Source organism: Geodermatophilus sp. SYSU D00703 (assembly GCF_054050155.1).
In genome coordinates this window covers 1-56,599 of the sequence record NZ_JBJGYU010000026.1, presented here as the reverse complement: position 1 = coordinate 56,599, position 56,599 = coordinate 1, and the positions used below count along the sequence as shown (strand labels likewise).

The 56,599-nt window shown below is 74.6% G+C and carries 55 protein-coding genes and 2 pseudogenes (1 of these 57 cut by a window edge); 30 read left to right on the top strand and 27 right to left on the bottom strand.

Features of this window, described 5'->3' with window-relative positions; all coding sequences use genetic code 11:
• On the bottom strand, positions 1-293 hold the start of the coding sequence (locus ACI782_RS20025; RefSeq protein ID WP_456911843.1) for an MMPL family transporter. 1,909 nt of this gene lie to the left of the window's left edge; the window shows 293 of its 2,202 coding nt (coding positions 1-293); the start codon lies at positions 291-293; its stop codon lies beyond the left edge, outside the window.
• A 6-nt stretch (positions 294-299) separates the two neighbouring features.
• Positions 300-890, bottom strand: a complete 591-nt coding sequence (locus ACI782_RS20020; RefSeq protein WP_456911842.1) for a TetR/AcrR family transcriptional regulator — start codon at positions 888-890, stop codon at positions 300-302.
• 193 nt (positions 891-1,083) lie between these two features.
• Between ACI782_RS20020 and ACI782_RS20015 the strand changes: the two genes are divergently transcribed.
• The 4 genes from ACI782_RS20015 (at position 1,084) to ACI782_RS20000 (ending at position 5,396) form a co-directional block, all read left to right on the top strand.
• Positions 1,084-2,136, top strand: a complete 1,053-nt coding sequence (locus tag ACI782_RS20015) for a Gfo/Idh/MocA family protein (protein WP_456911841.1) — start codon at positions 1,084-1,086, stop codon at positions 2,134-2,136.
• Between the two features lie 340 nt (positions 2,137-2,476).
• On the top strand, positions 2,477-3,451 hold the full coding sequence (locus tag ACI782_RS20010; RefSeq protein WP_456911840.1) for a substrate-binding domain-containing protein: 975 nt from the start codon (positions 2,477-2,479) through the stop codon (positions 3,449-3,451).
• Positions 3,452-3,517: 66 nt separating this feature from the next.
• Positions 3,518-4,576: an ABC transporter permease gene (locus ACI782_RS20005; protein ID WP_456911839.1), complete on the top strand. Its 1,059-nt coding sequence runs from the start codon at positions 3,518-3,520 to the stop codon at positions 4,574-4,576.
• 4 nt (positions 4,577-4,580) lie between these two features.
• Positions 4,581-5,396, top strand: coding sequence for an ATP-binding cassette domain-containing protein (locus ACI782_RS20000; RefSeq protein ID WP_456911838.1), 816 nt, complete (start codon positions 4,581-4,583; stop codon positions 5,394-5,396).
• Positions 5,397-5,577: 181 nt separating this feature from the next.
• On the opposite strand, the gene ACI782_RS19995 is transcribed toward ACI782_RS20000, so the two are convergent.
• The 3 genes from ACI782_RS19995 to ACI782_RS19985 form a co-directional block, all read right to left on the bottom strand.
• A complete protein-coding gene (locus tag ACI782_RS19995) occupies positions 5,578-6,426 on the bottom strand; it encodes a sugar phosphate isomerase/epimerase family protein (protein ID WP_456911837.1) in 849 nt (282 codons plus the stop codon).
• Positions 6,427-6,449: 23 nt separating this feature from the next.
• The gene (locus ACI782_RS19990; RefSeq protein WP_456911836.1) at positions 6,450-7,637 is read right to left on the bottom strand and encodes a phytanoyl-CoA dioxygenase family protein; all 1,188 of its coding nucleotides are present in this window, start codon (positions 7,635-7,637) and stop codon (positions 6,450-6,452) included.
• An 88-nt stretch (positions 7,638-7,725) separates the two neighbouring features.
• Positions 7,726-8,562 (bottom strand): aldo/keto reductase, encoded by an 837-nt coding sequence (locus tag ACI782_RS19985; RefSeq protein ID WP_456911835.1) that lies wholly within the window; start codon positions 8,560-8,562, stop codon positions 7,726-7,728.
• Between the two features lie 106 nt (positions 8,563-8,668).
• Between ACI782_RS19985 and ACI782_RS19980 the strand changes: the two genes are divergently transcribed.
• From ACI782_RS19980 to ACI782_RS19970, 3 genes are all read left to right on the top strand, one after another.
• Entirely contained in the window at positions 8,669-9,712 is a 1,044-nt protein-coding gene (locus ACI782_RS19980) for a LacI family DNA-binding transcriptional regulator (RefSeq protein ID WP_456911834.1), read from the top strand.
• A 124-nt stretch (positions 9,713-9,836) separates the two neighbouring features.
• A complete protein-coding gene (locus tag ACI782_RS19975) occupies positions 9,837-10,844 on the top strand; it encodes a Gfo/Idh/MocA family oxidoreductase (RefSeq protein WP_456911833.1) in 1,008 nt (335 codons plus the stop codon).
• Positions 10,841-11,869, top strand: coding sequence for a Gfo/Idh/MocA family protein (locus ACI782_RS19970; RefSeq protein ID WP_456911832.1), 1,029 nt, complete (start codon positions 10,841-10,843; stop codon positions 11,867-11,869). The genes ACI782_RS19975 and ACI782_RS19970 overlap by 4 nt, the downstream gene beginning before the upstream one ends.
• Here the strand turns inward: ACI782_RS19970 and ACI782_RS19965 are convergent.
• Positions 11,812-12,867: a TIM barrel protein gene (locus ACI782_RS19965; RefSeq protein WP_456911831.1), complete on the bottom strand. Its 1,056-nt coding sequence runs from the start codon at positions 12,865-12,867 to the stop codon at positions 11,812-11,814. The genes ACI782_RS19970 and ACI782_RS19965 overlap by 58 nt on opposite strands.
• Positions 12,868-13,017: 150 nt before the next feature.
• On the opposite strand from ACI782_RS19965, the gene ACI782_RS19960 reads away from it, so the two are divergent.
• Complete coding sequence (locus ACI782_RS19960; protein WP_456911830.1) at positions 13,018-14,034, top strand: LacI family DNA-binding transcriptional regulator; 1,017 nt, start codon at positions 13,018-13,020, stop codon at positions 14,032-14,034.
• 119 nt (positions 14,035-14,153) lie between these two features.
• Positions 14,154-16,399: pseudogene (locus ACI782_RS19955) on the top strand (cytochrome P450).
• Positions 16,400-16,420: 21 nt separating this feature from the next.
• Here ACI782_RS19955 and ACI782_RS19950 read toward each other — a convergent pair.
• Positions 16,421-17,422 carry a LacI family DNA-binding transcriptional regulator gene (locus ACI782_RS19950; RefSeq protein ID WP_456911829.1) on the bottom strand — a complete coding sequence of 334 codons (1,002 nt, stop codon included), beginning with the start codon at positions 17,420-17,422 and terminating at the stop codon, positions 16,421-16,423.
• Positions 17,423-17,534: 112 nt separating this feature from the next.
• Between ACI782_RS19950 and ACI782_RS19945 the strand changes: the two genes are divergently transcribed.
• The 3 genes from ACI782_RS19945 to ACI782_RS19935 all read left to right on the top strand — a co-directional run bounded on the left by ACI782_RS19945 (position 17,535) and on the right by ACI782_RS19935 (position 21,003).
• Positions 17,535-18,554, top strand: a complete 1,020-nt coding sequence (locus tag ACI782_RS19945; RefSeq protein WP_456911828.1) for a Gfo/Idh/MocA family oxidoreductase — start codon at positions 17,535-17,537, stop codon at positions 18,552-18,554.
• A complete protein-coding gene (locus ACI782_RS19940) occupies positions 18,551-19,336 on the top strand; it encodes a TIM barrel protein (protein ID WP_456911827.1) in 786 nt (261 codons plus the stop codon). Before ACI782_RS19945 ends, ACI782_RS19940 begins: the two co-directional genes overlap by 4 nt.
• 191 nt (positions 19,337-19,527) lie before the next feature.
• Complete coding sequence (locus ACI782_RS19935; protein ID WP_456911826.1) at positions 19,528-21,003, top strand: sugar porter family MFS transporter; 1,476 nt, start codon at positions 19,528-19,530, stop codon at positions 21,001-21,003.
• A gap of 63 nt (positions 21,004-21,066) precedes the next feature.
• Here the strand turns inward: ACI782_RS19935 and ACI782_RS19930 are convergent, their stop codons facing one another.
• From ACI782_RS19930 to iolC, 10 genes are all read right to left on the bottom strand, one after another.
• A complete protein-coding gene (locus ACI782_RS19930) occupies positions 21,067-21,504 on the bottom strand; it encodes a hypothetical protein (protein WP_456911825.1) in 438 nt (145 codons plus the stop codon).
• Between the two features lie 342 nt (positions 21,505-21,846).
• Positions 21,847-22,908, bottom strand: a complete 1,062-nt coding sequence (locus ACI782_RS19925; protein ID WP_456911824.1) for a Gfo/Idh/MocA family protein — start codon at positions 22,906-22,908, stop codon at positions 21,847-21,849.
• 116 nt (positions 22,909-23,024) lie between these two features.
• The gene (locus ACI782_RS19920) at positions 23,025-24,518 is read right to left on the bottom strand and encodes a CoA-acylating methylmalonate-semialdehyde dehydrogenase (protein WP_456911823.1); all 1,494 of its coding nucleotides are present in this window, start codon (positions 24,516-24,518) and stop codon (positions 23,025-23,027) included.
• Positions 24,519-24,538: 20 nt separating this feature from the next.
• Entirely contained in the window at positions 24,539-25,465 is a 927-nt protein-coding gene (locus ACI782_RS19915) for a sugar phosphate isomerase/epimerase family protein (RefSeq protein WP_456911822.1), read from the bottom strand.
• A complete protein-coding gene (locus tag ACI782_RS19910) occupies positions 25,462-26,550 on the bottom strand; it encodes a Gfo/Idh/MocA family protein (protein WP_456911821.1) in 1,089 nt (362 codons plus the stop codon). The genes ACI782_RS19915 and ACI782_RS19910 overlap by 4 nt, the downstream gene beginning before the upstream one ends.
• On the bottom strand, positions 26,547-27,518 hold the full coding sequence (locus ACI782_RS19905; protein WP_456911820.1) for a sugar phosphate isomerase/epimerase family protein: 972 nt from the start codon (positions 27,516-27,518) through the stop codon (positions 26,547-26,549). Before ACI782_RS19905 ends, ACI782_RS19910 begins: the two co-directional genes overlap by 4 nt.
• A gap of 31 nt (positions 27,519-27,549) precedes the next feature.
• Positions 27,550-29,496, bottom strand: coding sequence for a 3D-(3,5/4)-trihydroxycyclohexane-1,2-dione acylhydrolase (decyclizing) (gene iolD, locus ACI782_RS19900; protein ID WP_456911819.1), 1,947 nt, complete (start codon positions 29,494-29,496; stop codon positions 27,550-27,552).
• A complete protein-coding gene (iolB, locus tag ACI782_RS19895) occupies positions 29,493-30,404 on the bottom strand; it encodes a 5-deoxy-glucuronate isomerase (protein WP_456911818.1) in 912 nt (303 codons plus the stop codon). The genes iolD and iolB overlap by 4 nt, the downstream gene beginning before the upstream one ends.
• A 98-nt stretch (positions 30,405-30,502) precedes the next feature.
• On the bottom strand, positions 30,503-31,423 hold the full coding sequence (locus tag ACI782_RS19890) for a class I fructose-bisphosphate aldolase (RefSeq protein ID WP_456911817.1): 921 nt from the start codon (positions 31,421-31,423) through the stop codon (positions 30,503-30,505).
• Complete coding sequence (iolC, locus tag ACI782_RS19885) at positions 31,416-32,387, bottom strand: 5-dehydro-2-deoxygluconokinase (RefSeq protein ID WP_456911816.1); 972 nt, start codon at positions 32,385-32,387, stop codon at positions 31,416-31,418. Before iolC ends, ACI782_RS19890 begins: the two co-directional genes overlap by 8 nt.
• 223 nt (positions 32,388-32,610) lie before the next feature.
• Here iolC and ACI782_RS19880 point away from each other — a divergent pair, with 223 nt between their 5' ends.
• The 3 genes from ACI782_RS19880 to ACI782_RS19870 all read left to right on the top strand — a co-directional run bounded on the left by ACI782_RS19880 (position 32,611) and on the right by ACI782_RS19870 (position 35,189).
• Positions 32,611-33,348 (top strand): GntR family transcriptional regulator, encoded by a 738-nt coding sequence (locus tag ACI782_RS19880; protein ID WP_456911815.1) that lies wholly within the window; start codon positions 32,611-32,613, stop codon positions 33,346-33,348.
• A gap of 120 nt (positions 33,349-33,468) precedes the next feature.
• Positions 33,469-34,821, top strand: a complete 1,353-nt coding sequence (locus ACI782_RS19875; RefSeq protein WP_456911814.1) for an NAD(P)/FAD-dependent oxidoreductase — start codon at positions 33,469-33,471, stop codon at positions 34,819-34,821.
• Positions 34,822-34,982: 161 nt separating this feature from the next.
• Positions 34,983-35,189, top strand: coding sequence for a hypothetical protein (locus tag ACI782_RS19870; protein ID WP_456911813.1), 207 nt, complete (start codon positions 34,983-34,985; stop codon positions 35,187-35,189).
• Between the two features lie 59 nt (positions 35,190-35,248).
• Here the strand turns inward: ACI782_RS19870 and ACI782_RS19865 are convergent, their stop codons facing one another.
• Positions 35,249-35,506 carry a hypothetical protein gene (locus ACI782_RS19865; RefSeq protein ID WP_456911812.1) on the bottom strand — a complete coding sequence of 86 codons (258 nt, stop codon included), beginning with the start codon at positions 35,504-35,506 and terminating at the stop codon, positions 35,249-35,251.
• A gap of 216 nt (positions 35,507-35,722) precedes the next feature.
• On the opposite strand from ACI782_RS19865, the gene ACI782_RS19860 reads away from it, so the two are divergent.
• Positions 35,723-36,580 (top strand): alpha/beta fold hydrolase, encoded by an 858-nt coding sequence (locus ACI782_RS19860; RefSeq protein WP_456911811.1) that lies wholly within the window; start codon positions 35,723-35,725, stop codon positions 36,578-36,580.
• A gap of 261 nt (positions 36,581-36,841) precedes the next feature.
• Complete coding sequence (locus tag ACI782_RS19855) at positions 36,842-37,381, top strand: DinB family protein (protein ID WP_456911810.1); 540 nt, start codon at positions 36,842-36,844, stop codon at positions 37,379-37,381.
• Between the two features lie 11 nt (positions 37,382-37,392).
• Here the strand turns inward: ACI782_RS19855 and ACI782_RS19850 are convergent, their stop codons facing one another.
• On the bottom strand, positions 37,393-37,689 hold the full coding sequence (locus ACI782_RS19850) for a hypothetical protein (protein WP_456911809.1): 297 nt from the start codon (positions 37,687-37,689) through the stop codon (positions 37,393-37,395).
• 148 nt (positions 37,690-37,837) lie between these two features.
• Between ACI782_RS19850 and ACI782_RS19845 the strand changes: the two genes are divergently transcribed.
• The 3 genes from ACI782_RS19845 (at position 37,838) to ACI782_RS19835 (ending at position 41,061) form a co-directional block, all read left to right on the top strand.
• On the top strand, positions 37,838-39,277 hold the full coding sequence (locus ACI782_RS19845) for a lipase maturation factor family protein (RefSeq protein ID WP_456911808.1): 1,440 nt from the start codon (positions 37,838-37,840) through the stop codon (positions 39,275-39,277).
• A 485-nt stretch (positions 39,278-39,762) separates the two neighbouring features.
• On the top strand, positions 39,763-40,158 hold the full coding sequence (locus ACI782_RS19840) for a hypothetical protein (RefSeq protein ID WP_456911807.1): 396 nt from the start codon (positions 39,763-39,765) through the stop codon (positions 40,156-40,158).
• A 27-nt stretch (positions 40,159-40,185) separates the two neighbouring features.
• Positions 40,186-41,061, top strand: coding sequence for an ABC transporter substrate-binding protein (locus ACI782_RS19835; protein ID WP_456911806.1), 876 nt, complete (start codon positions 40,186-40,188; stop codon positions 41,059-41,061).
• Here ACI782_RS19835 and ACI782_RS19830 read toward each other — a convergent pair.
• Together ACI782_RS19830 and ACI782_RS19825 are read right to left on the bottom strand one after the other, a co-directional pair.
• Entirely contained in the window at positions 40,944-41,312 is a 369-nt protein-coding gene (locus tag ACI782_RS19830) for a LysR substrate-binding domain-containing protein (protein WP_456911805.1), read from the bottom strand. The two genes, ACI782_RS19835 and ACI782_RS19830, sit on opposite strands and share 118 nt — an antisense overlap.
• 233 nt (positions 41,313-41,545) lie before the next feature.
• Positions 41,546-41,758, bottom strand: a pseudogene (locus tag ACI782_RS19825) (helix-turn-helix domain-containing protein); the annotation flags it as partial.
• 47 nt (positions 41,759-41,805) lie between these two features.
• Here ACI782_RS19825 and ACI782_RS19820 point away from each other — a divergent pair.
• From ACI782_RS19820 to ACI782_RS19795, 6 genes are all read left to right on the top strand, one after another.
• Complete coding sequence (locus ACI782_RS19820; RefSeq protein WP_456911804.1) at positions 41,806-42,444, top strand: GntR family transcriptional regulator; 639 nt, start codon at positions 41,806-41,808, stop codon at positions 42,442-42,444.
• Positions 42,445-42,520: 76 nt separating this feature from the next.
• On the top strand, positions 42,521-43,231 hold the full coding sequence (locus ACI782_RS19815) for a 4-carboxy-4-hydroxy-2-oxoadipate aldolase/oxaloacetate decarboxylase (protein ID WP_456911803.1): 711 nt from the start codon (positions 42,521-42,523) through the stop codon (positions 43,229-43,231).
• Complete coding sequence (locus tag ACI782_RS19810) at positions 43,224-44,336, top strand: 4-oxalomesaconate tautomerase (RefSeq protein WP_456911802.1); 1,113 nt, start codon at positions 43,224-43,226, stop codon at positions 44,334-44,336. The genes ACI782_RS19815 and ACI782_RS19810 overlap by 8 nt, the downstream gene beginning before the upstream one ends.
• Positions 44,333-45,109 (top strand): DUF1932 domain-containing protein, encoded by a 777-nt coding sequence (locus ACI782_RS19805; protein WP_456911801.1) that lies wholly within the window; start codon positions 44,333-44,335, stop codon positions 45,107-45,109. The genes ACI782_RS19810 and ACI782_RS19805 overlap by 4 nt, the downstream gene beginning before the upstream one ends.
• Positions 45,110-45,153: 44 nt before the next feature.
• The gene (locus ACI782_RS19800; RefSeq protein WP_456911800.1) at positions 45,154-46,173 is read left to right on the top strand and encodes an amidohydrolase family protein; all 1,020 of its coding nucleotides are present in this window, start codon (positions 45,154-45,156) and stop codon (positions 46,171-46,173) included.
• Positions 46,174-46,391: 218 nt separating this feature from the next.
• On the top strand, positions 46,392-47,348 hold the full coding sequence (locus tag ACI782_RS19795; RefSeq protein ID WP_456911799.1) for a VOC family protein: 957 nt from the start codon (positions 46,392-46,394) through the stop codon (positions 47,346-47,348).
• Between the two features lie 76 nt (positions 47,349-47,424).
• Here ACI782_RS19795 and ACI782_RS19790 read toward each other — a convergent pair whose 3' ends face one another.
• Positions 47,425-48,021: a PadR family transcriptional regulator gene (locus ACI782_RS19790; protein ID WP_456911798.1), complete on the bottom strand. Its 597-nt coding sequence runs from the start codon at positions 48,019-48,021 to the stop codon at positions 47,425-47,427.
• Positions 48,022-48,214: 193 nt separating this feature from the next.
• Between ACI782_RS19790 and ACI782_RS19785 the strand changes: the two genes are divergently transcribed.
• Positions 48,215-48,799, top strand: a complete 585-nt coding sequence (locus ACI782_RS19785; RefSeq protein WP_456911797.1) for an AAA family ATPase — start codon at positions 48,215-48,217, stop codon at positions 48,797-48,799.
• A gap of 9 nt (positions 48,800-48,808) precedes the next feature.
• Here ACI782_RS19785 and ACI782_RS19780 read toward each other — a convergent pair whose 3' ends face one another.
• The 5 genes from ACI782_RS19780 to ACI782_RS19760 form a co-directional block, all read right to left on the bottom strand.
• The gene (locus ACI782_RS19780; protein WP_456911796.1) at positions 48,809-49,555 is read right to left on the bottom strand and encodes an SDR family oxidoreductase; all 747 of its coding nucleotides are present in this window, start codon (positions 49,553-49,555) and stop codon (positions 48,809-48,811) included.
• A gap of 57 nt (positions 49,556-49,612) precedes the next feature.
• On the bottom strand, positions 49,613-50,122 hold the full coding sequence (locus ACI782_RS19775) for a DUF1707 SHOCT-like domain-containing protein (RefSeq protein ID WP_456911795.1): 510 nt from the start codon (positions 50,120-50,122) through the stop codon (positions 49,613-49,615).
• Positions 50,123-50,274: 152 nt separating this feature from the next.
• The gene (locus tag ACI782_RS19770) at positions 50,275-51,513 is read right to left on the bottom strand and encodes an FAD-dependent oxidoreductase (protein WP_456911794.1); all 1,239 of its coding nucleotides are present in this window, start codon (positions 51,511-51,513) and stop codon (positions 50,275-50,277) included.
• Positions 51,513-52,367, bottom strand: a complete 855-nt coding sequence (locus ACI782_RS19765; protein WP_456911793.1) for a fumarylacetoacetate hydrolase family protein — start codon at positions 52,365-52,367, stop codon at positions 51,513-51,515. The genes ACI782_RS19770 and ACI782_RS19765 overlap by 1 nt, the downstream gene beginning before the upstream one ends.
• Positions 52,364-53,509: a cupin domain-containing protein gene (locus tag ACI782_RS19760; RefSeq protein ID WP_456911792.1), complete on the bottom strand. Its 1,146-nt coding sequence runs from the start codon at positions 53,507-53,509 to the stop codon at positions 52,364-52,366. The genes ACI782_RS19765 and ACI782_RS19760 overlap by 4 nt, the downstream gene beginning before the upstream one ends.
• Before the next feature lie 112 nt (positions 53,510-53,621).
• On the opposite strand from ACI782_RS19760, the gene ACI782_RS19755 reads away from it, so the two are divergent.
• The 3 genes from ACI782_RS19755 (at position 53,622) to ACI782_RS19745 (ending at position 56,463) form a co-directional block, all read left to right on the top strand.
• The gene (locus tag ACI782_RS19755; RefSeq protein ID WP_456911791.1) at positions 53,622-54,362 is read left to right on the top strand and encodes an IclR family transcriptional regulator; all 741 of its coding nucleotides are present in this window, start codon (positions 53,622-53,624) and stop codon (positions 54,360-54,362) included.
• A gap of 384 nt (positions 54,363-54,746) precedes the next feature.
• Positions 54,747-55,454, top strand: a complete 708-nt coding sequence (locus tag ACI782_RS19750) for a class II aldolase/adducin family protein (RefSeq protein WP_456911790.1) — start codon at positions 54,747-54,749, stop codon at positions 55,452-55,454.
• Positions 55,455-55,497: 43 nt separating this feature from the next.
• The gene (locus ACI782_RS19745) at positions 55,498-56,463 is read left to right on the top strand and encodes an ABC transporter substrate-binding protein (protein WP_456911789.1); all 966 of its coding nucleotides are present in this window, start codon (positions 55,498-55,500) and stop codon (positions 56,461-56,463) included.
• Positions 56,464-56,599 lie beyond the last annotated feature (136 nt).

Genomic DNA, 56,599 nt, shown 5'->3' with positions numbered 1-56,599 from the left:
TCCTCGACCAGGCCGGCGACGGCCGCCCCGTTCTGCGGCGTGGTCAGCGTCTGGCCGTCCGGTGCCTGCAGCACCACCCGGGCGGTGGCCCCACCACCGGCGCCGAACTCCTCCCCGATGCGCTCGAGGGCGATGGTCGACTCCTGCCCGGGGATGGAGAAGCTGCTCGACGTCTCCCCGGCCAGGGTGGCCGCGCCCGCGCCGCCGCCGGCGAGGACCACCAGCCAGACGACCAGCACGGCCAGTCGGTGCCGGTGCGAGAAGGCACCGAGTCGGGACAACAACACAGCCATGCGGGATCAGGCCTCCACCTGGTCGGGGTCGGGGTGTGCAGCGCCGGGGCGGCCGTGCCCGAGCGCGTCGAAGCAGGTGGTGACGATGTGCTGCCGCCACGCGGTGGTCTGGTCGGCGGAGTGCGCCGCGAGGGTGAGGACGGCCAGCGCGCCCAACGCGCCGAGAGCCCGGACCAGCCGCGACGGCTCCGTGGTGTCCGGGTCCACGTCGAAGGCCCGCAGCACCAGCTCGGCGACGGCGTGCTCCGGCCCGGCGGTGTCGAGCTCGGTGGCCGGTGCCAGCATCAGCGCGACCAGCCCGGGGTGGGCGAGCGCGACGTCGACGAGCACCTCGACGGCACGCCGGTCGCGCCCGGCGCCCGGCGGCAGGTCGCCCACCTGGTCGAGCACGCGCCGGCCGAGGACGCCGGCCTGGGCGAGCACCGCCTCGTGCAGCGCGTCCTTGCTCGGGAAGTGGTGCAGCAGGCCGGCCTTGGACAGGCCCACGGCGTCGGCGACGTCCTGCACCGACGTCTTGGCGAACCCGCGGCGCGCGAACAGCGCGGCGGCGCGGTCGAGGATGCCCTCGTCGATCTGCTGCCGGAACGGTCGAGCCACGAGCTGAGGGTAGGCCCTCCCGACCGATTCGGTCGGCCGACCGACCAGAATGGTGGGTGGGGTGTGCCACAGCTCGCCCGTCTCGGCGAGGCCCCTTCGAGGGGCCGGCGGCGTTGACCGGCCCGGACGGCGGCCCCAGCCTGGACGCCGACCCCGCCCGCCGCGGGGCGGTCCGTGAGGAGGAGCTGCCGCGATGACCTCGTCTCCCGGAGTGCACCTGGGGCTCGTCGGCACCGGCCGGATCGGCGCCATGCACGCCCGCACCCTCGCGGCCCTGCCGGAGGTGGCGCGGCTGACGCTCACCGATGCCGACCCGGCTCCGGCGCAGCGGCTGGCCGCGGAGCTCGGCGTCGACGCCGCCCGGAGCGTGGAGGAGCTGATCGCCTATGGGGTCGACGGGCTGGTGGTGGCCGCGGCCACCCCCGCGCACCCGGCGCTGATCAGGGCGGGGGTCGACGCCGGCCTGCCCGTGCTCTGCGAGAAGCCCGTCGCGCCGGACGTCGCCGCCTCGCTCCCGGTGCTCGAGCACGTCCGGGCGGCCGGCGGCGTCGTCCAGATCGGCCACCAGCGCCGGTTCGACCCCGGCTACCTGGAGGCCCGGCGCGCGGTCCGGGCCGGCGAGCTCGGCTGGCTCCACAGCATCCGCGCGGTGACCTGCGACGCCGCGCCGCCCCCGGTGGCCTTCCTAGCCACGTCGGGCGGCCTGTTCCGGGACGTCAGCGTGCACGACTTCGACGTCCTCGCCTGGGTCACCGGCCGGCGGATCGCCGAGGTGTACGCGATGGGGAGCAACAACGGCGACCCGGCCATCGGGGAGGTCGGCGACGTCGACACCGCCCTGGCCGTGTGCACCCTCGACGACGGGACCATCGCCACCGTCACGGCGTCCCGCTACAACGGCGCCGGGCACGACGTGCGGCTGGAGGTCCAGGGGTCGCGGGCCACCCTGGTCGTGGGCCTCGACGAGCACGCCGCCCTGCGCTCGGCCGAGCCCGGCGTCGCCTTCCCCGCCGGTCGCCCGCACGCCACCTTCGCCGAGCGCTTCGCGGTGGCCTACCGGGCGGAGGCGCAGGCCTTCGTGGAGCTGGTCCGGGGGGAGCGCGACAACCCGTGCCCGCCGGAGGACGCCGTGGCCGCCTCCCGCGTCGCCGACGCCGCCCAGGAGTCCCTGCGCACCGGCCGGCCGGTGCGGGTCCCGGCAGCCGACACCCCCGCGCCCGCCGGCCCGGTGTCGGCCGGCGCGTAGACCGCGCGGGGCAGGCGCGACGACCGCCCCGGGTCCGCAGGAACCACCCCTGCCGGACCTGGGGCGGTCCGTGTCCGCGCGGCCGGTCCCCCGGGGGAGCGGCGCCCGCCCGGACGTCACGACTGTGCCTCGACGCGACGCCCCTGCTGGGCAGCCGGGCCGGCGAGGAGGACCCTTGACGCTCCTGGTGAGCCGTGTCACATTGGCCCATGTCACTATGTCCGGACATAAGGACGGCACGAGGACCCCGTGTCCCACGGCTGAGCGCTCGACCCGACGTCCCGGACCGATCAGGTCAGCGGTCACCAGCCCGGTGGCCATCCCCGACGAGGAGACACGAATGAGGACCAGCCGTAGGTCGCTGAGAGTGGCGGTGGCCGTGGCCGCCGCTGCCACGGCGCTGGCCGCCTGCAGCAGTCAGGGGGGTGCGCAGAACGAGGCGACCCCCGGCGGTGGGCAGGACTACACCATCGCGATGGTCACGCACGAGGCGCCGGGCGACACGTTCTGGGACAAGATCCGTGCCGGTGCCGAGGCGGCGGCGGCGAACCTCGGGATCACCCTGAACTACTCCAACAACCAGGACGCCGGTGAGCAGGCGACGCTCATCCAGAACGCGATCGACAGCGGTGTCGACGGCCTGGCGACCACCCTCCCGACCCCCGACGCGGTCGGGCCGAACGTGCAGAAGGCGGTCGACGCGGGGATCCCGACGGTCGCGTTCAACGCCGGCATCAACGACTACACGAACTACGGCGTGCAGATGTACTTCGGCTCGGACGAGGACCTCGCCGGGCAGACCGTGGGCACCAAGATCGCCCAGGAGAGCCCCGGCCACACGGTGTGCGTCATCCAGGAGCAGGGTCAGGTCCAGCTCGAGGCCCGCTGCGCCGGCGTGACCAAGACCCAGCCCGACACCGAGATCCTCTACGTCAACGGCCGGGACCTGCCGGCGGTGCAGCAGACGATCGGCGCCAAGCTCCAGCAGGACGCCAGCATCGCCAACGTCGTCACGCTGGGCGCCGACATCGCGCTGGCGGCCCAGCAGGCCAAGACCGACTCGGGCAGCCAGGCGAACGTCGTCACGTTCGACCTGAACGCCGACGTCGCCGAGCAGATCGAGAGCGGGGGGATCCTGTTCTCGGTCGACCAGCAGCCCTACGTGCAGGGCTACATGGCCGTGACCGCGCTGTGGCTGAACCTCACCAACGGCAACGACATCGGCGGTGGCGGCCCGGTGCTCACCGGCCCGTCGATCGTCGACTCCTCCAACATCGGCCCGATCGTCGAGTACGCGAACAACAACACCCGGTAAGCCCGCTCGGGGGAGCCGGGGTGGACCCCGGCTCCCCCGGATCCTCCCCGCCTCCCTGGAGCAACCATGAGCTCATCCGTGGCGACCAAGCCCACGGTGCCGGCGGCCCCCCCGCCGGGGCGCGCCGAACGGTCCCTGATCTCCCGTGTCCTCTCCCGGCCCGAGATCGGCGCGCTTGCCGCGGCGATCGTGATCTTCGCCTTCTTCTGGGCCGTCGCGCCGCCGTTCCGGACCCTCCCGGCGCTGGCGACGGTCCTCTACGCCTCCTCCACGATCGGCATCGTCGCCGTCGGGGTGGCGCTGCTGATGATCGGTGGCGAGTTCGACCTGTCCGCCGGCGTCACGGTGACCACGACGGCGCTCGCGTCGGCGATGATCTGCTTCCAGTTCAGCCTGAACATGTGGGTCGGCGTCGTCGTCAGCCTGCTCATCGCCCTGGCGATCGGGTTCGTCAACGGCTACCTGGTGATGAGAACGGGGATCCCGAGCTTCCTCATCACTCTCAGTACGTTCTTCATCCTCCAGGGCATCAACCTCGGCGTCACCAAGCTGGTCACCGGGACGGTCGCCACCCCGAACACCAGCGCGCTGGACGGCTTCGCCTCCGCGAAGGCGATCTTCGCCTCCGACGTCCCGCTCGGGTTCATGACCGTCAAGGTCACCGTGCTGTGGTGGCTGGTGTTCGTGGCCATCGGCACCTGGCTGCTGCTGCGCACCCGCACCGGCAACTGGATCACCGCGGTCGGCGGCAACCAGGCCAGCGCCCGCGCGGTCGGCGTGCCCGTCCGGATGACCAAGATCGGCCTGTTCATGGGCGTGTCGTTCCTGGCCTGGTTCCTGGGCATGCACCTGCTGTTCAACTTCAGCACGGTGCAGGCCGGCCTGGGCGTGGGCAACGAGTTCATCTACATCATCGCCTCGGTGGTCGGCGGCGCCCTGCTGACCGGCGGCTACGGCTCGGCGGTCGGCTCGGCGCTGGGCGCGTTCATCTTCGGGATGACCACCCAGGGCATCGTCTACGCCGGCTGGGACCCGAACTGGTTCCGCACCTTCCTCGGCGTCATGTTGCTGCTGGCGGTGCTGGTCAACCTCTACATCAAGAACTACGCCGCGCAGAGGAGATGACGACGTGACGGACACGATCGCGGAACACGCCGCGCCGGACCTGCACAAGGGCGAGCCGCTGGTGGAGATGGAGGGCGTGGGCAAGACCTACGGCGCCATCCGGGCCCTGGAGGGCATCAACCTCAAGGTCAACGCCGGCGAGGTGGCCTGCGTGCTGGGGGACAACGGCGCCGGCAAGTCCACCCTCATCAAGATCATCTCCGGGTTGCACGGGCACAGCGAGGGCACCCTCAAGGTCGACGGGCAGGAGCGGCGCTTCGGCTCGCCGCGGGAGTCCCTGGACGCCGGCATCGCCACCGTCTACCAGGACCTCGCGGTCGTCGGCCTGATGGAGGTCTGGCGGAACTTCTTCCTCGGCTCCGAGATCCGCAAGGGCAAGTACCCGATGGCCCCGCTGGACATCAAGGCCATGCGGGAGATCGCCGACGCCGAGCTGCAGAAGATGGGCATCGTCGTCAAGGACATCAACCAGCCGATCGGCACGCTCTCGGGCGGCCAGCGGCAGTGCGTCGCGATCGCCCGCGCGGTGTACTTCGGCGCCCGGGTGCTGATCCTCGACGAGCCGACCGCGGCCCTGGGCGTCAAGCAGTCCGGCGTGGTGCTCAAGTACACCGCCGCGGCCCGCGACGCCGGCCTCGGGGTCGTGTTCATCACCCACAACCCGCACCACGCCTACCTGGTCGGCGACCACTTCATCATCCTCAAGCTCGGCCGCCGGGTGCTGGACAAGAAGCGCTCGGAGGTCACGCTCGAGGAGCTCACCACCGAGATGGCCGGCGGCCAGGAACTGGCCGAGCTCTCCCACGAGCTCAAGCGCTGAGGCCCTGCAGACGACGGAGCCCGCCCTCCCGCACCAGGGAGGGCGGGCGCCGTCACGTCCGGTCCGCCTGGCTCGATTCGCGACGATCATGGGAGGCGGCCCGGCGACACGCCACGGTCGGCGCGCGTGTCACCACCGCCGCTCCATGATCGTCGTCCGCCGCCCGGCGGAACGGCCGGGGTCAGTTCGCCGCAAGCAGCCGGCGGGCGCTGGTGGCGGCGTGTGCGGCGGCGTCCCGGACGCCGAGTCGGCGGTGCTCGGTGGAGAGGATCTCGACGCCCCACGGACCGGTCCAGCCGGCGGTGCGCAGCGCGGTGATGGTGCCGGCCAGGTCGAAGGCGCCCTCGCCGCAGTAGCGGCGCCGCTCCACGGTGTCCTCGAACAGCGTGCCCACCACGTCGCCGTCGGCGTCGTCGAGCTCCACGCCGACGATCCGGTCCGGGGGGACTGCGGCGAGCTCGTCGGCCGAGGTCCCGGCGCGCTCGACGTGCCAGACGTCGACGACGATCCCGCCGGCGGGGTGGCCGGCGTCCTCGACCAGCCGCAAGGCGTCGTCAACCGTCCGGATGTTGGACCAGGGCAGGAACTCGATGCCGAGGCGTGCCCCGGCATCGGCAGCCTGCCCGGCGAGCAGGGCGAACTCGGCGGCCCAGCGTCCCGGCTCCCATGGCGCCCCGCTGGTGTCCGGGGTGACCTTGAGGTGGCGGGCGCCGAGTGCCTCGGCGGCCCTCAGCAGGAACCCGCGCAGCTCGTTCGACCCTGCCCGCTCGGGGCCGCTGCTCCACCAGTCGGGCAGTCCCTCCAGCTCCAGGTGGACGATCCCGTTGGTGGCCAGCATCGCGCGGATGCCGGGCAGGCCGTGCTCCCGTTCCGCGACGGCCAGGTCGACGGCGAGGACACCGAAGCCGGTGAACCCCGCGGCGGCCGCCGCCTCGATCCGCTCCCGCAGCGGGACCGGGCTGCGCCAGTCCTCCCGGGACGGCGCGGCGTCGCCGGCCGTCGTCCAGCACGTGGCCAGCAGCTCGTCCATCCCTGCTCCTCGGTGGTCCCTCCTCAGAGAGCGCTGGTGTGCCGCTCGGCGTGGGCGGTGAGCTCGACGTCCAGCGCCTCGGGGGACCGGTCCTCCTGCAGGGCGCGCCAGACGAGTTCGGCCTGGGTCTCGGGGGCCAGGCCGCCGATCGGCTGGTCGCGGTCGAGGTTGGTCGGGAACGCGTAGCCCTCGGCGGAGGCCGCCACCACGTTGCGCAGCGCCCGCTCGTCGGCGCCGGTGGCCTTCTGCGCGAGCAGCACCGGGTACAGCGCACGGACCATCGCCGTCCGGTCGACGGTCTCCATGGCGCGGCCGAAGGCCGAGGAGACCTGCAGCAGGTTGGCCATGCGGCGGACGTCCGCTGACCGGTTGGTGCCCGCGCCGTGGAACAGCGCCGGGTTGAAGAAGGCGGCGTCCCCCTTCTGCAGGGGGAGTTGCACGAAGTGCTCGTCGAAGTAGGCGGTGAACTCCGGCTGGTGGAAGGCGACGTAGCCGGGTGCGTACTTCTGCGAGTGCGGCAGGTACATCGTCGGGCCGGTCTCCACCGGCATGTCGCAGTGGGCGACCGCGCCCTGCAGCGTCATGACGGGGGAGAGGCGGTGCACGTGGGCCGGGTAGGCCAGCGCCTGCTCCTCGGACATGAAGCCCAGGTGGTAGTCGCGGTGGGCGACCTGCGCCGTGCCGCCGGGGTTGACCACGTTGACCTGGCTGGTGACCTGGTAGCCGCGGCCCAGCCACGCCTCGGAGACCAGGGCGAGCACGTCGTTGCCGTAGTAGGCGGCGAACGCCTCCGGGTCGCGGACGGCGAACTTGTCCAGCGCGCCCCACACGCGGTCGTTGGCGCCGGGCTTGGCGAAGTGGTCGCCGCCGACGACCCCGGCGGCCTTCTGCTCGGCGATCATCGCCTCGAAGACGGCGGTGGCCCGGTCGACGACGGCGGTGTCGGGGAAGGCCCCGGCGAAGACGACGATCCCCGGCCCGTCGGCCAGCGCGCGGGCCAGTTCGTCCTGCACTCCCCGGCGCCCCTCGGGGGTGCCGACGGCATCGCGCAGCCGCGCGCCGTAGACGAGGACGTTCTCCCGCACCTCGTCGGCGTGCGGGTGGTCGGCCAGGTCGGTGGTCGTCTCCACGATCGCGCGGAAGTCCGCCAGGCGGCAGTCCTGCGCGGTGAACCAGCCGGGGGTGCCGGCGACGGTGCTCACTGCGGTCACGGTCTCGTCCTCTCGGTCGATCGGGTGTGCCGACCAGGGTGTGCGGTGGCGACGGCCGGGTCAACGTCACGGATCCATCAGAAGTCCCTCAGAACTCCTCCCACACGTCGGGGTGCTGGTCGTTGACGCGGGTCCCGTCGGCGAGCGTGGCGATGCCCGCCATGTCCTCGTCGGTGAGCGTGAAGCCGTAGACGTCGAGGTTCTCGACCAGGCGCGCGCGGGACGATGCCTTCGGGAAGGTCACCAGCCCCTGCTGCACGTGCCAGCGCAGCACCACCTGCGCCGGCGTCCGGCCGTGTCGCGCGCCGATCTCGGCGAGCACCGGCTGCCGCAGCAGCTCGCCGCCGTTGGCCAGCGGCGACCACGACTCGGTGACGATGCCGCGCCGGGCGTCGTCGGCCCGCTGCTCGACCTGGGGCTCCCGCGGGTGGCACTCGATCTGGTTCACCGCCGGCACGGTGGAGCTCGCCTCGGCCAGCCGGTCGAGGTGCCCGGGGAGGAAGTTGGAGACGCCGATCGCCCGCGTGAGCCCGTCGGCGACCAGCTCCTCCATGGCCAGCCACGACTCGACGTAGCGGTCCAGCCGGGGGAGCGGCCAGTGGATCAGGTAGAGGTCGACGTGCTCCAGCCCGAGCCGGTCCAGGCTCGCCCGCAGTGCCTCCTTCGCCGACTCGCGCCCCTGCTCGGAGCCGCGCAGCTTGGTGGAGACGAAGACCTCGTCGCGGGGCAGGCCCGAGTCGGCGATGGCCTGGCCGACGCCGCGCTCGTTCTCGTAGCTGGCCGCGGTGTCGACGAACCGGTAGCCGACCTCGAGCGCCTCGCGGACGATCCGCCGGGTCTCCTCGTCGGGGATCCGGGCGGTCCCGAGTCCGAGCTGGGGGATCGTCACCCCGTTGTTCAGCGTCACGGTGGGGACGGCGCTCACGGCGGCTCCTCGGGTTCCGGCGGGTCCAGTTTCTGCGTCACCCTCCCGCGGTGGACAGTCGCGGTCAACGTCGCGGATCCCTCAAGAACCCGTCAGACTCAGGGATGTGCCGCACCCCTATCCCATCCGCGAGATCGCCCGGCAGGCGGGACTGTCCGAGGCGACCGTCGACCGCGTCCTCAACCGGCGTGGCGGCGTGCGGCAGAGCACGGTCGACGAGGTGCACCGGGCGATCGCCGACCTGCACCGCCAGCGCTCGCAGGTACGGCTCAGCGGGCGGACGTTCTTCCTCGACCTCGTCGTCGACGCGCCTGCCCGCTTCTCCGCAGCGGTGCGCGCGGCGCTGGAGTCGCAGTTGCCGCTGGTGCGCCCGGCGACCTTCCGGGCCCGGTTCCACCTGGCCGAGTCCCCGCCGGTCGCCGAGCTGGCCGCCACGCTCGACGGCATCGCCCGGCGCGGCTCGCAGGGCGTCGTCCTCAAGGCCCCGGACCACCCCGTGGTCGGCGCCGCGGTCGAGCGGCTGGCCGAGGCGGGGATCCCCGTCGTCACGCTCGTCACCGACCTGCCGACCAGCCGCCGCGTGGCCTACGTCGGGCTGGACAACCGGGCCGCCGGGGCCACCGCGGCCTACCTGCTCGACCAGTGGCTCGGCGACGACGGCGGCGCGGTGCTGGTCACCCGGGGCACCGGCTCCTTCCGCGGCGAGGACGACCGGGAGATGGGGTTCCGCGCGACGCTGCGGCAGCTGCGTCCCGGCCGGCGGCAGGTCGACCTGGTCGACGCGAGCGGGGACGACGCGGTGCTGCGCCGGCTGGTCCGCGACGCGCTGGCCGCCGACCCGGAGATCGCCGCCGTCTACTCGCTGTACGCCACCGGCGGCAACGCCGCGACGGTCGCCGCCTTCGGCGACGCCGGCCGGGCCTGCCGGGCCTTCGTCGCGCACGACCTGGACGCCGAGAACCTGGCGCTGCTGCAGGACGGGGGGCTGTCGGCGGTGCTGCACCACGACCTCGGCCTCGACCTGCGCCGCGCCTGCCACGTGGTCATGCAGGCGCACGGCGCGCTGCCCGGCACGCCGCGGTCCTGGCACTCCGGCGTCCAGGTCGTCACGCCGCACAACATCCCCGCCGAGGTGCTGTCGGCCCGCTGACCGCCTCGACGGCGTTGACGGCTTCTTGAGGGGTCGTCGTCGTTGACCCCGGTGTGGTCCGACGGACAGCCTTGACCCCGACGACCGGCACCAGGGGCCGGCGAGGGGAGTCGAGGAGGACGTGGTGGCGCTCGACGTCGGGGTCATCGGGGTCGGCCTGATCGGCCAGGAGCACATCCGCCGGCTCGACGGCGGCCCCGGCGGCAGCCGCGTGGTGGCCGTCGCCGACGCGGACGCCGAGCGCGCCGCCGCCGTGGCCGGTGGTCTGCCGGCCGCCAAGGCGCTGCCCACCGGTGAGGAGTTGATCGCCTCCGACGCGGTCGACGCCGTCGTCGTCACCTCCTGGGGGCCGACGCACGAGCCGTACGTGCTGGCGGCGATCGCCGCCGGCAAGCCGGTGTTCTGCGAGAAGCCCTTGACCACCACGCAGGAGGCCTGCCGGCGGATCGTGGACGCGGAGGTCGCCGCCGGCCGCCGGCTGGTCCAGGTCGGCTTCAACCGGCGCTACGACCCGGCGCACCGGGCCCTCAAGCAGGCCCTGGACGGCGGCGCCGTCGGCGCTCCGCTGCTGGTGCACTGCGCGCACCGCAACGCCTCGGTGCCCCCGCACTACACGCGGGACATGTCGATCGCCGACACCGCCGTCCACGAGATCGACGAGCTGCGCTGGCTGCTGGGCACCGAGATCGCCGCCGTGCAGGTCCTGACGCCGCGGAAGAGCAGCCGCGGCGGCGAGCTGCAGGACCCGTTGCTGGTCCTGTTCGAGATGGCCGACGGGGTGCTCGTGGACGTCGAGGTGTCGGTGAACATCCACTACGGCTACGAGATCCGCTGCGAGGTGTCGGGGGAGACGGGCACCGTCGAGCTGGCCGAGCCCGCGCCGGTCCGCGTCCGCCGGGAGGGGACCGTCGCCGGTCTCGTGCCGGCCGACTGGCGGGAGCGCTTCGCCCTCTCGTACGACGTCGAGCTGCGCGAGTGGGTCGGCGCCGTCGCCGCCTGGCGGCCGCCGCAGGGGCCCAGCGCCTGGGACGGTTTCGTGGCGCAGGTGGTCTCCGACGCGGCCCTGCAGTCGCTCCACTCCGGCGGACGCGTGGCGGTGGACCTGCCCGAGCAGCCGGCCCTGTACCGGTGACGACGGACGCGACCGGGCCCCTGCGGATCGGGGTCCTCGGGGCCGCCCGCATCGCCGAGCGTGCCATCGCCGTCCCCGCGCGGGTCACCGGCTCCCGGCTGGTCGCGGTCGCCGCCCGGGACGGCGCGCGGGCGGAGGCCTTCGCGCGGGCGCACGGCGTCGAGCGCGTGCTGGCCTCCTATGCCGACGTCCTCGCCGATCCGGAGGTGGAGGTCGTCTACAACCCGCTGCCCAACGCGCTGCACGGGCCGTGGAACCTGGCCGCGATCGCGGCCGGCAAGCACGTGCTGTCGGAGAAGCCGTTCGCCTCGGACGCCGCGGAGGCCGCGGAGGTCCGCGACGCCGCGCAGCGCGCGGGCGTGACCGTCATGGAGGGGTTCCACCACCTCTACCACCCGGTGGTGCGCCGGCTGCTGGAGCTGCTCGACACCGGCGAACTGGGCGACGTCGTCGCCGTCGAGGCGACCATCGCGATGCTCCCGCCGGACGACGGCGACCCGCGCTGGTCGTTCGAGCTCGCCGGCGGGGCGCTGATGGACCTCGGCTGCTACGGGCTGCACGCCGCCCGCAGCCTGGCGCCGTGGACCGGCGGCGAGCCCGAGCCGGTCGCCGCACGGGCCGGGGAGCGGGCCGGCGCGCCGGGCGTCGACGAGTGGCTGTCCGCCGACCTGCGCTTCCCGTCCGGCGCCACCGCCGCGGTGCGCTGCAGCATGGTGCACCCCGAGCGGGACTTCTCGCTGCGCGTCGTCGGGACCCGGGGCGAGGCGACCGCGCCGGCGTTCGTCGAGCCGAACCGGGACGACCGGGTGGTGGTGCGCACACCCGCCGGGGAGCGCACCGAGCACCTCGGCACGCGCTCGTCCTACACGTACCAGCTGGAGGCGCTCGCCGCGGCACTGCGCGGCGGGACGCCGGTCCCCACCGGCCCGGACGACGCGGTCGCGACGATGACGCTGGTCGACCGCTGCTATCGCCTCGCCGGGCTCCCGACGCGGCCGCGGGCGACGGTCGGTCCGCGCGCCTGACTACAGCTCCGCGGCCGCGGCCCGGAGGTTGTCCGCGGCGAGGGCGAGGCCCTCGAGGCGGTCGAGGGCGGCGTCCTCGTGCTCGATGTTGACCGCCATGTCCGGGTCGACCTCGGCGAGGGCGCGGAGGAACCGGTCCAGTAGGCGACGTCGTGGCCGACGCCCACGGCGACGAAGCGCCAGGCCGGGTCCTCGGGCCAGGCGTTGCACCAGTACCCGTAGCCGGTCGGCACCTTGCCGGGGGCGTCGGCCGGCACGCGGGGGAAGGAGGTGTCGAGCACGCCGCGGACGTCGACGCCCGGCGTGACCATCGCGTCCTTGGCCGCGGCGTGGAACACCAGCGGGCCGAGCCGGCGGATGCAGGCGACGACGTCCATGCCCTGCCACATCAGGTGCGAGGGGTCCATCTCGGCGCCGACGTTCGTGGCACCGGTCTGCTCCACGAGCCGCTCCAGCGTGACGGGGGAGAAGACGAGGTTGTGGGGGTGCATCTCGATGGCCACCCGGACGTCGTGGGCGCGGGCGAGTGCGTCGATCTCCCGCCAGAACTCGACGGCGACCCCCCACTGGTAGTCCAGGACGTCCAGGTACACGCCGTCCCACGGGTTGACCACCCACGACGGGTACCGGGCGCCGGGGTCGGAGCCGGGCGTGCCGGACATGGTCACCACGTTCCGGACGCCGAGCAGGCCGGCCAGCTCGATGGTGCGGCGCAGGTCGTCGGCGTGCTTGGGGCCGACCGCCGGCAGCGGGTTGAGCGGGTTGCCGTTGCAGTTGAGGCCGGTCAGCTCCATCCCGCGCGACGCGAAGACGTCGAGGTACTCCCGGCGGGCCTGCTCCGAGGAGAGCAGCAGGTCGACGTGGCAGTGCGGGGAGGGGAGAAAGCCGCCCGTGTTGACCTCGACCGAGGTCAGGCCGTTGCTCTCGAGCACGTCGAGGGCCTCGGAGAGCCCGCGGTCGTGCAGGCAGGCGGTGTAGGCGCCGAGCTTGAGGGCCACGGGTCTCGCTTCCTGGTCGGGGTCGGGCGGGGGGACGCCGGCCTGGCACGCTTCGTCGGCAGCAGGGTTGGTCGCGTGCGGTTGAAGCGCTTTAATCGGAGCGTGGATCGCACCAGCCCGTCGCCGCGGTTGTCAAGGGAGGCGGGGCGCGTGAGTGGCCAGGAGCCGGCGCGGCGTCCGCGGCTGCAGGACGTCGCCGACGAGGCGGGCGTCTCGGCGGCGACGGCGTCCCTGGTGCTGCGGGGCGCGCCCGGCCCCAGCGGCGCCACGCGCGCGCGGGTCCTCGACGCGGCGAGCCGCCTGGGGTACCGGCCCGACCGGGCCGCCAGCCTGCTGGCCCGCCGGCGCAGCCGGCTCATCGGGGTCGCGATGGACGTCCGCAGCACCTTCCACGCGCAGCTGGTCGAGGACGTCCACGAGGCCGCCGAGGAGCACGGCTACGACCTGGTCCTGAGCACGGTCACCCGGACCCGTGACGAGGGGCGGGCGGTCGACACGCTGCTCGACTCGCGGTGCGAGGCGCTGGTCCTGCTGGGGACGGAGGCGCCCGCCGCCCGGCTGAGCGCACTGGCCCGGCAGCTGCCGGTGGTCGCCGTCGGCCGCCCGGTGTCGGCCGACGGCGTGGACGTCGTCCGGGCGGCCGACGACGAGGGCGTGGCGCAGGCCGTGGCGCACCTCGCGGACCTCGGGCACCGGCGCATCGCCCACGTCGACGGCGGCCGTGGACCGATCGCCACCGCCCGGCGGCGGGGCTACGAGCGGGCGATGCGCCGCCGGCGACTGGGCGAGCACCTGCAGGTGGTGGCCGGCGACTCCGGGGAGGGGTCCGGCGCCCGCGCGGCACGCACCCTGCTCGCGTCGGGCGCCCGCCCCACGGCGGTGGTCACCTACAACGACGCCTCCGCGGTGGGCCTGCTCGACGCCCTGCTGAGAGCCGGCGTCGACGTGCCGGGGGAGGTCTCCGTCGTCGGCTACGACGACAGCCCGCTCTCCCGGCTGGCGCACATCGACCTGACCACCGTCAGCCAGGACTCCCCGCAGCTGACCCGGCTCGCGGTGGCGGCCGTGGTGGAGCGGCTCGACGGCGGCCGCACCGAGCAGCGGGAGGTCGTCGTCCCGCCGCACCTCGTCGTCCGGGGGACGACGGGCCCGCCGGCTTCGTCCTGACAACCCGTTGACAGTGACGCCGGTCACCGGCCACCCTGGGCCTTGAAGCGCTTTAAGGCGCCCGCGCGCCGGCTCACGGCGCGCCCTCCTGGCCCCCTCATGCGACCGCGGAGACCTCCATGACCACCGCTCCCCCCGCGATGGAGTACGACCCCTTCAGCCCCGAGTTCCAGGCCGACCCCTTCCCCGTGTACCGGTGGATGCAGGAGGAGGCGCCGGTCTTCCACAGCCGGAAGTGGAACTGGTGGGCGCTGTCCTGGTTCGAGGACGTGCGCGCCGCCGCGACCGACCCCGACACCTTCCTCAGCTACGAGGGCATCGACATCGACGACACCGCCAAGGACCAGAGCGGCCCGGGCTTCCTCCCCGACGTCGACAACCCGCGCCACGACCAGGTCCGCCGCGTGGTGCAGCCGCACTTCCTGCCGCGCCGCATCGCCGCCAAGGAGGACGCCATCCGCGCCGTCGTCCGCGACCTGGTCGCCGGCTGGCGCGACCGCGGGCACGTCGACCTCGCCCAGGAGCTGGCCTGGCCCATGCCCAACGAGGTCTTCTTCACCGTCCTGGGCCTGCCCAGCGCGAAGGAGGAGGGTCGCGCCCAACTGGACCGCTGGGTGCACGAGCTCAAGGACCGCCGTCCGGACGACCCCAGCCTGACCCCGGTCGCCAAGGCCGCCACCGAGGGCATCCGCGACTACTTCATCGACCTGCTCGAGGACCGCCGGCGCAACCCGCGGGAGGACGTCGTCAGCGCGCTGGTGCAGGCCGAGATCGACGGCGTGCCCTTCGCCGACGAGCACCTGACCCCGGCCTCGGAGATCCTCGGCCTGATGATGGTGCTCTTCCTCGGTGGCGTGGAGAGCACCGCGGGGCTGACCGGCTCGCTGTTCAAGCTGCTCGCCGAGAACCCCGACCAGCGCGAGCTGCTCCGGCAGGACCCCTCGCTCGTCCCCAACGCCGTCGAGGAGGCGATCCGCCACTCCAGTCCCCTGCAGCTGGCCGGCCGGACCGCCTCGCGCGAGGTCACCCTGCACGGGGTGACCATCCCCGCCGGCGGCCGGGTGGTGCTGGTCTACGGCGCGGCCAACCGCGACCCCCGCCAGTACCCCGACCCCGAGCGGTTCGACGTCACCCGCGGCAGGGTCCGGCACCTGGGCTTCGGCGAGGGTCGGCACGGCTGCCTGGGCGCGCCGCTGGCCCGGCTGGAGGCGAAGGTGGCGCTGGAGGAGGCGCTGCCGGTGCTCGGCGACTACACGCTCGCCGGGCCGCCGGTCCGCTACAAGACCACCCCGAACATGTACGTCTGGGACTCGCTGCCGCTGTCCTTCCCGGTCGCGGGCGGCGCGCGGTGAGCGGGCACGTCGAGACCGTCCAGCACCGGACGACGTCGGTGACCGTGGTCGCCAGCGAGTTCGAGGCCGACGTCCGCGTCGAGGAGAAGCGCGAGGTGGCCGAGGGGGTGGTGACGCTCGGGCTGCGCGCGGTCGGGGACAGCCCGCTGCCGCCGTGGACGCCGGGCTCGCACGCCGACCTGCTGCTGGAAGACGCCGCCCTGGCCGGCGCGCCGACCCGGCAGTACTCGCTGTGCGGCGACCCCGCCGACTCCCACCTGTGGCGGTTCGGCGTGCTCAACGAGCCGGAGAGCCGGGGCACGTCGCGGCACGTCCACGAGCGGCTCCAGGTCGGCGACGTCCTGCGGGTGCGCGGGCCCCGCAACAACTTCCCGCTCGTCGACTCGCCCCGGTACCTGTTCATCGCCGGCGGCATCGGGATCACGCCGATCCTGCCGATGATCCGGGCCGCGGAGGCCGCCGACGCCGACTGGGAGCTGGTCTACGGCGGCCGCCGGCGGGCCTCGATGGCCTTCCTCGACGAGCTGGCGCAGTACGGCGACCGGGTGTCGATCCGCCCGCAGGACGAGGTCGGGCTGCTCGACCTCGACGCGCTGCTCGGGGAGCCGCGCGCCGACACGCGGGTCTACTGCTGCGGGCCGGAGCCGTTGCTGGCGGCGGTCGGGGAGCGTTGCGCGGCCTGGCCGGCCGGGACGCTGCACGTCGAGCGGTTCGCCGCCAAGCCGCTGACCGAGCCGGTGCGGTCGGAGACCTTCGAGGTGGTCCTCGAGCAGAGCGAGCTGACGCTGCCCGTGCCGCCGGAGCGCTCGATCCTCGAGGTCGTCGAGGAGGCCGGCGTGGGGGTCCTCTCCTCGTGCGCGGAGGGCACCTGCGGCACCTGCGAGACCGGCGTCCTGGACGGCGTGCCCGATCACCGCGACTCCGTGCTGAGCGACGAGGAGCGCGCGGCGAACGACTGCATGATGATCTGCGTCTCCCGGTCGACGACGCCCCGGCTCGTGCTCGACCTCTGAGGCTGCTGCCCCGTCCCGCGCTCAGCGGGGCGGGGCGGTGGTGCTCCGGACCACCAGCCGGGGCGGGACGACGAGCTCGCGCTGCTCGACGGGGACGCCGTCCAGCCGGTCGAGGGCCCGCCGCACGGCCAGGGTGCTCAGCTGCCCGACGTCCTGGGCGACCGAGGTGAGGTCGACCGAGGAGAGCCGGGCGATCCGGCTGTCGTCGTAGCCCACGACGCTGACGTCCCCGGGCACCGTGCGCCCCGCGCGGCGGAGGACGTCGAGCAGGCCCAGCGCGCAGCGGTCGTTGAACGCGGCCACCGCGCCGGGCAGAGGGCCGGCCAGCAGCGTGCGCGCGGCGGCGGCGCCGTCCTCCTCCGTGAGCCCGCCGGGCACGACCCGCGGCTCGAGGCCGTGCCGGTGCACCGCCTCGCGGTACCCCCGGCGCCGCTCGGCGGCTCCCGGGGCCCGCCCGCCGTCGACGTGCACCACGTCGCGGTGGCCGAGCGCCACCAGGTGCTCCACGGCCAGGCGGGCGCCCTCGTCGTCGGCGGTCCGGACGACGTCGACCGCGGTGGACCGCACGGACCGGGCGACGACCACCACGGGCAGGCGGGTCGCCAGGTCGGTGAGGTGCGCGGTGGGGGACGAGGGGCCGAGCAGGACCAGGGCCTCGCAGCGGTCGCGGAGCAGGCTGTCGACGGCCCGCTGCTCGCCGCGCCCCGGTGTGACGGCGCTCAGCGCGAGCTCGTACCCGACCCGCTCGGCGGCGTCGTAGAGCCCGGTCAGCAGGTCGCCGTGGAAGGCGTGCTGCACGCCGAACACGACGCCGATCAGCCGGCTGCGGGAGCTGCGCAGCAGCCGCGCCCGGGTGTCGGGGCGGTAGCCGATCTCGTCGGCGGCGCGCCGCACCCGCTCGCGGCTCGCGGTGCTCGCCCCGGGAGCGTCGCGCATGACGATCGAGACCAGGGCCGTGGACACTCCGGCGCGGGCCGCGACGTCGGCCAGGGTCGGCCGCCGGTCGGGGCCCGTCGAGGACACGCGGCGAGCGTAGCCCGACGCCCTAGAACGTTCTAGTCCGATCCCCTTGACGAGGGAGAGTGGTGGGCGTCACGCTGACATCGACCTAGAACGTTCTAGAGAAGGAGCCGGGATGGTGAGCGACACCGTGGGCGTGGCCCTGATCGGGTCGGGGCGGATGGGCGCCTTCCACGCGCAGACGCTGGCCCTGCGGCTGCCCCGGGCGCGGCTGGCCGCCGTGGCCGACCCTGCACCGGGTGCGGCCGAGCGGCTGGCCGGGGCGCTGGGCGCGGGCCGGGCGTACACCGACGTGGCGCAGCTGTGGGACGACCCCGAGGTCGACGCGGTCGTGATCGCCGCCCCGGCCCGGTCGCACACCGACCTGGTCGTGGCCGCCGCGGCCGCCGGCAAGCACGTGTTCTGCGAGAAGCCGATGGCCGTCACGCTGCCCGACGCCGACCGCGCGATCGACGCCGCGCGCGCCGCGGGCGTCGTCCTCCAGGTCGGGTTCAACCGCCGGTTCGCCGCGGACTGGCGGGCCGCCCGCGCGCTCCTCGACGCCGGCACGCTCGGCACCCCGCGGCAGCTGCGCTCGCTGACCCGCGACCCGGGCGGCTTCGACCCGTCCCGGGTGCTGCCCGACACGATCTTCCTCGAGACGCTCATCCACGACTTCGACACCCTGCGCTTCCTCAACCCCGGAGCGGAGGCCGTCGAGGTGTACGCGACGGCCGACGCGCTGGTGGAGCCGGACTGGCGGGACCGCGGGCTGCTGGACACCGCCGTCGTCCACATCCGCTTCGACAACGGCGCCATGGCGGTCGCCGAGGCCTGCTTCGAGGCGGCCTACGGCTACGACGTCCGCGGCGAGGTGCTCGGCTCCGGCGGGATGGCCACGATGGGCGACGGGCGCCGCACCGGGATGGTCTTCTCCGGCTCCGCCGGCCGCCTGGTCGACACCGTGCGCAGCGACCAGGAGCTCTTCCCCGAGGGCTACACCGGGGAGCTGGCCGCGTTCGTCGACGCCGTCCGCACCGGGCCCCCGGCCCCGGCGACCGGCGAGGACGCCCGCGCGGCCCTGGCGATCGCCCTGGCCGCGGCCGAGTCGGTGCGCGGCGGCCGCCCGGTGCGGCTGTCGGAGGTCGAGAAGTGACCGCCCACCGGCTGGCCGCGTCGGCCGAGATGCTGTTCCTCGACCTGCCCTTCGCCGAGCGGGTGCGGCGCATCGCCGACGCCGGCTTCGAGGTCGAGATCTGGGACTGGACGGCCAAGGACGTCGACGAGCTGGTCGCCACCGGGGCGACGTTCTCCTCGATGACCGGGTACGTCACCGGCACGCTGGCCGACGAGGACGGTGCCGAGGAGTTCCTGAAGACGGCGGAGCAGTCGCTGGCGGTCGCCGAGCGGCTGGACTGCCCGCGGCTCAACGTGCACGGCACCGGGCTGGACGGCCGGGGGCTGCCGGTGGTCGCCACCGAGGTCGTGACGCCGGCGATGTGGCTGACGGCCGCGCGCACGCTGGAGCGGCTGGCCGCGCTGGGGGAGCGGGCGGGGCGGGTCTTCACGCTGGAGAACCTCAACACCGCCGTCGACCACCCGGGGACGCCGTTCGCCCGCGCCGCGGACACGATCGCGCTGGTCGAGGCGGTGGGCAGCCCGCACCTGCGGCTCAACCTGGACCTGTACCACGCGCAGATCGGCGAGGGGGACCTCGTGCAGCTGGTGGAGCGGGCGCTGCCGCTGGTGGGGGAGATCCAGGTGGCCGACGTCCCGGGCCGGTGCGAGCCGGGCACGGGGGAGATCCACCACCCGGCGATCGCCGCCGCGCTCGACCGGCTCGGCTACACCGGCGTCGTCGCCCTGGAGGGCTGGGCCTCCGGCGACCCCACCGTGGCCCTCGACCGGTTCCGGGCGGCCTTCACCCCCACCGGCTGACCTGAGCGGACCGGGCGCCCCCGGTGACCAGCCCCGCGGTCGACGACCGCGGGGCCGGTCGGCGTGCGCCGGGGACGATTTCGTCCGGAAGTCTTCCATAGGTCTTAATGTCCTGACATATTCGGTGTGAGCCACACCACGTTGCCCCGGTCTCCCAGGCCCGACCCGGCCTGGCCCAGAGAAGAGGTGCCATGTCCGCGACCCACTCCGCCCACGGTGGCCATTCCGTCGGGAGTCCACGGGGGACGAAGCGCTCGGCGGCGCACAACCGCTTCCTCGTCAAGCTCACCGTGATCTCCACGCTCGGCGGTCTGCTGTTCGGCTACGACACCGGCGTCATCTCCGGCGCACTGCTGTACATGAAGGAGGACCTGCAGCTGACCACGGTCACCGAGGCCGTCGTCGTCAGCTCCCTGCTGTTCCCCGGTGCGGCGTTCGGCGCGCTGCTGGGCGGCAAGCTGGCCGACGCGCTCGGCCGGAAGGGGAGCCTGCTCGTCTGTGCCGGCCTGTTCCTGTTCGGGGCGCTGATCTGCGCGGTCGCACCGAACGTGGCGGTCATGACGGCGGGCCGCATCCTGCTGGGCTTCGGCGTCGGGGCGGCCGCGGTGACCTGCCCCCTGTACCTCGCCGAGATGGCCCCGGCCGACCGGCGGGGCCGGATGGTCACCATCAACGAGCTGATGATCGTGACCGGGCAGTTCCTCGCCTTCGCCATGAACGCGCTGCTCGACGCCCTCATCAAGGACCCGCACGTCTGGCGGTGGATGCTCGCGGTCGCCACGGTCCCGGCGGTCGCGCTCTTCGTCGGCATGTTCGTCCTCCCGGACTCGCCCCGCTGGTACGCGGTGCGGGGGCGGCTGGAGGACACCCGGCGCGTCCTCGGGCTCAGCCGTGACCCGGCGGAGGCCGCCGAGGAGTACAACGTCATCGCCCAGCACGCCCAGCGCGACGTCTCGGAGGACAAGGGTGCGGCGCTGCGCGACCTCCGGGCCTTCCCCTGGATGCGGCGGATCCTCTGGATCGGCTGCGGGCTCGCCGCGGTGCAGCAGGCGACGGGCATCAACACCGTCAACTACTACGCGCCGACGATCCTCGAGTCGACCGGGCTGGGGGCCAGCGCGTCCCTCGTCCTGACCATCACCGTCGGTGTCGTCGCGATCATCGGGACCATCCTCGGGATCGTCCTCATCGGCCGGCACAACCGGCGGCCGCTGCTGCTCACCGGCTTCACCGGCGTCGCGGCCGGCCACGCCGTCCTGGCGCTGTCGTTCCTGCTGCCGGAGTCGGGCTTCCGGAGCTACCTCATCCTCGCCGCGATGCTGCTGGTCGTCTTCTTCGTGCAGACGTTCATCGGCACGCTGGTGTGGCTGCTGCTCTCGGAGATCTTCCCTATGACGATCCGCGGCTTCGCGATGGGCATCGCGGTCTTCGTGCTCTGGACGGTCAACGCGGCGATCTCCTTCGCCTTCCCGCCGCTGGTGGCCGCGCTGGGCGCCAGCCTGACCTTCGGGTTGTTCGCGCTGGTCAACGTCGGCTCGCTGACCTTCGTCAAGGTGTTCGCGCCGGAGACCCGGGGACGCAGCCTCGAGGAGCTCGAGGACGACTTCCGGACCCACGACGCCCACCACCTCGTCCACGAGGCCCCGGTCGGGGTCCGCGGCGGCTGAGCGGCCCGGCCCGTCCGACGCCCGCCACCCCCGTCCGGGGTGGCGGGCGTCGGGGTGTCCGGGTCAGTCCAGCCGGGGGAGCGACCGGACGACGAGCCGCTCCTCGGCGGGCCGCCCGTCCAGCACCAGCCGGGCCCGCCAGATGCCCGAGCTCTGCAACGGGGTGACCGGGTCACCCGCGACCACCCGCCGGAAGGCGTCCCGGGCCTCGTCGACCGTGGGGTAGGACTCCCACCGCGGGGTCCGCTGCAGGGGGGCGAGGCACTCGATGCGGTGGCGGTCCCGCGCGTCGTCCGGCGCGGGCGCGGCCGGGTCCTCGCGGACGACGGCGGACAGCCGTGGCCGGCCCAGGACGTACTTGCCGTTGCGCCGGACGCCCAGCCAGTCGTACCGGCCGGTGGCCAGCTTCGCCCAGAGGACCTCGGGCTTCCGGCACTGTTCGAGGACGGGGTACAGCTGCTGGCCCAGCTCGGTGTGCGCGTGCGACCGCTGCGACGACATGACCGATGGTAGGGGTGGCCCGGGACCACCGCGTCGTCCGCCCCGCTGCACCGTCCCACCGGTGAGTCGCGAGGACCCGGACGTGGCGCCGACGTGGCGCAGGGGGCGTTCCGCCACGCGGACGGCGGCACCGCGGTCGTCTTCGAGGTGGCACCCCCCGAGGTGCTCGCGTTCGCCAAGGGCCGCTTCGCGCAGACCCGGTACCGCTTCGAGAGGACGTCGGCGCCACGTGGGCCGCCGCTCCCCACGCGGCGCGACCGTCGCCTGCCGACCGCGGCACCCACGTCTCGGTGCTCTCGTGCTCGCCCACCACCGCGGGCAGAGCACGAGCGCGCCGGGGGATCACCTTCCGACGGCGCCGCGCCCGACCCGCGCCTCGACCACCTGGCCAGTGGTGGCGGACAGCCGCGCGGCGTCGAGCACCTCGAGGGCGGCCACGGCGTCCCAGGGGTCGACCGGGAGCGGGCCCTCCCCGCGGACCGCCCGGGCGAGACCGGCGTAGAAGCTGCTCCACGAGCCGGTCCGGGAGGGGACGGGCGTGGCCGTACCGCCGCGGTACACGCGCCCCCATCGGCTCTCGGGGACCGTGCCCCAGCGCTCGCCCTCCGTGGCGGGGGTGCGCCCGGAGAGGAGCCGGTCCGCCTGGCCGTCGTCGTCCTCGACGAGGCAGGCGGCGGCGGTGCCGACGACGCGGAACCGGGAGCGGGGCTCGCCCTGCAGCGTCAGGCTGCCGACCAGGTGCGAGGTGACCCCGCCGTCGTGGTGCAGCGCGAGGAAGAAGCGGTCGTCGAGGCCGCCGTCCGGCCGGTCGTGCACCTCGGCGTACACCGACCGGACCGGCCCGAAGAGCAGGAGGGCCTGGTCGACGAGGTGGCTGCCGAGGTCGCGGAGCACACCGCCGCCGGACGTCGGGACGCCGGTCTCCGGCACGAACTGCTCGATGCGGGACTCGAAGGCGAGCACCTCGCCGAGGTCCCCGGACGCCAGGACGTCCCGGACGGTCAGGAAGTCGGCGTCCCAGCGCCGGTTCTGGTAGACGCTCAGCGGGACGCCGGCCTGCTCGGCCGCGGTGACGGCGTCCCGGGCCGTCGCCGCGTCGGGCGCGAACGGCTTGTCGCAGACCACCGGCAGCCCGCGGTCGACGGCCTCGCGGACGAGGGCGACGTGGGTGTCCAGCGGGGTGGTGATCGCGACCGCGTCGACGCCCGCGCGGGCCAGGTCCGCCAGGGAGCCGTACGCGGGGACGCCGGGGGAGTCGGCGGCCAGGTCGGCACGCCGTTCCGGCGACCGGACGACGACGCCCGCGAGTTCGCAGCCCTCGGCGTGCGCGATCAGCGGCGCGTGGAAGTACCGGCCGCCCCTGCCGTAGCCGACGAGCCCGATCCGTACCGGGGGCGGGGTCATGGGGGAGTTCCCGTCGTGAGGACCTGCGAGCGGACCGGTACGAGGACCGGCGCCGGCGGAGACGTGTCTCGCCGGCGCCGGTCGGTCCGGCGGCCTCCCTGCCGGGAGGTCCTTCTTCAGGCGTTCTGCGGGAAGCCCAGGTTCAGCCCGCCGTGGCTCGGGTCGAGCCACCGGCTGGTGATGACCTTGCCGCGGGTGAAGAAGTGCACGCCCTCGGTGCCGTGCGCGTGCGAGTCGCCGAACAGGCTGCTCTTCCACCCGCCGAAGGAGTAATAGGCCATCGGCACCGGGATCGGCACGTTGATGCCGATCATCCCGACCTCCACCTCGTTCTGGAAGCGTCGGGCGGCGCCGCCGTCGTTGGTGAAGATCGCGGTGCCGTTGCCGTACTCGTTGCGGTTGATCAGCTCGACCGCGTGCTCGTAGGTGTCCACCCGCAGGACCGAGAGGACCGGCCCGAAGATCTCGTCCTTGTAGACGCTCATGTGCGGCTCGACGTGGTCGACCAGCGTCGGGCCGAGCCAGAAGCCGTCCTCGCCGCCGTCGGGCTCCACCCGCCGGCCGTCGACGACGATCTTGGCTCCCTCCTCCTCGCCCGCGTCGACGTAGGAGGCGACCCGGTCGCGGTGCCTCTTGCTGATCAGCGGCCCCATGTCGCAGCCCTTGCGGCCGTCGCCGGTGCGCAGGGTGTGGGTGCGCTCGGCAATCCGGGCGACGAGGTCGTCGCCGACGCCGCCGACGGCGAGCACCGCGCTGATCGCCATGCACCGCTCGCCGGCGGAGCCGAACCCGGCGTTCACCGCCTGGTCGGCGGCGAGGTCCAGGTCGGCGTCGGGCAGGACCACCATGTGGTTCTTCGCGCCGCCGAGCGCCTGCACCCGCTTGTCGTGGCGGGTGCCGGTCTCGTAGACGTACTTGGCGATCGCCGTGGACCCGACGAAGGACACCGACTGGATGTCCGGGTGCTCGAGCAGCCGGTCGACGGCCACCTTGTCGCCCTGCACGACGTTGAACACGCCGTCGGGCAGCCCGGCCTCCTTCCACAGCTCGGCGATCCACAGCGACGCCGACGGGTCCTGCTCGCTGGGCTTGAGGACGACGGTGTTGCCGGTGGCGATCGCGATGGGGAAGAACCACATCGGGACCATCGCCGGGAAGTTGAACGGGCTGATGATGGCCACCGGACCGAGCGGCTGGCGCACCGAGTGGACGTCGACGTTGGTCGATGCGTTCTCGGTGAAGCCGCCGCGCATCAGGTGCGGCACGCCGCAGGCGAACTCCACGACCTCCTGGCCGCGGGAGACCTCGCCGAGGGCGTCGTCGAGGACCTTGCCGTGCTCGGCGGTGATGATCGCGGCCAGTTCGGGCTTGCGGGCGTTGAGCAGCTCGCGGAAGCGGAACAGCACCGCCGTCCGCTTGGCCAGCGAGGTGTCCCGCCAGCCGGGGTAGGCGGCGGTGGCCGCGGCGACGGCCGCGTCGACCTCGCCGACGTCGGCGAGCGCGACCTCGCCGATGACCTCGCCGGTCGCCGAGTCGGTCACGTCGCCGGTGCGGCCGCTGGCGCCCTCACGGCGGGCGCCGTCGATCCAGTGCGGGATGGAGCTGGGCATGGCTGCCTCTCTCGGTCGGTTCAGGGAGCGGTGTCGTCGGGCTGCTGGGTGTCGGGGCGGGGTGCCACGGTGTCGGAGAGCGCCTCGCCGGGGAAGTGCTTGCCGACCAGTTCGCGGATCGCGGCGAGCATCCGCACGCCGGACTCGCGGGCCTGGTCGTCCCAGCCGAAGACGCAGGTGGTGAGGACGCCGTCGAAGCCGACCCCCGCCAGGGCGGCGAAGGCCGCGTCGAAGTCGACGTCCCCGCGGCCGATCTCCATGTGCTGGTGGACGCGGACGGGATTGCCCGGCGGGTTGGTGATGTAGCGCAGCCCGTCGGAGGCGGTGTGGTCCATCGAGTCGGCGACGTGCACGTGGGTGAGCTTGTCGCCGGCGGCGGCGATGATCCCGGCCGCGTCGTCGCCCTGGTGGAACGTGTGCGGCAGGCAGTACAGGAAGGAGACGTACGGGCTGTCGATGCCGCGGACCATGTCGACGGCCGGGAGGCCGAGCTCGATGAAGTCGTCCGGGTGCGGCTCGAGCGCGAGCTTGACGCCCTCCCGCTCGAAGACCGGCAGCAGCTCCTCCATCGACCGCCAGAACATCGCCTCGGCGAGCTCCGGCGCCTCGGGGCGGCCGTTGAACTCGGAGTTCATCGTGTCCACGCCGAGCTCGACGCAGATCTCGATGGCTCGCCGCCAGTAGCGGACGGCGGCCTGCCGCTCCACCTCCCCGGGGCCCGACCAGCGCATCACGGGCAGCACCGAGGTGACGCCCACGCCGGCGGAGGACAGCTTCTTCCGGAACGCGCGCACCGTCGCGAGGTCGACCCGCGGGTGCTTGAAGAACGGGACGAAGTCCTCGCGGGGGGAGAGCTCGATCCACTCGTAACCCATCTCCGCGACGACGTCGGGCAGCTCCAGCAGCGGCGTCGTCCGCAGCATCTGCGGGTCCAGGGCGATCCTCATGACCACGTGCCTCCCCGCGCCGCCAACCGGACCTCGGTGCGCTGGCCGGAGCGCAGCGCCTGGACGCCGGCGGCGCAGACCGCCGAGGCCGCGTAGCCGTCCCACACCCCGGGGCCGTCGACGGTGCCGCGACGGGCGGCGTCCACCCAGCGCTGCAGCTCGATGTCGTAGGCCCGGCCGAAGCGCTGCCGGAAGTCCGGGGCGACGGCCGTGCCGCGCGTGGCGCCGCCGGCCCCGGCCGACTGCCGGACCAGGCCGAGGTCCAGGCCGATCATCGCGCTGCCGTCCTCGCCGACCACCTCGGTGCGCACCTCGTAGCCCACGCCGGTGCTGACGAAGCACTCGACGTCGACCACCCGGCCGCTCGTGGTCTCGAACAGCACGAGCAGCGGGTCGGAGAGCCCCTCCCGTGCGTGCCGCGTCGCCCGCGGCCGGACCACGGTCACGGCGGCGATCTCCTCGTCGAGCAGGAAGCGGGTGACGTCGACCTCGTGCACGACCGAGTCGGTGACCATCATCTCGGTGGTGAACCGCGCGTGGACGCCGGCGTTGCGGTGCGCGCAGTGGACCACCAGCGGCTCGCCGATCTCGCCGGACGCGATGAGCGTGCGCAGCTGCGCGTACTCGGGGTCGAAGCGGCGCATGAAGCCGACCTGCACCAGCCGCCGGCCGGTGCGCTCCGCGTACTCGTCCTCGGCGCGGACGAGCGCCAGCGAGCTGTCGGCGTCCATGGTCAGCGGCTTCTCGCAGAGCACCGGCTTGTCGTGCGCGATGCAGGCCAGCACCTGCTCCTCGTGGAACTCGCCGGGCGTCGCGATGACGACCGCGTCCACCTCGGGGTCGGCGATCGCGGCTCGCGGGTCGGCGACCACCCGGCAGCCCGGGACGGTCGCGGCGACCTCCTCGGCCTTGTCGGCGAAGGCGTCGCTGACGACGGTCACCCGCGCGCCGGAGATCCGGCTGTGGATGCGGGCCACGTGGTCGGCGCCCATCAGGCCCACGCCGAGCACGGCCACACGGAGCTCCGCGGCGGGGACCTCCGCCATCTCCGGCAGCACGCCGGCGGCGGTCTCGGTGGTGGTCATGCCCGGGTCCCCTCGGCGGTCGGGCGGGTCTTCGGGGCGCCGATCTCCAGCGACGGGAACCCGCAGCTCGCGATGTAGCGGTGGGTGCGCTGGGCGATGGGGAAGGGCACGTCCGGCGGGCACGGGTACAGGTCGTGCTCGACGATCGCGAACACGTCGAGGCCGAGCTCCTCGATGGCCTCCAGGAGCGGCGGGTAGTCCGGCACGCCGTTCGGCGGCTCCACCATGGCGCCCATCTTCACCGCCTCGGGCCAGACGATGTCCTCGGCCAGGACGCGGTCGATGACCGCCGGGTCGACCTGCTTGAGGTGCAGGTAGCCGATCCGCTCGGGGTAGCGGCGGATCAGGTCCAGGTTGTCGCCGCGGTAGTAGCTGACGTGCCCGGTGTCCAGGCACAGCGGCACGTACTGCGGGTCGGTGTCGGCGAGGAACCGCTCGATGTCCTCCTGGTAGCCGACGTGCGTCTCGGCGTGCGGGTGGAAGGCGATCGAGAGGCCGTACTCCTCCTGCACCGCCCGGCCCAGCTGGGTGACCCCCGTCGTCTTCGCCGTCCAGGCCTCGGGCGTGAGGTGCCGGGACTCGACGTCGGCGCCGGTCTTCTGGTCGCGGAAGGTGTCGGGGATGACGACGACGTGGGTGCCGCCCATGGCCGCGGTCAGCGCCGCGACGTCCTTGACCTGGCCCCAGACCGCGTCCCAGGAGTCCGGCCGGTGCAGGTGCTCGAACACGGTGCCGGCCGACACCTTCAGGCCGCGGGACCCCAGCTCGTCGGCCAGCTGCGCGGGGTCGGTGGGCAGGTAGCCGTAGGGGCCCAGCTCGATCCACTCGTAGCCGCAGGCGCTCACCTCGTCGAGGAACCGCTGCCAGGGCACCTGCTCCGGGTCGTCCGGGAACCAGACGCCCCACGAGTCGGGGGCCGACCCCACTTGGATGCGGGCGCGGCCAGCCGCGGGGTGCTGCGCGGTCATGTGTTCTCTCCTCCGGGGACGGGCGGGTGGCTCAGGACTGGGGGGTGTTCTCGGACGGGGCGAGGTAGGCCGGCCGCTGCACGGTCTTCCACCGCTCGTAGACCGTGCGGGCGTCCTGGGTGCTCTGCAGCGTGGCGACCTCGCTGACCGGGACGTCCCACCACGACTCGCTCGACGGCGCGTCGACCAGCGGGTCGGTCTCGACGTGCACGACCGTCGTCCGGTCGCTGGCCTTGGCCTTGCGCAGCGCCGCCTCGAAGCTGGGCCCGTCCTGGGCGACCAGCACGTCGACGCCGAGGCTGGCGGCGTTGGCGGCCAGGTCGACCGGGAGCACGTCGCCGTCGAGCCGGCCGGACGCCGACCGGTAGCGGTAGCGGGTCCCGAAGCGCTGCGAGCCCAGCGACTCCGACAGCGCGCCGATCGAGGCGAAGCCGTGGTTCTGCACCAGGACGACGACGATCTTGACGCCCTCCTGGACGGCGGTGACCAGCTCGGTCGGCATCATCAGGTAGGAGCCGTCGCCGACCATCACGAACACGTCGCGGTCGGGTGCGGCCATCCGGATGCCGATGCCGCCGGGGATCTCGTAGCCCATGCAGGAGTACCCGTACTCGACGTGGTAGCCCTTGGGGTCGCGGACCCGCCACATCTTGTGCAGGTCGCCGGGCATGGACCCGGCCGCGCAGACCACCACGTCGCGGGGGGCGGAGACCTCGTTGACGATCCCGATGACCTCGTTCTGGGTCAGCCGGCCGCCCTCGCCCGCGCTCGTGGTCTCCGGGTGGTAGGCGGCCTCGACGGTCGCCTCCCACGCGGCGGCCAGCTCGGCGGTGCGCGTGCGGTACGCGTCGTCGACCGACCACCCGGCCAGCGCCTCGGCCAGCGCGGTGATCGTCTCCCGGGCGTCGGCCTGCACGGTCACGCCGGCGTGCTTGGCGGCGTCCATCGCGGCGACGTTGACGTTCACGAACCGCACGCCGGGGTCGTTGAAGGCGGTGTGCGAGGCGGTGGTGAAGTCCTGGTAGCGGGTGCCGATCCCGATCACGACGTCGGCCTCCCGCGCCAGCGCGTTGGCCGCGGTCGTCCCGGTCGAGCCGATCGCCCCGACCGACTGCGGGTGGTCGTAGGGCAGGGCGCCCTTGCCGGCCTGGGTCTGGCCGACCGGGATGCCGGTGGCCGAGGCGAACGCGTCCAGGGCCTCGGTGGCGTGCGAGTAGATGACGCCGCCGCCGGCGACGACCAGCGGCCGGCGCGCGGACCGGATCACCTCGACGGCCCGCTCGAGGGCGGCCCGCTCGGGCAGCGGCCGCCCCACGTGCCAGGTCCGCTCGGCGAACAGCTCCACCGGCCAGTCGAACGCCTCGGCCTGCACGTCCTGCGGGAAGCAGAGCGTGACCGCGCCGGTCTCGGCCGGGTCGGTGAGCACCCGCATCGCGCTCAGCAGCGCCCCGGGCAGCTGCTCGGGCCGCCAGATGCGGTCGAAGTAGCGCGACACCGGCCGGAAGGCGTCGTTGACGGTCACGTCGCCGCTGTCGGGCCGCTCGAGCTCCTGCAGCAGCGGGCCGGCCGAGCGGGTGGCGAAGGTGTCGGCCGGCAGCAGCAGCACCGGCAGCCGGTTGATCGTCGCCAGCGCGGCGCCGGTGAGCATGTTCGTCGAGCCGGGGCCGACGCTGGTGGAGACCGCCCAGGTCTGCAGCCGGTCCCGGGTCCGGGCGTAGGCGACGGCGGTGTGCACGACGGCCTGCTCGTTGCGGCCCAGGACGTAGGGCAGCGCGCCGGGCTCGTCGATCTCGGCCTGCAGCAGCGCCTGGCCCAGGCCGGCGACGTTGCCGTGCCCGAAGATGCCGAAGCAGCCGGCGAACAGCCGCTGTCGCTGGCCGTCGCGCTCGGTGTGCTGCTGCGCCAGGAACCGGACGACGGCCTGGGCGACGGTCAGGCGCACGGTCTCGGTGCGCGCCGGCGGCGGGTACTCGCTCACGGTCGGGGGGCTCCGTTCTGGTCGGTGCCGGCGGGGGAGTGCAGGGGCAGGCGCGGGTCGACCGGCTCGTCGTCCCAGGTGCCGCGGACCCAGGCGTGCGCGGGGTCGTCGACGATCCGCCAGGCCCGCTCCGGGCCGGGGCCGGCCATGACGTTGAGGTAGTAGAGGTCGTGGCCCGGCGCGGCGATCGAGGGCCCGTGCCAGCCGTGCGGGACCAGCACGACGTCCCGGTCCCGGACCTCGGCGAGGACGTCGATCGGCCGCTCGGCGGTGCCGTACACCCGGTGGTAGGCCAGGCCCGGCTGGCCCTGCGGGCCGGGGGCGACCTCGAAGTAGTAGATCTCCTCGAGCTCGGTCTCCACGTCGGAGGTCTCGTCGTGCTTGTGCGGCGGGTACGACGACCAGTTGCCGCCCGGCGTGATGACCTCGCAGGCGATGACCGCGTCGGCGTCGAAGACGTCGGCGGTGGCGAAGTTGTTCACCTGGCGGCTGCACCGGCCGGCGCCGCGCAGCTCGACCGGCACGTCGGCGGCCGGGCCGTAGCGGACCGGGAGCCGGCGGCGTGCTCTCGCGCTGCACAGCGCGAACCGCCCGCCGTCCCGGCTGGACAGGTCGGCGGTCACGCCGAGGGGGAGGTAGGCGAAGTCGGTCGGCCCGGCGAAGACCCCGCTGCGCCCGGCGAGGGAGAGCACCTCGCCGTCGCACTCGACGGTCAGCCCACCTTCCAGGGGGACGACGACGACCTCGTCGGGGCCGGTGTCGAGGGTGGAGCTGCCACCGGCGGGCAGCTCGAGCACCCGCAGGCCGGAGTGCCCCCAGCCGGCCGACTCGGGGGTCACCTCGAGGGCGTACGGACCGGCGGCGGCGGTGCCGGCCGGCAGGTGCAGCGACGCGGTGGTCGCGGTCATGAGCTCCTCCTCGACGGTGGGGGGAACGGTGGCCCTCCGTTGACCCCGTCCCGGGCCCCGCCCCGAGCGTGCGAGGGGTGGGGAGGACGGGTCCTTCTTCAGTGGACGAGGGCGACGGCGGTGTCGACGGCGGCGGCCACGTCGTCGTCCGGCGGGTAGAGCAGGGTCCGGCCGACGACGAGGCCGCGCACGGCCGGGAGGGCGAGGGCCTCGCGCCAGCTGGCGTAGGTCTCCTCCGGCTTGCGGGAGGGGTCACCGCCCAGCAGCAGGGTCGGCAACGTCGTGGCGTCCATGACCCGCGCCATGTCCGACACCACCGGCAGCTTCAGCCAGGTGTAGGCCGAGGTGGCGCCCAGCCCCTGGGCGATGTGCACGGAGCGGATGACCGCGTCGGGGCTGAGGTCGTTGGTGACCCGGCCCTCCACCCGGCGGGAGAGGAACGGCTCGAGCATCGCCACCACCCCGGCCCGGGCCAGCTCGGTGACCGCCCGGCCCGCGGTCTCGAGCATGGCCACGGTGCCCGGGTCGTCGAGGTCGATGCGGTTGAGCATCTTCGCCGCGTCGAAGCGGGCCTCGACGACGCCGGCGACGTCGTAGCCGGTCATCCGGTCGTCCAGCTCGAAGGTGGAGCCGGCCAGCCCGCCGCGGTTCATCGAGGCGACGACGACCTTGTCCTCCAGCGCCCCCATCAGCAGCAGGTCCTCGGCGACGTCGGCCGTGGCGAGCAACCCGTCCACACCGGGGCGGTCCAGCGCGGCCCGCAGCCGGTCGAGCATCTCGGTGCGGCTGTACATCGCCGTCGGCCGGCCCTGCGCGGAGAACGCGCCGCGCGCGGGGTGGTCGGCGGCCAGCAGCATCAGCCGGCCGTCCTCCGGGAGGAACGCCGGCCGTCGGCGTCGGGCGGCCAGCGCCCGGCGGATGGCCTCCGGGTCGCGGCTGCGCAGCTCGGTGACCTCGGCGTAGGTCCGGCACACCGGCGGGGCGAACACCTCGTCGGGGGAGAGGGCGGTGTCAGACACGGGAGTCCTCCAGGGCGGCGGCGGCCGCGGCGACGTGCGCCTCGACCTCGGCGGCGGTCGGCATGGCGGTCGAGCACTCCAGCCGGGAGGCGACGATCGCGCCGGCGGCGTTGGCGTTGCGCAGCAGCTGCTCCAGCGGCAGGCCGGTGAGCAGCCCGTGGGCGAGGGAGCCGCCGAACGCGTCACCGGCGCCGAGGCCGTTGACGACGTCCACCGGCGTGGGCGGGACGACGACCCGCTCGGACCGCGTCTTGCCGAGGACGCCCCGCGGGCCCTGCTTGACGATCGCCAGCTCCACGCCGGCGTCCAGCAGCGCGTCGGCGGCCCGGTCGGGGTCGGTCTCCCCGACGGCGACCTCGCACTCCTCGCGGTTGCCGACGGCGACCGTGACGTGGGGGAGGGCGGCGCGGACCTGCTCGGTCGCCTCCTCGCGGGACGCCCAGAACACCGGCCGGTAGTCCAGGTCGAGCACGGTGTGCCGGCGGTGCCCGCGCGCCTCCCAGGCCGCGAAGTGGGCCGAGCGGCTCGGCTCCTCGGACAGCCCGGTCACCGTGGCCCAGAACAGGTCGGCGTCCCGGATGGCGTCCCGGTCGAGGTCCTCGGGGCGGATCTGCAGGTCGGGGGCCTTCGGCTGGCGGTAGAAGTACAGCGGGAAGTCGTCGGGCGGGAAGATCTCGCAGAAGGTGACCGGGGTCGGGTGCTCCGGGTCGACGACGACGAACCGGTCGTCCACCCCGAGGTCGCGCAGCGCGCGCCGCACGAACCGGCCGAAGGGGTCGTCGCCCACCCCGGTGACCAGCGCCGCGGAGTGGCCGAGGCGGGCGGCCGCGACGGCGACGTTGGCCGCGCTGCCGCCGAGGAACTTGCCGAAGGTCTCGACGTCCTCGAGCCCGACGCCGACCTGCAGGGGGTAGACGTCCACCCCGCTGCGACCCATCACCACCATCTCGAGGGCGTGTCCCACAGCTCTCCGTCCCCCTGCGTCGTCCGTCGGTGTCCTCCGGAACTGTGCTCCGCGACACACCGCGGTGTCAAGACTTTGTAAAGACATACGCGCAATAAGACGTGGAGATGTCGGGCTGCCCCGATGAGGTGAGGACAGGACGGGGGGTCGAGGTGGGATCATGGCTCCGCGGGGCGCCCCAGGGGTCGGTCGAACCCGCGGCGCCCGCTCCGAGGAGGGACCGGTGGCACCTGTGCTCACGTTCGACATCGACCGCTCCAGTCCGACGCCGCTGTACTTCCAGCTCGCGCAGGCGATCGAGGGCGCGATCACCGGCGGCGCGCTGCCGGCGGGCTCGCGACTGGAGAACGAGGTCCTCCTCGCCCAGCGCTACGGGCTCTCCCGCCCGACGGTCCGGCGCGCGGTGCAGGAGCTGGTCGACAAGGGGTTGCTGGTCCGCAAGCGCGGGGTCGGCACGCAGGTCATCCAGCCGCACGTGCGCCGCTCGGTGGAGCTGACCAGCCTCTATGACGACCTGTCCCGGGCCGGCGAGGCGCCGACCACCGAGGTCCTCTCGCTGGACCGCCACCCCGCGCCGGCCGACGTCGCCGAGGAGCTCGACATCGCCGAGGGTGACGAGATCGTGGTGGTGCGGCGGCTGCGCCGCTCCCGCGGCGAGCCCCTCGCGCTGCTGACCAACCACCTGCCCGGCCGCTTCCGGCCGACGGTCGAGGACCTCGTCGACCGCGGCCTCTACCAGTACCTGCGCGCCCAGGGCGTGCACCTGCGCGTCGCCCACCAACGCATCGGTGCGCGGCTGGCCCGCGCCGAGGAGGCCCGGCTGCTCGACGAGCCGCCCCGGTCGGCCCTGCTGACCATGTCGCGGACGGCCTTCGACGACCAGGGCGTGGCCATCGAGTACGGCCGGCACGTCTACCGCGCCTCCCGGTACGACTTCGAGACGACGCTCGTGGGCCGCTGATCCGCCCGCGGGCCCGGCGCCCTCGACAGGCACCCGTATGTCCTGACATGGTGGAGTGACGGAGGTCACTCCTCCTGCCCGCCGGGTGGGAGCACCTCCCACGTCTTCGGAGGAGAGGGCATGCCCGCACGGCACCGCGTCGTCGTCGTCGGTGGCGGGTTCGGCGGTCTGAACGTCACCCGGGCGCTGGCCCGCGCCGACGTCGACGTCACCGTCGTGGACCGCACCAACCACCACCTGTTCCAGCCGCTGCTGTACCAGGTCGCGGCCGGCATCCTGCCGCCCGGGCAGATCGCGCCGGCGCTGCGCCGCGTCGTCCGGCGCCAGCGCAACGCCCGCGTCGTCCTCGCCGAGGTCACCGACGTCGACCTCGACCATCGGGTCGTGCACGCCGCCGCGCCGGACGGCGAGGAGCTGCAGCTGCCCTACGACACGCTGGTCGTGGCCGCCGGCGCGACCCACTCCTACTTCGGCAAGGACGGCTTCGCCGAGTACGCGCCCGGCATGAAGACCGTCGAGGACGCCCGCTACCTGCGCGACGCGATCCTGTCGAAGTTCGAGATGGCGGAGCTGACCACCGACCCGGTCGAGCGGGCGGAGTGGCTGACCTTCGTCGTGGTCGGGGCCGGGCCGACCGGTGTCGAGCTGGTCGGGCAGGTGGCCGAGCTCGCGCACACGGTGCTGCCCCGCGACTTCCGGTCGGTGGACACCCGCGAGGCCCGGATCCTGCTGCTGGAGGGGGCGGGGGCGGTGCTGCCGCCGTTCGCGCCCAAGCTGCAGGAGTACACGCGGCGTCGGCTCGAGGAGATGGGCGTCGAGGTGCGGGTGCGCACGCTGGCCGTCGACATGGACCACGACTCGATCACCGTCGAGGGGCCCGACGGGCGGGAGACGATCCGGGCGCGGACGCGGATCTGGGCGGCGGGGGTGCAGGCCTCACCGCTCGCGGAGCTGCTCGGCGAGCGGACCGGAGCCGGGGTCGACCGCGCTGGGCGCCTCGCCGTCCGGCCGGACTGCTCGCTGCCCGGCCACCCCGAGGTCTTCGCCATCGGCGACATGGTCGCCCTCGAGGGCGTGCCGGCCGTCGCGCAACCGGCGCTCCAGGAGGGGCGCTACGTCGGCCGGCTGATCGCGGCCCGGCTGCGCGGGGAGCCGCTCCCGGGTCCGTTCCGGTACCGCGACAAGGGCTCGATGGCCACCATCGGTCACCGGTCGGCCGTGGCCGACGTCCGCGGCCTCACGGTCACCGGCTTCCCGGCGTACCTGCTCTGGGCCTTCGTGCACGTGCTCTACCTGGTCGGCTGGGGCAACCGGGTGGCGACGCTGTTCAGCTGGATCCGGGCCCTCTGGCTGTCGGAGAACCGCGGCCACCGGGTGATCACCTTCGACTCGGCCGCCAAGCTGACCGAGGGACGGACGGGCTCGGGGCGGCCGGCGCACATCCTGCCGCGCCGACGAGGGGCCCCGGCATGATCTGAGGACGCCGGGGGAGCGCCCGAGCCGTGGCACTGGCCACATCTGCTACCCCGTGGTGGGGACACTCACATGCTGCGGACGAGATCTGCCAAGCGGGTTGTCCGAACATGGAGGTGCGGCACGACGCCGTCCTCCCACCCCCCAGCACGGAGACCGCCATGTCCTCCAGCCTCCTCGGCTCCCTCGGCCGGGCCCGCGCCGAGCGCCGCGCCCGCCGCGTCCTCGAGCAGGAGCTCGCCGACTACGCCACCCCCGCCGACCGTGACGAGCTCGCGGCCCTGATCGCCGGCCGCGGGTCGGCCGACAGCGAGGCTGCCGGCATCCTCGCCGGTCAGGCCCGCGTGCAGCTGTTCCGCGCCAGCTGACGAGAGGACCCCGTCCTCCTCACCCCTCGCACGCTCCGGGCGAGCCTCGGGACGGGGCCTCAGGTGAAGGGGTTCTCGCCCGCTTCGATCTGCGCGGCGAACTCCTCGATCGCCGTGCGGTCCGGGGTGGCGCCGGCCTGGCGCACCACGGCCTCCAGCGCCGCGGTGACCTCCTCGGCCGGCCGGCCGGACAGCCGCTCACCGACCTCGGCCAGCGCGGGGGCGACCCGCTCGCTGACCAGTTCCGCCCGGCGCGGTACCGGCGGCTGCAGGTACCGCAGCAGCTCGCGCTGCAGGTCTCCTCTCGTCCGGCGCACCCCGCACCTCCTCGCCGGCTCGCTGCGCGGTCCCGCCTGCCGGCGCCGCGTCGCTGTGGACTGTGTCACATCCCGCCTCAGGCCTGGGGCGGGCGGGGCGGCTTCCGTAGCCTCGACAGCAGGCCGTCGCAACCAACCCGGCCCCCGCTTCCCGGGGCGCCCGTCGTGGGGAGAGGTCCCATCACCCTTCGTCATCCTCCGGTCCGCAGGCGCTCGGTGCGCAGCACGGACGGGACGCTCATCGGTGCGTGGTCGAACGAGCAGGACGGTGTGCCCGTCCTCCTGTGCAACGGCCTGGGGGCCTCGGCCGCGGCGTGGTCCGCCCTGCTCGCCCGGGACAGCGGCTTCCGCGTGGTCGGGTGGGACCACCGCGGGCTGGGCGCCTCCGAGCGGCCCCGGGACCCGGAGCGGGTGCAGGTCGAGGACCACGTCGCGGACGCCCGAGCGGTCCTCGAGGCCTTCGACCTGCCGTCGGCGCTCGTCGTCGGCTGGTCGCTGGGCGTCAACGTCGCCTTCGAGCTGGCGCTGGAGGACCCGCAGCGGGTCCGCGGCGTCATGTCCGTGGCCGGCGTCCCCGGCGGCAGCTTCTCGTCCCTGTTCGGGTCGCTCGGCCTGCCGCGCCGGCTGCGGGCGTCGGCCGGGCGGCACGGCAGCCGGCTGCTGCCGATCGTCGGGCCGTTCCTGCCGCTGGTCACCGGGAGCCTGCAGCAGTGGCAGCCCCTGCTGTCCCTGGCCGCTCCCGACCGCGGGGCCGACGCGACCCGGCTGGCCGGCCTGCTCGCGGTCGCGCACGAGTTCGCCGGCCAGGACTGGGCCTGGTTCCGGCACATGGCCGTGGCCTCCGGCGACCACGCCCCGCTCGACCTGTCGCCGCTGAGCTGTCCGGTCACCTTCCTGGCCGGCCGGCACGACGTGCTGGTCGACGTCGCCGACGTCCGGGCCGCGGCGCACAGCCTCCCGGGCGCCCGGTACCGCGAGTACCCGGCCTCGCACTTCCTGCCGCTGGAGCGGCCGGACGCGATGGTCGACGAGCTCCGCCGGCTCGCCGGGACGGCCCGCACCGTCGCGGCCTGAGACCTCGATCGCCCCGCTGAGCGCAACTCACCGACCAGTTCGGCAACCGGGGTTTCGTCGACCGGACCGCGGGAACACAGAGAGTGAACCGGCCCCGGCGTGGCCGTGGAACCCCCGCGCCGGGGCCGTGCCGTGTCCGCGGCCGGGCTCAGCCGGCAGGCCACCACGGCAGCCGGCCGGGGCAGCACCGCGCCGTCCTCTGACCACCCGGCCTGCGACGGCGACCGGCTCGGGCCGGTCGCCGTCGGTAGCGTCACCGGCATGACGGGCGTGGACGACCAGGGGCGTCCCGAGCCACCGCTGGCCGGTGACGAGACCGCCACGCTGCTCGGCTTCCTGGACCACCAGCGGGCGACCCTGGCGTGGAAGTGCCGAGGACTCGACGCGGCGGGGCTGCGGACGACGGTCGGCGTCTCGTCGGTGACCCTCGGCGGGCTGCTCAAGCACCTCGCCTACGTCGAGGACGACTGGTCCACGCGGTGGCTGCACGGGCGGGACCGGCTGCCCCCGTGGAACGCCGTCGACTGGAGCGCCGACCCCGACTGGGACTGGCACTCGGCCGCCGAGGACACCCCCGAGCAGCTCCGGCGCCTGTGGGAGGACGCGGTCGCGCGGTCGCGTGCAGCGATCGCGGAGGCGCTCGCCGACGGGGGCCTGGGGCGACCGACCCGGCGCGCCTGGCCCGACGGGCGGGCGCCGAGCCTGCGGTGGCTCCTCGTCCACCTGATCGAGGAGTACGCGCGGCACAACGGGCACGCCGACCTGCTGCGGGAGGCCGTGGACGGCCGCACGGGGGAGTAGGGCCCTGCGGGTCAGGAGCTCCCGTCGGGGAGCAGCCGCCGGACCGTCGCGGACCGGCGCAGCGCCACCGGCCGCCCGGCCCGCTCGGCGGCAGCGAGGGTGTCGCGCAGGAGGTCCAGCCCCGAGCCGGACAGCGAGGTCACCGAACCGGCGTCGATGCCGGCCACCCGCACCGGCTCGCGGCCGTAGCGCCGCAGGAACGTGTCGACGACGGCCTCGTCGACCGCGCCGGCCAGGCACAGCACGCCGCCGTCGGAGGTGTTCAGCAGTCGGACGACGCCGCGCGCGCCCGGGGTGTCCGCGCTCACGACCCCAGTGTGCCGGTGCCGCGCTGGACGCGTGGGCGTCGTCGACGACCACGACTCCGCGGCGGAGCGCCACCGCGTGGGCGCGGCCGGAACCCGGGCGCACGCCGCCGTCCGGTGAGGGGCCCGGCCGCCGGGTAGGGAGGAGCGCGTGGACTGGCTCTCCGACCCGGGCTACTGGTGGAGCCGGCTGGTGTTCACCCGCGGCCTGGCGCTGGTCTACCTGGTCGCCTTCGTGGCGGCACTGCGCCAGTTCCGCCCGCTGATCGGCACCCGCGGGATGCTGCCGGTGCCTCGCTTCCTGGCCCGGACGCCGTTCCGCCGGGCGCCGAGCCTGTTCGCCCTGCACTGGTCGGACCGCTTCTTCGCCGCCGTCTGCTGGGCCGGCATCGCGTGCTCGGCGGCCGCGCTGGCCGGTCTGGTCGAGCAGGCGCCGCTGTGGGCCTGGATGGCGGTCTGGGCGCTGATGTGGGGGCTGTACCTGTCGATCGTCAACGTGGGGCAGATCTGGTACGGCTTCGGCTGGGAGTCCCTGCTGCTCGAGGCGGGCTTCCTCGCGGTCCTCCTCGGGCCGGCGGACGTCGCACCGCCGGTCCTGGTGCTGTGGCTGCTGCGCTGGCTGCTGTTCCGGCTGGAGTTCGGGGCCGGCCTGATCAAGCTGCGCGGCGACCCCTGCTGGCGGGACCTGACCTGCCTGCGCTACCACCACGAGACCCAGCCGATGCCCAACCCCGCGAGCTGGTGGTTCCACCACCTCAGCCCGCGACTGCACAGGGTGGAGGTCCTCGCCAACCACGCCACCCAGCTGGTCGTCGTGTGGGGGCTGCTGATGCCGCAGCCGGTGGCCACCGTCGCGGCGCTGGTCGTCATCGTGACCCAGGGGTACCTGGTGCTCAGCGGCAACTTCGCCTGGCTGAACTGGCTCACCCTGGTCCTCGCGACGTCGGTGGTGGACGGCCGGGTCTGGGCCGCGGTGCTGCCGGTGGACCCGCCGGCGCAGCTGACCGCACCCACCTGGCACACGGCCCTCGTCGTGGGGGTCGCCGCGGGGTTGCTGGTGCTGAGCTGGCGGCCGGCCCGGAACCTGCTGTCGCGGCGGCAGAAGATGAACGCCAGCTTCGACCCGCTGCACCTGGTGAACACCTACGGCGCGTTCGGGTCGGTCACGCGCACCCGCTACGAGGCGGTCGTGGAGGGGACCGACGACCCCCGCCCCGGCCCGGACACCGTCTGGCGGGAGTACGAGTTCCGCGGCAAGCCCGGCGACGTGCACCGCCGTCCGCCGCAGTACGCGCCCTACCACCTGCGGCTGGACTGGCTGATGTGGTTCGTCGGCATCGACCCCGGCTACGGCAGCCGCTGGCTGCGGCCCTTCCTCCGGCTGCTGCTGGAGGGGGACCGGGCCACGCTGCGGCTGCTGCGCCGGTCGCCCTTCCCGCCGGAGGCGCCCCCGGCGTTCGTGCGGATCCGGCTGTACCGCTACCGCTTCACCACGCGGCAGGAGCGGCGGGAGACCGGCGCCTGGTGGTCGCGCACCCCGGCCGGCGTCCTGGTGGACCCGGTGTCGCTGCACCAGCTGACGTCGCGCTGATCCGGGCCGCCCCGGTTCGTCGGGGCTCGTTCAACCGCCGGTCACGTCGGAGCCGGAGGGACGTCGCGCTCGGCCGCGAGCGTTCCCGGCGTGATCGCTCCCGATCTCCTGCGCGGCCGCCCCGCCGCACCCGTCGCCCGCGCCTCCGCGACCTGCCCCCGGTCGCTCGCCGACGCCCTGCACGCCGGCGCCACCAGCGTCGAGGTGCCCGTCTGGCTGGTCGGCGGCGAGCTCCGCGTCGGCCGCGACGCGGCGGACACCCGGCGCGGGGCCATTCTGCAGGCGCTGTACCTGGCCCCGCTGGTCGCCCGGGTCGCCGCGCTCGGGGGCTCGGTGCACCCCGGCTGGGCCGGTTCGCTGCAGCTGCTCGTCGACGTCCGGACCGACGGGCGGGCGACCCACGCCGTGCTGGAGGAGCTGCTCCGCCGGTACCCGCGGCTGGTGACGCACTGGACCGGGGGGTCGTCCGGCGCCGCCCGGTCGCCGTGGTCGTCACCGGCAACCGCCCGCCGCTGGCGCTCGCGGCCCGGCGGCTGCGGTTCTGCGCCCTCGAGGGCCGGCTGTCCGACCTCGGCACCCGGTTCCCGCCGGCTCTGGTGCCCGTCGTCAGCGACGACTGGGACGTCCGCTCTCCCTGGAGCGGCGCCGGGCCCATGCCCGCCGAGCAGCGCGAGGACCTGCAGGCCCTCGCCGTCGCGGCGCACGCGCGCGGCCACCGGGTGCGGTTCCGGGGGACCCCCGAGGGCCCGTCCGCGGTCCGCGAGGCCGTGTGGGCCGAGCTGCTCGCGGCCGGCGTCGACCACATCGGCAGCGGCTCCCCCCAGGCCCTGCAGGGGTTCCTCGCCCGTGCCGACGCCGGGGTGGACGAGCACGTCGCCTGAGGGCGGACCACGCCCTAGCGTGGCGGCGTGCGGATCGCCTCGCTCCTGCCGGCCGCCACGGAGATCGTGACGGCGCTGGGCCTGGCCGACCGTCTCGTGGCGGTGACCTTCGAGTGCGCCGCCGAGGCCCGGGCGCGCTGCCCGGTCGTCGTGGACACGGTGATCCCGCCGGACCTCGGTCCCGCCGAGATCGACGCGGTGGTGCACGACCGGGCCGCGCGGGGGCTCCCGCTGTACGAGCTGGACCGCGCGGCGCTGGCCGCGGCCGACCCGGACCTCGTCCTCACGCAGGACCTCTGCCGCGTCTGCGCCCTCCCCGCGGCGACGGTGGAGGAGGCCTGCCGCGCCATCGGCACCGACGCCGCGGTGCTGTCGCTGGACCCGCACAGCCTTGGGGACGTGCTGGACGCCGTGGCCGCGGTCGGCCGCGCGGCCGGTGCCGCCGCAGCCGCGGACGCGCTCGTCGACGACCTGCGGGCCCGGCTGCGGGAGGTCCAGCGCGCGGTCGCGGGCCGGCCGCGGCCCCGGGTGCTCGTGCTGGAGTGGACCGACCCGCCCTACCTGGCCGGGCACTGGGTGCCCGAGCTGGTGCGCCGGGCCGGCGGGGAGCCGGTGGGCGCGGTCGAGGGCGGGCGCAGCGTCGCGTCGACCTGGCCGGACCTGCCGGCCGCCGACCTCGTCGTCGTGGCGCCGTGCGGGATGGGGCTGGCGGCGGCCCTCGACCAGTGCGGCGTGGTCGCCGGGCACCTCCCGGGGGTGCCGCTGCTCGCGATCGACTCGGCCGGCTACGTGGTGCAGGCCGGGCCCGCCCTCGTCGACGGGGTGGCGGCGCTGGCCTGGGCGCTGCACCCCGACGCCGTCCCGGCGCCTCCGCCCGGCCGCGTGGCACGCCCGGCCGGCTGACCGCTCACGCCGTCGCGGCTCCCTCGAGGAGCAGGTCCAGGAACGCCCGGGCGCTGGGGGGTGGAGGGAGCCGGGGCCCGGTGCACCAGACCGACGGCGTGCCGGGCGGCGGGGTCGTCGACGGGCAGGACGGCGACACCCGGCGCCTCCGCGGCGGTCGACGCGGGCACCAGCCCGGCGCCGAAGCCGAGCCCGGCGAACCGGACGACGGCGTCGGAGCTGCGGAGCTCGAAGGCGACGGTCCGCTCCACCCCGGCCCCGGGTGAAGGCCGCGTCGACCTGAAGGCGGAGGCCCGACTCGTCGCGCATCTCCACGAACGGTCCGGTCGCGGCGAGGTCCCGCAGCGAGACGCCGGCGCGGCCGGCCAGCGGGGAGGTCGGCGCGACGACGGCCCCGACCCGGCGAACGCGTCGAGCTCGGCGCGGGCCCCCCAGGCGCCGCGGAGCAGGCCCGGGCGTGGGGGAGGAGCAGCTCCCCGGCGGGGGCCAGCCGGACCGAGCGGCTGGTGCGGTGGAACAGCGTCACGTCCAGCTCCCGCTCCAGCCGCGCGACCTGCGCGCCCAGCGCGGACGGCCACCACGTACTCCAGCTGGGCGCAGGTCCGTTCGCCGTCTCCGATCCCCGGGGCCGCAGCCGTGCGCCGGACAGTCTGCCGGGCGGAGCCTGCAGGCCATGTGTCGACAGGATTGTTGACAATTCTGTCGGCGGGTTTAGGGTCGTCCGCAGAGGTCACGGGAGGTCGCATGGAGGACGGGGCGCACGGTCGCGTCGCGGCCGAGAGCCGGCTGCGCGAGGCGATCACCCGCGGCGACCTGCCCCCGGGGCATCGGCTGGTCGAGGGCGAGCTCGCCGAGTCCTGCAGCGTGACCCGCAACGCCGTCCGCCTCGCGCTCGACGCGCTGATCGCCGACGGGCTGGTCGAGCGGATCCCCAACCGCGGCGCCCGGGTGCGCACGGTCTCCGTGGCCGAGGCGATCGAGATCACCGAGTGCCGCGCGGTGCTCGAGGGCCTGCTGGCCGCGAAGGCCGCCGAGCGCGTCACCGACGAGGAGGTCGACCGGCTGCGCGACCGGTGCGACCGCATGCAGCACGCCCTGGCCGACGGCGACCTGCTCGGGTACTCCGCGCGGGTCGCCGACCTGCACGCCGCCATCCGCGAGGCGGCCCGCCAGGCCACGGCCGGACGGCTGATCGAGCGGCTGCAGGCGCAGATCGTGCGCCACCAGTTCCAGCTGTCGCTGCGGCCCGGCCGGGCACAGCAGTCCTTCTCCGAACTCCGCCGGGTCGTCGAGGCCATCGCCGACCGCGACCCGGCGGCGGCCGAGGCGGCGGCGCGCGGCCACTTCCGCAGCGTCGTCGCCGCCCTCGCCGAGTCCGTCTGAGGTCCTTTCCCCACCCCGAGGAGCTGTCCGTGTCCCGTTCCCTGGCGAAGCGCGCCGTCACCGTGGCGGTGCCGGCATGAGGACCGTCGTCGTCACCGACCCGCCGCGGGCCGACGTCGGCGAGGCCGAGAAGCTGGGCACGTTCGGCGTGGCCACCGTGCACGAGGCGCTGGGCCGTGTCGGCTACCTCGGCCCGGAGTACCGGCCCGCGTGGCCGGGCGCCCGGATCGGCGGCACCGCCGTCACGGTCGTGTGCTGGCCCGGCGACAACCTGATGATCCACGTCGCGGTCGAGCAGTGCCGGGCCGGCGACGTCCTCGTCGTGGCCACCAACTCGCCCTCCACCGACGGGTTGTTCGGCGAGCTGTTCGCCACCGCCCTGGCGCGCCGCGGCGTGCGGGGCGTGGTCCTGGCCAGCGGCGTGCGCGACGTCGCGGAGCTGCGCGAGATGGGCTTCCCGGCGTGGTCGCGGGCGATCAGCGCGCAGGGGTCGGTCAAGGCGACCGCCGGTGCGGTGAACGTGCCCGTCGTCCTCGGCGGCCAGACGATCCACCCCGGCGACGTCGTGCTCGGCGACGACGACGGCGTGATGGCGGTGCCGCGGGCCGACGTCGGCCGGGCGCTGACCGCCTCGCAGGCCCGGCTCGACAAGGAGGCCGCCGCCCGCGCCGCCTTCCAGGAGGGGCAGCTGGGGCTCGACCGCTACGGCCTGCGGGAGCGGCTGCCCGAGTTCGGCATCGAGTACCTGACCTACGAGGAGTACCGGAAGGAGGCCGGCGGTGACTGACGTCTCCGGCTACGACGACGCCGGGGTCCGCTGCACGATGCTGCGCGGCGGCACCTCCCGGGGCCTGTTCTTCGAGCCGGGCGACCTCCCCGCCGACCCCGCCGCTCGCGACGACCTGCTGCTGCGGCTCATGGGCACCCCGGACCCGCGGCAGATCGACGGGCTGGGCGGCGCGACGTCGCTGACCAGCAAGGTCGCCGTCGTCGGGCCGTCGGAGCACCCGGACGCCGACGTCGACTACCTGTTCCTGCAGCTGGGGGTGGACGAGGCCACCGTGAGCACCCAGCAGAACTGCGGCAACATCCTGGCCGGCGTCGGGCCGTTCGCGGTCGAGCGCGGCTTGGTGCCGGCCGGCGGCGACGAGACCACCGTGCGGATCCGGATGGTGAACTCCGAGAGCGTCGCCGTCGCCACCTTCCCCACGCCGGGCGGCCGGGTCGAGTACAGCGGCGACGTCGAGATCGCCGGGGTGCCGGGGACCGCCGCGCCCGTCGTGCTCGCGTTCACCGACACCGAGGGGTCGGCGACGGGCAGCCTGCTGCCCACCGGGCACGTCCGCGACACCGTCGACGGGGTCGAGGTCACCTGCGTCGACAACGGCATGCCGGTGGTCGTGGCGACGGCCGGGTCCCTCGGGCTGACCGGCGACGAGCCGCACGAGCAGCTGGCCGCCGACGCCGGGCTGCTCGAGCGGGTGGACGCGCTGCGCACCAAGGCGGGGCAGCTCATGGGCCTCGGGGACGTCAGCCGCTCCTCGGTGCCCAAGACCGTGCTGCTCGCCCCGGCCCGGGACGGCGGGCAGGTGCGCACGCGGTCGTTCATCCCGGTGCAGCCGCACACCTCGATCGGCGTCCTGGCCGCGGTGAGCGCGGTGACCGGCATGCTGCTGCCCGGGGCGGTCGGGCACGAGCTGACCGCCGACTGGGCCGCCAGCCGGTCGCAGGTCGACGTCGAGCACCCGACCGGCCACCTGCTGGTCGACGTCGTGGTGGACGCCACGGCCACGCCACCTCGGGCCGTCCGCTCCGGTGTGGTGCGGACCGCGCGCAAGCTCTTCGACGGCACCGCGTTCCCGCGTGCCGCCGCCGAGGGGAGCGCCCGGTGACCGCCCGCATCGCCCTGCTCGGGCTGGGCGAGGCGGGGGCGGAGATCGGCCGCGACCTCGTCGCGGCCGGCGCCGACGTCCGCGGCTACGACCCCAAGGGCATCGTGGTCGAGGGCGTGCAACCGCGCGGCAGCGAGGCCGAGGCGGTCGCCGACGCCGACCTGGTGCTCAGCGCGAACAGCTCGCACGACGCCGTGACGGCGCTGGGAAACGCACTGCCGGCGCTGCGCCCGGGCACCGTCTGGGCCGACCTGAACACCGCCTCCCCGGGGGTGAAGGCCGCGCTGGTGGAGCAGCTCGCCGGCCGCGACGTCCCGGTCGTGGACGTGGCGCTCATGTCGCCGGTGCCGGGCAGGGGGCTGCGCACGCCGATGCTCGTCTCCGGCGAAGGCGCGGACCGCTACGCCCATGTGCTCGCCGGCTTCGGGATCCAGGTGACCGTCCAGCCCGGCCCCGCCGGCGAGGCGATCTCCCGCAAGTTGCTGCGCAGCGTCTTCTACAAGGGCCTGGCCGCCGCGGTCGTCGAGGCGCTCGCCGCGGCCGAGGCCGCCGGCTGCGCCGACTGGCTGCGCGGCGACATCAGCGCGGAGCTGGCCGGCTTCGACGAGCGGACCATCGACCGGCTGGTCGACGGCACCCACCGGCACGCCCGGCGCCGCGCCGACGAGATGACCGCCGCCGCCGACCAGCTCACCGAGCTCGGCGTGCCGCCCCGGATCGCCGCCGCCGCCCGCGACCTGCTCGTGGAGCTGCGGGACCGGCAGGACACCTGACCGCCGGCGCTCCGGCCACCGACCACACCGCGAGGAGAGACCGCATGATCATCGACTGCCACGGCCACTACACCACCGCCCCGGCGGCGCACACCGCCTGGCGCGAGTCGCAGGAGGCGGCGTTCGGCGCGGGCGAGGAGCCCCCGCCCTACCCGCGGATCTCCGACGACGAGATCCGCGAGACGATCGAGGGCAGCCAGCTGCGGCTGAAGGCCGAGCGGGGCATCGACCTGACCGTCTTCTCGCCCCGCGCCTCGGCGATGGGCCACCACGTGGGCGACGAGGCCGTGAGCTCCCGCTGGGCCCAGGTCAACAACGACCTCATCGCCCGGGTCGTCGAGCTCTACCCGGACTCCTTCATCGGGGTCTGCCAGCTCCCGCAGTCGCCCGGCGTCCCGATCGCCTCCTCGGTGGCCGAGCTGCGGCGGTGCGTCGAGGAGCTCGGCTTCGTCGGGTGCAACCTCAACCCCGACCCCAGCGGCGGCCACTGGACGTCGGCACCGCTGACCGACCGCAGCTGGTACCCGTTCTACGAGGCGATGGTCGAGCTCGACGTCCCGGCGATGGTGCACGTGTCCGCGGTGACCAACCAGAACTTCCACGCCACCGGGTCGCACTACCTCAACGCCGACACGACGGCGTTCATGCAGCTGGTGCAGGCCGACCTGTTCAAGGACTTCCCGGACCTGCGGCTGGTCATCCCGCACGGCGGCGGGGCGGTGCCCTACCACTGGGGCCGCTTCCGGGGGCTGGCCGACATGCTCGACCGGCCGGCCGTCGAGGAGGCGGTGATGCGCAACGTCTTCTTCGACACCTGCGTCTACCACCAGCCCGGCATCGACCTGCTGTTCGGGGTCATCGACGTCGACAACATCCTGTTCGGCTCGGAGATGGTCGGCGCCGTCCGCGGGATCGACCCGCGGACCGGGCACCACTTCGACGACACCCGGCGCTACGTCGACGCGCTCGACCTGTCGCCGGAGGACCGCGCGAAGGTCTACGAGGGCAACGCCCGCCGGGTGTACCCGCGGTTGGACGCCGCCCTGGCGGCCCGCAACCGCTGAGCCGGCACCGCTCGCGGCCTCGGACGGGGGTGGTCGCCGCACGCCGCGGCGGCCACCCCGGATCCCCTCGTGCAGCGCCGGTGTCCATCGCCGTCCGCGATCGCTGGGGCCACGCCACGGTGTTGGACTGATCGCTGCGTCTCTGGCGAGACTCGGTGTGGCGCGGGCCACGACGGAGGGTCGGCCGGCTGCGCCCCGGATCGTCGACTGGAGAGGTCATGCCCCCGCTGCACGAGATCGCCCACCTGGCCCACGTCGAGCTGCGCACCCCGGTGCCGGAGCGGAGCCTCGAGTTCTTCACCCGGTACCTCGGGATGACGGAGAACGGGTCGGACGGGGACTCGGTCTTCCTGCGGGCCTGGGACGACTACGAGCAGGCGACCATCAAGCTCACCGCGCACACCACCTCCGGTGTCGGGCGCACGAACCTGCGCGCGGCCGGCCCCGAGGCGCTGCAGCGCCGGGTCGCGGCGATCGAGGCCACCGGGCGGGGGATCGGCTGGCAGGACGGCGACCCGGGGTACGGGCCGACGTACGTGTTCACCGACCCCGACGGGCACGAGCTGGGCCTGTACTACGAGTCGGAGTGGTACACCCCGCCGGCCGAGCTCAAGCCGTCGCTGAAGAACCAGGCCCAGGCCTATCCCTCGCACGGGGTGGCCGTGCGGCGGCTGGACCACATCAACTACCTCGGCGTCGAGCCGGTGGAGAACCGGGACTTCCTGCGCGACACGCTCGGTGCGCTGGTCACCGAGCAGATCGTCATGGACGACGGCGCCGTCGCCGGCAGCTGGACCACCTTCACCAACAAGACCTACGACGCGGTCTACACCCGGGACTGGACGCAGACGCCGGGCCGGCTGCACCACATCGCCTTCGCCGTCGACACCCGCGACGGCATCCTGCGCGCGGCCGACATCGCCCTGGAGCAGGGCGTGCACATCGAGACCGGACCGCACAAGCACGCCATCCAGCAGACGTTCTTCCTCTACGTCTGGGAGCCCGGCGGCAACCGGATCGAGCTGTGCAACGCCGGGGCGCGGGTGGTGCTCGCCCCGGACTGGCAGCCGGTGGACTGGACCCAGGCCGAGCGGGCCAAGGGGCAGGCGTGGGGGCTCAAGACCATCGAGACCTTCCACACCCACGGCACCCCACCGGTCGACCCGGCCGGCTGACGCCGCCGTCCGCCGGTACCGGCGCCCCGTCCGCACCGCGGGCGGGGCGCCGGTGTCGTGAGCACTCCCGGCGCGGTCACGCGCCGGGCGCCTCGGGGTCCGCGGCGGGCGCCTCGGGTCCCTCGGCGAGCAGCAGGTAGAGCGACCGGCGGGCGTCGGCCAGGATCCGCGCCGCCGCGGCGCGCTGGGCGTCCGTGCCGGTGCGGGCCACCTCGCGGACGGCGCCGTGCAGCTGGTGCACCAGGCCGGGCAGGTCGTCGCCCGGCCCGGCCCCGGCGCGGCCGGCGAACGGGTCGGGCCACGCCTCCTGCCGGGTCCCGACGTGCTCGCGCCCGGCCTCGGTGAGCGTCACGAGCTTGCGGCCGGCCTCCGCGGTCACCGTGACCAGGCCCTCGTCCTCGAGCTGGCTGATGGTCGGGTAGATCGCGCCGGGGCTCGGGCTCCAGCGGCCGCCGCTGCGGTCGGCGATCGCCTGCATCAGCTGGTAGCCGTGCATCGGCTCCTCGGCGAGGAGCAGCAGGACCGCGGTGCGGACGTCACCGCGCGGTGCGCGTCCCCGTCCACCGCGGCGGTGGGGGCGCGGCGGACCGTCGACCGGACCGGCGAAGCCGCGGCGGGGGTGGTGGTGGCGCTGGCCGGGGTGCCGGCCGTCGCGCTCTCGGAAGGGGTTCACGATGTCCTCCTGACGTATCGAGTGACAGTAACGATACATCGTTACCATCATCAGCCCACGCCTGGGATGGCCGCCGTGGGAGCCCGTGGGAACGGGCCCGCGCGCCCCGACGTGTTCACAGGGACCGTCCAGCCGCAGCACGGGATCCGTCGAGGACGAGCGCGCATCGTCGTCCGCGACCGAGGAGGTGGCCATGCCGACCGCGCCCGTCCTGACCGCGCCGTGCCGGCTCCCGACGCCGGTGGCCGACGGCGGCCGCGCCCTCGTCGTGATCGCCGGCCTCCCCGGGAGCGGCAAGACGACGTTGCTGCGGCGGCTGCTGGGGAACGGCGTCCCCGGTGTGGTCGCCCACGACTCCGAGCAGGTCGCCGCCGGTCTGCGCAACCCGCTGCGCCTGCCCTACCGGCTGCTCCGACCGTGGGTGCACCTCCGGCACCGGTGGCGGGTCCTGCGCAGCGTCCGGGGTACGGCGCCGGTCGTCGTCCTCACCGACCCGTGGACCAGCCGGGCCTGGCGAGGAGCCGTGCTCCGGGCCGCCCGGAGGGCCGGCCGGCCGCTGCGCCTGGTGCTCCTCGACGTGCCGCGGGAGGTGGCCGAGAGCGGGCAGGCCGCCCGTGGACGCCGGATCCCGGCACGCCGGATGCGCCGGCACGCGGCCCGGTGGAGCCGGCTGCTGCAGGACCCCGGTGCGGGCGACGTGCTCGTCGTCGACCGGGTGCGGGCCGGCGAGGCGACCCTGCGCGAGGTCCTCGGCACCCCGGGACCGGGCGGCTCCTGACGGCGTCCCTCAGCGGCCGCCGGCGACGTCGACCACGGTCGCCGTCACGTAGGAGGACTCCGGGGACAGCAGCCACGCCACGACGGCGGCCACCTCCTCGGGGTCCCCGCCCCGGCGCATCGGCACCGTCGGCGCGAGCCGGTCCACCCGCTCGGGCTGCCCGCCGGATGCGTGGATCTCGGTGCGGATCAGACCGGGGCGCACCGAGTTCACGCGGATCCCGTCCGTCGCGACCTCCTTGGCCAGCCCGACGGTGAGCGCGTCGACGGCGGCCTTGCTGGCCGCGTAGTCGACGTACTCCTCCGGGCCCCCGAGGACGGCGGCCCGCGAGGATACGTTGACGATGGCGCCGCCGTCCCCTCCGCGCCGGATGGACATCGTGCGGACCGCCTCGCGGGCGCAGAGGAACGCCCCGAGGGTGTTGACCGCCAGCGTCCGCTCGATGCGGGCGGCGTCGAGGTCCTCGACGCGGGACCGGATGCCGAGGACACCGGCGTTGTTCACCAGACCCCGCACGGGGCCGAGGGTGGCCGCGGTCGCGAACAGGTCCAGCACGTCGGGCTCCCGGGAGACGTCGGCCCGGACGGGAAGGGCCTGCGCGCCGGCCGCCCGGCAGGCCCCGGCCACCTCGGCGGCGGGCTCCTCGCGGCTGGTCCAGGACAGGCACACGTCCCAGCCGTCGCGCGCCAGCCGCAGGCTCGTCGCGGCGCCGATGCCACGGCCGCCCCCGGTCACCACGCACACGCCACGACCCACCGCCGACACCTCCGGAACGCTCGGGACACCGGTCGGCGAGTCTGGCAGGGGACCGGATCAGTCGTCGTCCCAGTCCTCGTCGTCCCAGTCGTGGTCGTGGTCGTGGTCCCAGTAGCCGTCCCGGTGCTCCTCGTGCCAGCCATCGCCTCCGCCGCCCCCGCCGCGGCCGTCGTCGGACAGCGCGGCCCCGCTCAGGGCGCCGAGGAGGACGAGGAGGAGGGCGGCGACGAGGAGCACGACCGCCACCCGCGCCGTCCTCAGCCGGCCGGTGGCGGCGGCGGTCAGGGAGGCCCGGACCTGCTCGACCACGAGCGTCCCGAGCGACCGCCAGCCCGGCGCCGTGCGCCCGGAGGGCGCCGGCGGCAGGTCCTCGGTCAGCGGGCCGAGGTCGTCCAGGTGGACGGCGGCGAAGGCGTCGGCCATCCGTTCACTGCCCTCGTCCGGCGTGAGCAGGCCGCGGGCGATCGCGTCCTGCAGGCGCGTGACGGTGGCGAGGCGGTCGACGTCCGAGGCGCGCATCCGCGGTGCGGCCGTCGGCGCGGGGTCCAGGTCGATCAGGGGTGGCATGGCTGCTCCTCCCGGTGGGCGACGCGGAGAGGAGGACAGCGTGCACCCGTACCCGGGGGAGCGGGCGGGGTTCCGGCGCAACCCGGTCCGGAACGCACGAGGCCCCTGCCCGGCGGGTGCGCCGGGCAGGGGCCTCGTGCCGTTGCGTGCGGTCAGGCGCCGACCGGCGCCTGCAGGGGCTGCGGGGTGAACATCGGCGGCTCCTGCTCGGGGGTCAGCGCGGTGGGCCCGTAGAGCCAGTCGACGAAGCCGTAGTCGTGGACGTCCCGTTCCCGCAGGACGCGGTTGCGGGCCTCCCGCTCCGCACCGGTGAGGTGCCAGAGCTCGCCCCAGGCGCGGGCGGTGGTCAGCACCCGCCGGCAGTGCTCGGGCCGCACCGCGTCGTACGCCGCGAGCGCGGCGTCCCAGTCCGGGCCCCCCTCGGCCAGCTGCGCGCCGACGTGCTCGGACAGCACCCAGGCGTCCTCGATCGCCATGACCGCGCCCTGTGCGAGGTACTGCAGCGGCGGGTGGGCGGCGTCCCCGGTCAGTGCCAGCCGGCCCTGGACCCAGGTCGGGATCGGGTCGCGGTCGAACATCCGCCACCAGCGGTCGCGCCACATGAGCGGCAGGCCGGTCCGCACCTGGTCGCAGGTGTCGGCGAAGGCGGCGTCGAGCTCGTCGGGGGTGCCCCAGTCGTCCTCGCCGGCCAGCGCCTTCGGCGACCGGAACACCGCCACCTGGTTGAACATCTCGCCCCGGCGCAGGGGGTACTGCACGAAGTGGCAGTGCGGGCCGACGTAGAGCACGACGTCGCTCATCGAGACGTCCATCTCGGCGACCTGCTCCGCGGGGATCGCCCCGCGGTAGGCGACGTAGGCCGAGCTGACCGGCTCGTCGTCGCTGATCAGCCGGCGGGCGACGGAGTACAGGCCGTCGGCGGCGATGACGACGGGGGCGGTCTCCCGGCCGCCGGCGTGCACCACCGTGGCGCCGCCGTCCACGTGCTCGTAGCCGGTCACCTGCACGTCGTTGACCAGGTCCACGCCGGCGGCCCGGCAGGCGCGCAGCAGCGTGCCGTGCAGGTCGCTGCGGTGGATCACCACGTAGGGGAAGCCGTAGCGCTCCCTCGCGTCGGCGAGGTCGAGGCGGGTGAGCACCGACCCGTCGACGGCGTCCCTCATGACCAGGTTCTCCGGCCGCACGCCGAGGGACAGCACCTCGTCGAGCAGCCCCCAGGAGGCCAGGATGCGGGTGCAGTTCGGGGCGATCTGCAGGCCGGCCCCGACCTCGCCGAACCGGGAGGCGCGCTCGAGGACGCGGACGCGCAGCCCCTTCCGGGACAGCGCCAGGGCGTTGGCCAGGCCGCCGATGCCGCCACCGACGACCAGGACGTCGGGACCGCCGCTCATCAGTCGCCCTCCAGCGCCGCCGGGTCCGCGACGACCGCGTTCTCGCACCGGCCGAGGCCGCTGATCTCGGTGGTCAGGCGCTGGCCGACCTCCAGGTAGCGGGCCGGCTCGCGGGCGTGGCCGACGCCGCCGGGGGTGCCGGTGGCGATGACGTCGCCCGGCCGGAGGGTGACGATCGTGGAGACGTACTCGACCAGCGCGACCGGGTCGAACAGCAGGTCGCCGGTCGTGTCCTCCTGCACCGTCTCGCCGTCGACGCGGGTGCTGATCTCCAGGGTCGGGCGGACGCCGCCGGGCAACTCGTCGGGGGTGACCAGGTAGGGGCCCAGGGGAGTGGTCGCCTCCCAGTTCTTGCCCTGCAGCCACTCGCGGGTGCGGAACTGCCAGTCGCGGCAGGTCACGTCGTTGAGCACGGAGAAGCCGGCGATCGCCGCCTCGGCCTGCGCGCCCGTCGCCCGGCGGACGGGCGCGCCGATGACGACGGCGAGCTCGCACTCCCAGTCGAACGCGGTGGTCTCCGGCGGCTTGACGATGTCGTCGTTGGCGCCGACGAGGGTGTCGGCGTACTTGGAGAACAGCGTCGGGTACTCGGGCAGGTCCCGGCCCATCTCCAGGATGTGGTTGCGGTAGTTGAGCCCGACGCAGACGACCTTGCCCGGCCGCGGGACGACCGGCGCGAAGGCCGCGCCCCGGGTGTGGGACACCTCCCCGGTCGCCGCCGCGGCCCGTGCCGCCCAGCCCGGGTCGGCGAGGAACGCGCCCAGGTCGTCGGCGCCGAGGTCGACCAGGTGCTCGTCGTCGACGCGCACCGCGCGGGTGGCGCCGTCGAGGGTGCGGATGGTGGCCAGCTTCACCGGTCACCGCCCACGGCGACGCGGTCGAGGTGCAGCGCCTCGAAGATCGGGGTGTCGCTGAACCGGAACAGGTCCAGCGCGCCGGAGTCGGAGTCGCTCGGACCGGCCTCCGAGCGCACCGACAGCGGCTGCCACGAGGGGACGACGAACAGGTCGCCGCGCTCCACCCGCCAGGAGGCCTCGCCCACGGTCACCGTGCCGGTGCCGTCGAAGACCTGGAACACCGAGGAGCCTGCCTCGCGCCGCGGAGCGGTCTCGGTGCCGCGGCGGACGCGGTGCATCTCGGCGCGGATGGTCGGCAGCACGTCCCCGCCGGTGGTTGGGTTGGTGTAGCGGACCGCGGCGTGGCCGGGCTCGACCACCCCGGGCGCGCCCTCGGCCTCCAGCTCCAGCTGGTCGGTCAGCGCGGCGTCGGTGTCGACCCACCGGTAGTTGAGCAGCGGCGTGCCGGGAGTGGCGCCGGGCGCGGACACCGGCCGCAGGCCGGGGTGGCCCCACAGCCGCTGCGACCGGGACCGCTCCGGCGTCGTCTTCTCCTCGTCGCTGATCCGGTCGCGGCCGAACTCGAAGAACTGCGACTCGGAGGTGTACTGGAACGGGATGTCCAGCCCGTCGATCCAGGCCATCGGCCGGCTCGCGGCGTTGTGGTGGGCGTGCCAGTTCCAGCCGGCCTGCGGCAGGAAGTCCCCGCGGTTCATCGGCACCGGGTCGCGGCCGACGACGGTCCACACGCCCTCGCCCTCGACGACGAAGCGGAACGCGTGCTGGGTGTGCCGGTGCTCGGGGGCGTCCTCGCCGGGCATCAGGTACTGGATGGCCGCCCACAGCGTGGGGGTGGCGTAGGGCTTGCCGCCCAGGGCCGGGTTGGCCAGCGCGATGGCGCGCCGCTCGCCGCCGCGGCCGACCGGGACCAGCGAGCCCGCGCGGTCGGCCAGCTGCAGCAGGTTCGACCACCGCCACACGTGCGGCACCGCGCGCGAGCGCGGGTGCACCGGCATGAGGTCGCCGATCTCGGTCCACAGCGGGACGAGCAGCTCGCGCTCGAACCCCCGGTAGAGCTCCTCGAGCTCCGGCGTCGGCGTCGGCTGGTCGGGGGAGTCGACGGCGGTCAGCGAGACCGGTGAGGCGAGTTGCTGCGTCATGACAGGGGTACCTCCCGTGCGTCGAGGGTCGAGGAGGAGGGACGTCGCCCTCCCGGTGGTCCGCTGACGGAAGCGTCCACCTTTTCCGCAACAGGGGATAACGTTTTCTGTTGTGAAGAACCGCCCCGCGTACGCCATCGCGTCGGTCGACTCCGCGCTGCTGCTGGCCACCCTGCTGCAGCAGGAGGGGGCGATGCGGGTGACCGACGCCGCCGAGCGCCTCGGGGTCTCGGTGTCCACGGCCCACCGGCTGCTGGGGATGCTCGTCTACCGCGACTTCGCCGAGCAGCTGCCCGACCGCCGCTACGGGGCCGGCCCGGTGCTGCGCAGCGGTCCCGTGCAGCAGGAGCCGGTCGCCCGGCTGCGCGAGGTCGCGGTGCCGCACCTGCGCCGGCTGGTCGACGCGCTGGGGGAGACGGCCAACGTGATGGTCCTGGCCGGCGCCGTGGTGCGCTTCGTCGCGACCGTGGAGTGCGACCAGGTCCTGCGGGTCGGCGACCGCACCGGCCGGACGCTCCCGGTGCACCTGAGCTCGGGCGGCAGGGCGGCGCTGGCCACGCTCGGCCGCGAGCAGCTCGCCGCCGTCCTCGCGGGGTTGGACGAGCCGGCGGCGGCGCGGCTCGAGCGGGAGCTGCGCACGATCCGGCGGCGCGGCTTCGCGGTCAACGACCAGGAGACCGAGACCGGGCTGACCGCGATCGGTGTCGCGGTGCCCGACCCCGCCGGCGCCGCCCGGGTGGCGCTGTCGCTGGCCGTGCCGACGGCGCGCTACTCCCGCGACCGGCTGCCGGTCTGGAGCTCCGCGCTGACCTCGACCGCCGCGGCCGTGGCCCGCGACCTCGCCCTGCTCTGACCGGCGCCGGGCGTCAGTCCGGGTCGACGACGGTGCAGGGAGGGCGTCTGCCGCGTGGTGCCGGCGGCCGACGCGATCTCGTCGACCGTGGTGGCCGCGTGAGCGCCGGCCTCGAACAGCTCCCGCGCCTGGCCGAGCGGCAGCTCCCGGGTCATCCGCTCCTGTGCCGCCCGCAGCCCGCCCAGCCCGGGAGCGTGGGTCAGGCCGCTCCCGACGGGCCGGGAGTCCGCCGCTGACGGGAACCCGCGAGGTGGAGGTCCTCAGCCGGAGCGCCGCGCCGTCCGAGGCAGGACCCCTGACATTCTGTTCTGCAGAATCCGCTCCGGGAGAGCGGGTGTCGTGGGTCACGATCCGGACCGCACCACGACCACAGGGGAGGACGACGTGCCGGACCAGCGCGACCAGGCCGAGGACCAGCGCAGGACGCTGGCCGCGGCCAACCGCGTCCTCGTCGACCAGCGCATCCTCGACGCCTTCGGGCACGTCAGCGTGCGCTGCGCCGACGACCCCGGCGCGTTCCTGCTCTCGCGCAACCTCGCGCCGGGGCTGGTCCAGCCCGACGACGTCCAGCGGATCACCCTCGACGGGACGACGGACGACCCCCGCCCGTCCTACCTCGAGCTCCACATCCACGCGGAGATCTACCGCGCGCGGCCGGACGTCGCCGCCGTCGTGCACAGCCACTCGCCGGCGGTGATCCCGTTCGGCGTGGCCGGCACGCCGCTGCGGCCGGTCCTGCACATGGCCGGCTTCCTCGCGCCGGAGGTGCCCGTCTTCGAGGCCCGGGACACCCTGGGGACGGCGTCGGACCTGCTGATCCGCACCGCCGAGTCCGGCGCGACGCTGGCCGCGTCCCTGGGCTCGGCCTCGGTGGTGCTCATGCGCGGCCACGGGTCCACCGCGGTGGGCGCGTCGCTGCAGGAGGCCGTGTACCGGGCGATCTACACCGAGGTGAACGCGGGCGTGCAGGCCGAGGCCCTGCGCCTCGGGGAGCCCACCTACCTCACCGACGAGGAGGCCGCCGCGACCGTGGCCACCAACACCCCGCAGATCGCCCGCGCCTGGGGCTTCTGGCGCGATCGCGTCCGCTGATCCCCCCGCTCTGCCCGCACCCGTCGCACGAAGGAGTCCGACCGTGACCGCAGCCAGGGCGCGCGCCGTCGCCGCCGGTGCCGCAGCACTGCTCACCCTCGCCGCCTGTGGTGGCGGGTCCGACGACGCCGGGGGCGGGGGAGGGGAGGGCGGGCTGACCCCCGTCACCATCGGCACCCAGCCGATCGTCGACTCCGCGCCCCTCTACCTCGGCGTCGACCAGGGGTTCTTCGAGGAGGAGGGCATCGACCTCACCATCGAGAGCGCCTCGGGCGGGGCGGTCGTCGTCCCCAGCGTCGTCTCCGGCGACTACCAGTTCGGCCGCGGCAACGTGCTCTCGACGATGATCGCCGTCGACCAGGGCCTGCCGCTGACCTGCATCACGAACGCCAACTCCACCGCCGGCAACCCCGACTTCGGCGCCGTGGTGGTGCCCGCGGACTCGCCGATCCAGTCGATGGCCGACCTGGCCGGCCGCACCGTCTCGGTCAACACGCTCAACAACATCGGCGACACGACCATCCGGGCCGTCGTGGAGAACGCCGGCGGGGACCCGAGGGCCGTCGAGTTCGTCGAGATCCCGTTCCCCGACGCCCCGGCCGCCCTGCAGAGCGGCCAGGTCGACGCCGCGTGGATCCTCGACCCGTTCCTCACCGAGGCGGTGGACGCCGGCGCCCGGGTGCTCTCCTACAACTTCTCCGACTTCCACCCGGAGCTCGACATCTCCTGCGTGTTCACCTCGCAGCAGCTGATGCAGGAGGACCCGGAGCTGGTCGCGGCCTTCCAGCGGGCCATGAACCGGTCGCTGGAGTTCTCGCAGCAGAACCCGGAGGAGGTGCGGCGGATCACCGGCACCTACACCGAGATCGACCCCGCCGTGCTCGAGCGGATCGTCATCCCGACCTTCCGCACCGACTTCAGCCGGGAGGCGATGGAGCTGCTCGGGGCCAAGGCGACCGAGTACGGGACCCTCTCGCAGGAGCCCGACCTCGACCAGCTGCTGCCCTGACCGCGGGCGGTCGTGTCGGCCGGTGACACGAGGGCGGGGGGGGGGGGGGGGGGGGGGGGGGGGGGGGGCCCGGCGCGCGCCGCCCCCCCCCCCCGCGCCGCGGCGCCCCCCCCCCCCCGCGCCGGGGGGGGGGGGG

Coding starts and splice junctions, on each gene's coding strand:
- ACI782_RS19785 (WP_456911797.1), top strand. CDS start 48,215: ATGCCGACCGCGCCCGTCCTGACCGCGCCGTGCCGGCTCCCGACGCCG.
- ACI782_RS19915 (WP_456911822.1), bottom strand. CDS start 25,465: ATGAGGATCGCCCTGGACCCGCAGATGCTGCGGACGACGCCGCTGCTG.
- ACI782_RS19815 (WP_456911803.1), top strand. CDS start 42,521: ATGAGGACCGTCGTCGTCACCGACCCGCCGCGGGCCGACGTCGGCGAG.
- ACI782_RS20015 (WP_456911841.1), top strand. CDS start 1,084: ATGACCTCGTCTCCCGGAGTGCACCTGGGGCTCGTCGGCACCGGCCGG.
- ACI782_RS19910 (WP_456911821.1), bottom strand. CDS start 26,550: ATGACCACCACCGAGACCGCCGCCGGCGTGCTGCCGGAGATGGCGGAG.
- ACI782_RS19875 (WP_456911814.1), top strand. CDS start 33,469: ATGCCCGCACGGCACCGCGTCGTCGTCGTCGGTGGCGGGTTCGGCGGT.
- ACI782_RS19920 (WP_456911823.1), bottom strand. CDS start 24,518: ATGCCCAGCTCCATCCCGCACTGGATCGACGGCGCCCGCCGTGAGGGC.
- ACI782_RS19770 (WP_456911794.1), bottom strand. CDS start 51,513: ATGAGCGGCGGTCCCGACGTCCTGGTCGTCGGTGGCGGCATCGGCGGC.
- ACI782_RS20005 (WP_456911839.1), top strand. CDS start 3,518: ATGAGCTCATCCGTGGCGACCAAGCCCACGGTGCCGGCGGCCCCCCCG.
- ACI782_RS19760 (WP_456911792.1), bottom strand. CDS start 53,509: ATGACGCAGCAACTCGCCTCACCGGTCTCGCTGACCGCCGTCGACTCC.
- ACI782_RS19795 (WP_456911799.1), top strand. CDS start 46,392: ATGCCCCCGCTGCACGAGATCGCCCACCTGGCCCACGTCGAGCTGCGC.
- ACI782_RS19925 (WP_456911824.1), bottom strand. CDS start 22,908: ATGACCCCGCCCCCGGTACGGATCGGGCTCGTCGGCTACGGCAGGGGC.
- ACI782_RS19935 (WP_456911826.1), top strand. CDS start 19,528: ATGTCCGCGACCCACTCCGCCCACGGTGGCCATTCCGTCGGGAGTCCA.
- ACI782_RS19855 (WP_456911810.1), top strand. CDS start 36,842: ATGACGGGCGTGGACGACCAGGGGCGTCCCGAGCCACCGCTGGCCGGT.
- ACI782_RS19930 (WP_456911825.1), bottom strand. CDS start 21,504: ATGTCGTCGCAGCGGTCGCACGCGCACACCGAGCTGGGCCAGCAGCTG.
- ACI782_RS20010 (WP_456911840.1), top strand. CDS start 2,477: ATGAGGACCAGCCGTAGGTCGCTGAGAGTGGCGGTGGCCGTGGCCGCC.
- ACI782_RS19775 (WP_456911795.1), bottom strand. CDS start 50,122: ATGCCACCCCTGATCGACCTGGACCCCGCGCCGACGGCCGCACCGCGG.
- ACI782_RS19995 (WP_456911837.1), bottom strand. CDS start 6,426: ATGGACGAGCTGCTGGCCACGTGCTGGACGACGGCCGGCGACGCCGCG.
- ACI782_RS19870 (WP_456911813.1), top strand. CDS start 34,983: ATGTCCTCCAGCCTCCTCGGCTCCCTCGGCCGGGCCCGCGCCGAGCGC.
- ACI782_RS19820 (WP_456911804.1), top strand. CDS start 41,806: ATGGAGGACGGGGCGCACGGTCGCGTCGCGGCCGAGAGCCGGCTGCGC.
- ACI782_RS19945 (WP_456911828.1), top strand. CDS start 17,535: ATGGTGAGCGACACCGTGGGCGTGGCCCTGATCGGGTCGGGGCGGATG.
- ACI782_RS19905 (WP_456911820.1), bottom strand. CDS start 27,518: ATGACCGCGCAGCACCCCGCGGCTGGCCGCGCCCGCATCCAAGTGGGG.
- ACI782_RS19800 (WP_456911800.1), top strand. CDS start 45,154: ATGATCATCGACTGCCACGGCCACTACACCACCGCCCCGGCGGCGCAC.
- iolB (WP_456911818.1), bottom strand. CDS start 30,404: ATGACCGCGACCACCGCGTCGCTGCACCTGCCGGCCGGCACCGCCGCC.